This is a genomic window from Comamonas sp. 17RB (genome assembly GCF_030056555.1).
Taxonomy (GTDB): Bacteria; Pseudomonadota; Gammaproteobacteria; order Burkholderiales; family Burkholderiaceae_C; genus Comamonas; species Comamonas terrigena.
In genome coordinates this window covers 227,348-284,004 of sequence record NZ_JASHHY010000002.1, presented here as the reverse complement: position 1 = coordinate 284,004, position 56,657 = coordinate 227,348, and the positions used below count along the sequence as shown (strand labels likewise).

At 65.8% G+C, this 56,657-nt stretch carries 48 protein-coding genes, 1 tRNA gene and 1 pseudogene (2 of these 50 running past the window's edge); 21 read left to right on the top strand and 29 right to left on the bottom strand.

Annotated features, from left to right (window positions below; genetic code table 11):
• From QM470_RS04540 to ureE, 8 genes and pseudogenes are all read right to left on the bottom strand, one after another.
• Positions 1–537, bottom strand: the 5' portion of a protein-coding gene (locus QM470_RS04540; RefSeq protein WP_283338359.1) for a DNA cytosine methyltransferase. 522 nt of this gene lie to the left of the window's left edge; the window shows 537 of its 1,059 coding nt (coding positions 1–537); it begins with the start codon at positions 535–537; the stop codon falls past the left edge of the window.
• Positions 534–1,628, bottom strand: coding sequence for a DNA cytosine methyltransferase (locus QM470_RS04535; RefSeq protein ID WP_283338358.1), 1,095 nt, complete (start codon positions 1,626–1,628; stop codon positions 534–536). Before QM470_RS04535 ends, QM470_RS04540 begins: the two co-directional genes overlap by 4 nt.
• Positions 1,629–2,007: 379 nt before the next feature.
• A pseudogene (locus tag QM470_RS04530) lies at positions 2,008–3,069 on the bottom strand (IS3 family transposase); the annotation flags it as partial.
• Between the two features lie 239 nt (positions 3,070–3,308).
• Positions 3,309–3,398, bottom strand: a tRNA-Ser gene (locus QM470_RS04525).
• 53 nt (positions 3,399–3,451) lie between these two features.
• The gene (ureG, locus tag QM470_RS04520) at positions 3,452–4,117 is read right to left on the bottom strand and encodes an urease accessory protein UreG (protein WP_283338357.1); all 666 of its coding nucleotides are present in this window, start codon (positions 4,115–4,117) and stop codon (positions 3,452–3,454) included.
• Entirely contained in the window at positions 4,114–4,824 is a 711-nt protein-coding gene (locus QM470_RS04515; protein WP_283338356.1) for an urease accessory protein UreF, read from the bottom strand. Before QM470_RS04515 ends, ureG begins: the two co-directional genes overlap by 4 nt.
• The gene (locus QM470_RS04510) at positions 4,821–5,153 is read right to left on the bottom strand and encodes a DMT family transporter (protein ID WP_283338355.1); all 333 of its coding nucleotides are present in this window, start codon (positions 5,151–5,153) and stop codon (positions 4,821–4,823) included. The genes QM470_RS04515 and QM470_RS04510 overlap by 4 nt, the downstream gene beginning before the upstream one ends.
• A complete protein-coding gene (ureE, locus tag QM470_RS04505) occupies positions 5,150–5,761 on the bottom strand; it encodes an urease accessory protein UreE (protein ID WP_283338354.1) in 612 nt (203 codons plus the stop codon). Before ureE ends, QM470_RS04510 begins: the two co-directional genes overlap by 4 nt.
• Before the next feature lie 48 nt (positions 5,762–5,809).
• Between ureE and QM470_RS04500 the strand changes: the two genes are divergently transcribed.
• The gene (locus QM470_RS04500) at positions 5,810–6,280 is read left to right on the top strand and encodes a gamma-glutamylcyclotransferase family protein (protein ID WP_283338353.1); all 471 of its coding nucleotides are present in this window, start codon (positions 5,810–5,812) and stop codon (positions 6,278–6,280) included.
• Positions 6,281–6,301: 21 nt separating this feature from the next.
• Here the strand turns inward: QM470_RS04500 and ureC are convergent, their stop codons facing one another.
• The 4 genes from ureC to QM470_RS04480 form a co-directional block, all read right to left on the bottom strand.
• On the bottom strand, positions 6,302–8,020 hold the full coding sequence (gene ureC / locus QM470_RS04495) for an urease subunit alpha (protein ID WP_283338352.1): 1,719 nt from the start codon (positions 8,018–8,020) through the stop codon (positions 6,302–6,304).
• Positions 8,020–8,325, bottom strand: a complete 306-nt coding sequence (locus tag QM470_RS04490; RefSeq protein WP_066536775.1) for an urease subunit beta — start codon at positions 8,323–8,325, stop codon at positions 8,020–8,022. The genes ureC and QM470_RS04490 overlap by 1 nt, the downstream gene beginning before the upstream one ends.
• 13 nt (positions 8,326–8,338) lie before the next feature.
• Positions 8,339–8,947 carry a HupE/UreJ family protein gene (locus QM470_RS04485; RefSeq protein WP_283338351.1) on the bottom strand — a complete coding sequence of 203 codons (609 nt, stop codon included), beginning with the start codon at positions 8,945–8,947 and terminating at the stop codon, positions 8,339–8,341.
• A 101-nt stretch (positions 8,948–9,048) separates the two neighbouring features.
• Positions 9,049–9,351, bottom strand: a complete 303-nt coding sequence (locus tag QM470_RS04480) for an urease subunit gamma (RefSeq protein WP_066536769.1) — start codon at positions 9,349–9,351, stop codon at positions 9,049–9,051.
• Between the two features lie 258 nt (positions 9,352–9,609).
• Between QM470_RS04480 and QM470_RS04475 the strand changes: the two genes are divergently transcribed.
• From QM470_RS04475 to urtE, 7 genes are all read left to right on the top strand, one after another.
• On the top strand, positions 9,610–13,230 hold the full coding sequence (locus tag QM470_RS04475) for a hybrid sensor histidine kinase/response regulator (protein ID WP_283338350.1): 3,621 nt from the start codon (positions 9,610–9,612) through the stop codon (positions 13,228–13,230).
• Complete coding sequence (locus QM470_RS04470) at positions 13,227–14,204, top strand: response regulator transcription factor (protein WP_283338349.1); 978 nt, start codon at positions 13,227–13,229, stop codon at positions 14,202–14,204. The genes QM470_RS04475 and QM470_RS04470 overlap by 4 nt, the downstream gene beginning before the upstream one ends.
• A gap of 148 nt (positions 14,205–14,352) precedes the next feature.
• A complete protein-coding gene (gene urtA / locus QM470_RS04465) occupies positions 14,353–15,621 on the top strand; it encodes an urea ABC transporter substrate-binding protein (protein ID WP_280012256.1) in 1,269 nt (422 codons plus the stop codon).
• A 116-nt stretch (positions 15,622–15,737) separates the two neighbouring features.
• Positions 15,738–17,339: an urea ABC transporter permease subunit UrtB gene (urtB, locus tag QM470_RS04460; protein WP_502846802.1), complete on the top strand. Its 1,602-nt coding sequence runs from the start codon at positions 15,738–15,740 to the stop codon at positions 17,337–17,339.
• Positions 17,340–17,471: 132 nt separating this feature from the next.
• A complete protein-coding gene (gene urtC / locus QM470_RS04455; protein WP_283338348.1) occupies positions 17,472–18,647 on the top strand; it encodes an urea ABC transporter permease subunit UrtC in 1,176 nt (391 codons plus the stop codon).
• A complete protein-coding gene (gene urtD, locus QM470_RS04450) occupies positions 18,644–19,516 on the top strand; it encodes an urea ABC transporter ATP-binding protein UrtD (RefSeq protein WP_280012260.1) in 873 nt (290 codons plus the stop codon). Before urtC ends, urtD begins: the two co-directional genes overlap by 4 nt.
• A 55-nt stretch (positions 19,517–19,571) precedes the next feature.
• A complete protein-coding gene (urtE, locus tag QM470_RS04445) occupies positions 19,572–20,264 on the top strand; it encodes an urea ABC transporter ATP-binding subunit UrtE (protein ID WP_066536735.1) in 693 nt (230 codons plus the stop codon).
• A 98-nt stretch (positions 20,265–20,362) separates the two neighbouring features.
• Here urtE and QM470_RS04440 read toward each other — a convergent pair whose 3' ends face one another.
• Positions 20,363–21,337: a Bug family tripartite tricarboxylate transporter substrate binding protein gene (locus tag QM470_RS04440; RefSeq protein ID WP_283338347.1), complete on the bottom strand. Its 975-nt coding sequence runs from the start codon at positions 21,335–21,337 to the stop codon at positions 20,363–20,365.
• Between the two features lie 612 nt (positions 21,338–21,949).
• Between QM470_RS04440 and QM470_RS04435 the strand changes: the two genes are divergently transcribed.
• Entirely contained in the window at positions 21,950–22,327 is a 378-nt protein-coding gene (locus QM470_RS04435; protein ID WP_283338346.1) for a hypothetical protein, read from the top strand.
• Between the two features lie 90 nt (positions 22,328–22,417).
• Positions 22,418–23,980, top strand: coding sequence for a methyl-accepting chemotaxis protein (locus QM470_RS04430; protein ID WP_283338345.1), 1,563 nt, complete (start codon positions 22,418–22,420; stop codon positions 23,978–23,980).
• An 84-nt stretch (positions 23,981–24,064) separates the two neighbouring features.
• Here the strand turns inward: QM470_RS04430 and QM470_RS04425 are convergent, their stop codons facing one another.
• The 7 genes from QM470_RS04425 to QM470_RS04395 form a co-directional block, all read right to left on the bottom strand.
• A complete protein-coding gene (locus QM470_RS04425) occupies positions 24,065–24,895 on the bottom strand; it encodes an urease accessory protein UreD (RefSeq protein ID WP_283338344.1) in 831 nt (276 codons plus the stop codon).
• 110 nt (positions 24,896–25,005) lie between these two features.
• A complete protein-coding gene (locus QM470_RS04420; protein WP_225608723.1) occupies positions 25,006–25,533 on the bottom strand; it encodes a nucleoside deaminase in 528 nt (175 codons plus the stop codon).
• 257 nt (positions 25,534–25,790) lie between these two features.
• Positions 25,791–26,207 (bottom strand): cupin domain-containing protein, encoded by a 417-nt coding sequence (locus tag QM470_RS04415; RefSeq protein ID WP_283338343.1) that lies wholly within the window; start codon positions 26,205–26,207, stop codon positions 25,791–25,793.
• 151 nt (positions 26,208–26,358) lie between these two features.
• Positions 26,359–27,135 carry an ABC transporter permease gene (locus QM470_RS04410; RefSeq protein WP_172591775.1) on the bottom strand — a complete coding sequence of 259 codons (777 nt, stop codon included), beginning with the start codon at positions 27,133–27,135 and terminating at the stop codon, positions 26,359–26,361.
• Between the two features lie 18 nt (positions 27,136–27,153).
• Positions 27,154–27,984, bottom strand: coding sequence for an ABC transporter ATP-binding protein (locus tag QM470_RS04405; RefSeq protein WP_066536706.1), 831 nt, complete (start codon positions 27,982–27,984; stop codon positions 27,154–27,156).
• Between the two features lie 59 nt (positions 27,985–28,043).
• Positions 28,044–29,078, bottom strand: coding sequence for an ABC transporter substrate-binding protein (locus QM470_RS04400; protein WP_283338342.1), 1,035 nt, complete (start codon positions 29,076–29,078; stop codon positions 28,044–28,046).
• A 75-nt stretch (positions 29,079–29,153) separates the two neighbouring features.
• Complete coding sequence (locus tag QM470_RS04395; RefSeq protein ID WP_218333667.1) at positions 29,154–30,179, bottom strand: ABC transporter substrate-binding protein; 1,026 nt, start codon at positions 30,177–30,179, stop codon at positions 29,154–29,156.
• A gap of 332 nt (positions 30,180–30,511) precedes the next feature.
• Here QM470_RS04395 and QM470_RS04390 point away from each other — a divergent pair, with 332 nt between their 5' ends.
• On the top strand, positions 30,512–31,165 hold the full coding sequence (locus tag QM470_RS04390; RefSeq protein WP_283338341.1) for a flavin reductase family protein: 654 nt from the start codon (positions 30,512–30,514) through the stop codon (positions 31,163–31,165).
• A 150-nt stretch (positions 31,166–31,315) separates the two neighbouring features.
• Here QM470_RS04390 and QM470_RS04385 read toward each other — a convergent pair whose 3' ends face one another.
• From QM470_RS04385 to QM470_RS04360, 6 genes are all read right to left on the bottom strand, one after another.
• A complete protein-coding gene (locus QM470_RS04385; protein WP_066536694.1) occupies positions 31,316–33,613 on the bottom strand; it encodes an NADP-dependent malic enzyme in 2,298 nt (765 codons plus the stop codon).
• Positions 33,614–33,819: 206 nt separating this feature from the next.
• Positions 33,820–35,307, bottom strand: coding sequence for a nucleobase:cation symporter-2 family protein (locus QM470_RS04380; RefSeq protein ID WP_283338340.1), 1,488 nt, complete (start codon positions 35,305–35,307; stop codon positions 33,820–33,822).
• 322 nt (positions 35,308–35,629) lie between these two features.
• Positions 35,630–36,898, bottom strand: a complete 1,269-nt coding sequence (locus tag QM470_RS04375; protein WP_280012272.1) for a M20 family metallopeptidase — start codon at positions 36,896–36,898, stop codon at positions 35,630–35,632.
• A gap of 26 nt (positions 36,899–36,924) precedes the next feature.
• Positions 36,925–38,694, bottom strand: a complete 1,770-nt coding sequence (gene uraD, locus QM470_RS04370) for a 2-oxo-4-hydroxy-4-carboxy-5-ureidoimidazoline decarboxylase (protein ID WP_283338339.1) — start codon at positions 38,692–38,694, stop codon at positions 36,925–36,927.
• A gap of 72 nt (positions 38,695–38,766) precedes the next feature.
• Positions 38,767–39,726 carry an allantoinase PuuE gene (gene puuE / locus QM470_RS04365; RefSeq protein WP_283338338.1) on the bottom strand — a complete coding sequence of 320 codons (960 nt, stop codon included), beginning with the start codon at positions 39,724–39,726 and terminating at the stop codon, positions 38,767–38,769.
• An 18-nt stretch (positions 39,727–39,744) separates the two neighbouring features.
• The gene (locus tag QM470_RS04360) at positions 39,745–40,422 is read right to left on the bottom strand and encodes a GntR family transcriptional regulator (RefSeq protein WP_283338337.1); all 678 of its coding nucleotides are present in this window, start codon (positions 40,420–40,422) and stop codon (positions 39,745–39,747) included.
• A 95-nt stretch (positions 40,423–40,517) separates the two neighbouring features.
• Here QM470_RS04360 and uraH point away from each other — a divergent pair, with 95 nt between their 5' ends.
• Positions 40,518–40,868: a hydroxyisourate hydrolase gene (gene uraH, locus QM470_RS04355; RefSeq protein WP_066536681.1), complete on the top strand. Its 351-nt coding sequence runs from the start codon at positions 40,518–40,520 to the stop codon at positions 40,866–40,868.
• An 84-nt stretch (positions 40,869–40,952) separates the two neighbouring features.
• Here uraH and QM470_RS04350 read toward each other — a convergent pair whose 3' ends face one another.
• Positions 40,953–41,441 carry a hypothetical protein gene (locus QM470_RS04350; RefSeq protein ID WP_280012278.1) on the bottom strand — a complete coding sequence of 163 codons (489 nt, stop codon included), beginning with the start codon at positions 41,439–41,441 and terminating at the stop codon, positions 40,953–40,955.
• A gap of 140 nt (positions 41,442–41,581) precedes the next feature.
• Here QM470_RS04350 and xdhC point away from each other — a divergent pair, with 140 nt between their 5' ends.
• The 4 genes from xdhC to QM470_RS04330 all read left to right on the top strand — a co-directional run bounded on the left by xdhC (position 41,582) and on the right by QM470_RS04330 (position 47,138).
• Positions 41,582–42,427, top strand: coding sequence for a xanthine dehydrogenase accessory protein XdhC (gene xdhC / locus QM470_RS04345; RefSeq protein WP_283338336.1), 846 nt, complete (start codon positions 41,582–41,584; stop codon positions 42,425–42,427).
• 252 nt (positions 42,428–42,679) lie between these two features.
• Positions 42,680–43,978: a urate hydroxylase PuuD gene (locus tag QM470_RS04340; RefSeq protein ID WP_192334273.1), complete on the top strand. Its 1,299-nt coding sequence runs from the start codon at positions 42,680–42,682 to the stop codon at positions 43,976–43,978.
• Positions 43,979–44,223: 245 nt separating this feature from the next.
• Positions 44,224–44,847, top strand: a complete 624-nt coding sequence (locus tag QM470_RS04335; protein ID WP_272971887.1) for a Crp/Fnr family transcriptional regulator — start codon at positions 44,224–44,226, stop codon at positions 44,845–44,847.
• A 152-nt stretch (positions 44,848–44,999) separates the two neighbouring features.
• Entirely contained in the window at positions 45,000–47,138 is a 2,139-nt protein-coding gene (locus QM470_RS04330) for a sensor domain-containing diguanylate cyclase (RefSeq protein ID WP_283338335.1), read from the top strand.
• Positions 47,139–47,221: 83 nt separating this feature from the next.
• Here the strand turns inward: QM470_RS04330 and xdhB are convergent, their stop codons facing one another.
• Entirely contained in the window at positions 47,222–49,564 is a 2,343-nt protein-coding gene (xdhB, locus tag QM470_RS04325; protein ID WP_283338334.1) for a xanthine dehydrogenase molybdopterin binding subunit, read from the bottom strand.
• Entirely contained in the window at positions 49,561–51,084 is a 1,524-nt protein-coding gene (gene xdhA, locus QM470_RS04320; RefSeq protein WP_283338333.1) for a xanthine dehydrogenase small subunit, read from the bottom strand. The genes xdhB and xdhA overlap by 4 nt, the downstream gene beginning before the upstream one ends.
• Positions 51,085–51,332: 248 nt before the next feature.
• Here xdhA and QM470_RS04315 point away from each other — a divergent pair, with 248 nt between their 5' ends.
• From QM470_RS04315 to QM470_RS04295, 5 genes are all read left to right on the top strand, one after another.
• The gene (locus QM470_RS04315) at positions 51,333–52,136 is read left to right on the top strand and encodes a hypothetical protein (RefSeq protein ID WP_280013660.1); all 804 of its coding nucleotides are present in this window, start codon (positions 51,333–51,335) and stop codon (positions 52,134–52,136) included.
• Between the two features lie 181 nt (positions 52,137–52,317).
• A complete protein-coding gene (locus QM470_RS04310) occupies positions 52,318–53,250 on the top strand; it encodes a LysR family transcriptional regulator (RefSeq protein WP_283338332.1) in 933 nt (310 codons plus the stop codon).
• A 76-nt stretch (positions 53,251–53,326) separates the two neighbouring features.
• A complete protein-coding gene (locus QM470_RS04305) occupies positions 53,327–54,916 on the top strand; it encodes an ABC transporter ATP-binding protein (RefSeq protein ID WP_283338331.1) in 1,590 nt (529 codons plus the stop codon).
• Positions 54,913–55,998, top strand: a complete 1,086-nt coding sequence (locus QM470_RS04300) for an ABC transporter permease (protein ID WP_283338330.1) — start codon at positions 54,913–54,915, stop codon at positions 55,996–55,998. Before QM470_RS04305 ends, QM470_RS04300 begins: the two co-directional genes overlap by 4 nt.
• Positions 55,998–56,657, top strand: the 5' portion of a protein-coding gene (locus QM470_RS04295) for an ABC transporter permease (RefSeq protein WP_272971893.1). 261 nt of this gene lie beyond the right edge of the window; only the first 660 of its 921 coding nucleotides appear in the window; it begins with the start codon at positions 55,998–56,000; its stop codon lies beyond the right edge, outside the window. The genes QM470_RS04300 and QM470_RS04295 overlap by 1 nt, the downstream gene beginning before the upstream one ends.

The following is a 56,657-nucleotide window of genomic DNA, read 5'->3' as shown; positions in this document are numbered from 1 at the left end:
GACTAGACAACGCTCTCGGATTTGTGGTGCACCATAGTCTGCTGCATTCACAATCTGCCAATTTGTCTTATAGCCGAGGCGCTTTGCGGTTTCAAGTATATGCTCAAGCGCTTCTCTGTGAACCCCATAGGCCAGTCCACGAACATTCTCCAATATGAATGCACGCGGACGTGCCTCTTCTAAAATCCGTAAATAGCCACCGACGGTCTCTTTGGCAACTGGGTCATCCAGCGCTCTGGGTTTATCCGTTCTATAAAAACGACTCTTGGAAAACGCCGGACATGGTGGACCACCCGCAAGAAGATCGAGCTCTCCTTTTTTTAGGTTTGCAGCATCGAGCAGCTCCTGGGTAGGCACTAGTCCAATCGAGCGAACAATATATGGTGTTCCTGGATAATTGCGTTCATATGACTCCGCGCAAGTATCGTCAATATCTGTGGCTGCTACAACCTTGAATCCGGCCGCTTCGAGACCAATGTCAAGTCCACCACAACCAGTGAAGAGACTAATACAGGTTAGCTTATTTTTATTGGTCATTCGATAGATTCAAGCACACTAGCAATCATTGCCTTAGCCACTGGCACCGGCACAGCATTACCCATTTGACGAATTCGCTCTCTGCGTGGTCCTTGGATTTGATAGTCCCTTGGAAAACCCTGAAGTGCGGCAAGTTCAACCGTCCGAAGTCGTCGGTTTTCCCAGTGGAACGGGCCAGTCCATGGCCCCGGCGAAGCTGCAATTGTCCAAGATGGACGTTCTGGGGAGAGCTTTAGCAAGAAATTCCAAAAGCGTGTCTCCGCGACGAATGATGGATTCGGATGTCCGGCCCACTCCGTTAGAGCCTTGTAATTCCAGCCAGGGGGAATCTCCTTGAGATGTTCTGCCCATCGTCCGACAACAACTTCTTCTGGCTCAAAATATTTCTTCAACTCGAATTCCTGCAAAGCCTCGCCAGCTGACACATACGGAAGCAATCCTTCGCAGAGATTAGCTGGTGAGGTGTGGGTTTCCCTGGGAGCTATCGGCTTGCGTTTTTTTGACCCAAGAACAACGACGCGTTCGCGTGCCTGTGGAACGCCGTAGTTAACGGCTTTCGCGATAAGCTCGGTTAATTCATAGCCTGCTGCCGAAGCGGTTGCAATCAATGAGTTGTAGATGGGAATATTGCGGGGATGCTTGATGCTAGGTACGTTCTCGAAAACGAAGCCATTTGCATCACTTTCAATTACCAGACGCATGAACTCAGCCACCAGATCACGCCGCTCATCAGCTTTTACCAGCGTCGGACGCATTGGGCGTGTAGCTTCTATGCCCTGAGCCCGTGCGCGTCGATAAGCAGCATCCTCGCCCGCCTCAGTCCAATAAGCAGCCTTTGAGAAGGGTTGGCATGGAGGGCCACCGACCACCACCAAAGGGTCTTTTGCCTTGAGGCCAGCCATCTTGCGTAAGTTCTTGCCAGTAATGTCGCACACACTGCCTTCGATAACTTCACCGTGATAGGAGGCGTTGGCACGCAAGGTGTCGCAAGCAGTCGCGTTAAGCTCCATGCTCGCGCGGACGTTGCCTCCCGCTAAGTGAGCGCCAACACTAAGTCCGCCCGCTCCGGCGAAAAGATCAATTACGTACATTAGACTAAACCCGCTTTCGAATAGGAAAGCTCACGCTAAAACCTTCCAGTTTAACGCCTCTTCCCCATAGTCAATGATAAACGATTGCTGTGAAAATATCCAGTACTCTTGGCTTGCTGCTGGCGTCCGTCACCGTCGGACGAGTCAGATGAGGTGTGCAAGGTGCTGCTTCAGCACATCCGTCGCAGCATGTTGAGTCAAAGCGCGGCAGCTGGGGTGACGAGTTGTTGTGACACTGCTCTGCCTGACGGTGTAAGTCTAGTGAAGCTTTTGTGCAGATGTTTGTAGTTGGATGTATTTGTATGAATTTGGTGGAGGTTGTATGCATTTTTTTTGCTTTTAGTCTCGTAGACCCCAGCCTAAATTTCTTGAGCTTTCTCGGTTTGATGTACCTAGGCATCGAGTGCCGACGCGTAGGGTGTGTACACCGCTCAACACATCTGACTTCGCTCGCTTGCGCGAGCCGTGCGCTCCGTTTTCAGCCTACTGAAGAAGCTCTCCATGCCAAGTTGCCCCAGACTTCGTCAGCACGGCTCATGTTGCACGCGATGCCTTGCTCAGTCAGCAGACGCTGGAAAAGTGTTCACTGGTGTATTCGCTGCCCTGGTCAGAGTGATGCAGCAATTGCTGCGGCTGCCCATGACGCTAGGCAGTCATCATCAGCACGTCAGTCACGAGTTGGCTGATCATGCTGGCTGCATCGACCAACTCACGATGCGTCGCAAGTACAGGTCCAGCACTACCGCCACATACAGCCAGCCTTCAGCCAGGTAAAGTCGGTCATCCATTTGCGGGTTGGCACATCGGCCTGGAACTGGCGGTCAAGCACGTTGTCATGCGATGGCACTGCGCTCGCCAAGGTCCTTGAACAGGCTTCGACGACGAGGTCGTGCGCGTAGCGCCTGCTCGTCGCTCAATGCAGTGCAGTCCGCAGTGCCAGCACGTCATGCCACACGCGCCGCGCCCCGTATATACGGCCGCTACCAAGAAGCTTTGCCGTATTTGCGCACCTAACCGCTCATCATTCGGGCTGCGTTGGCTGCGTGGCTTCACCAGCCAGGCGTAGAAGCCACTTCGCGAGATACCGAGCGCCTCGCACATCAGATTTACCGGCCACGCCTCTTGGGGTTTCGCAACGAAGTCGAACTTCGCATCGACGCCTTGGCGAAGAAGGCCTCGGTTTCTTTCAAGATGTCGCGCTCCATTGTGAGCTTGGCAACTTCCCTGCACAGCCGCTCTATTTTGGCCTGCTCGGGCTTCATCACGCCCTTTCCAGGAAGCGCCAGCTGCCGGTCCGCCGTCAGTTCGCGTATCAATGTCCTCGACCGCGTCTCATGTACATCTAGGTGTTGCGGAGCTTGGGCCTACGCAATCCCTCGCTCGGTCAATAGCTTACCGCTTCAACCTTGAATTCTCAGTTGAACTGCTGTCTCGTTCCCATAAACCACCTCCGGTTGCACTTTTCACCTTAACAAGGTGCCTTTGAAACCGGTAACAGCCCAATGCGTACTTAGTAGAGGCGGTTTTCCGAGAGATAGAGTCTGTCCAGTCGCACCTAGTTAGCCGCCGTATGTGTGCGGCCCTGTCCAGGGTTGTCCATTCCAATCTCAAATCTGATAGTAGAAAAGATGGTGGATCAAAATAAAAAAGCGCCGGGAAGGCGCTTTTTTTCTAGTCATCTGGCGGAGGCTGTGAGATTCGAACTCACGGAAGGATCACTCCTTCGGCAGTTTTCAAGACTGCTGGTTTAAACCACTCACCCAAACCTCCGAAGGCGTCGATTCTACACAAAGCGCGGCGGCCTCCGGGGCCGCGCAGCGCAATCAGGCGGTCTGCAGCAGGCCCTGGCGTTCGATGAACTGCACCACCTCATCCAGGCCGTCCAGGGTCTTGAGGTTGGTCATCACAAAAGGCTTGAGCCCCTTGGGTGTGATGCGCTGCTTCACGGTGTCGCTGCGCATGATGTCCAGGTTGGCGCCCACATGCGGGGCCAGGTCGGTCTTGTTGATGACGAACAGGTCGCTCTTGGTGATGCCGGGGCCGCCCTTGCGCGGGATCTTCTCGCCGGCGGCCACATCGATCACATAGATCGTCAAATCCGACAGTTCGGGGCTGAAGGTCGCTGCCAGGTTGTCGCCGCCGGATTCGATGAAGACGATGTCGGCATCGGGAAAGTCCTTGAGCATGCGGTCAATGGCTTCCAGGTTGATGGATGCATCTTCGCGGATGGCGGTGTGGGGGCAGCCTCCGGTCTCCACACCCATGATGCGCTCGGCCGGCAGCGCGCCGCTGATGGTCAGCAGGCGCTGGTCTTCCTTGGTGTAGATGTCGTTGGTGATGGCGACCAGGTCCCATTTGTCGCGCATGGCCTTGCAGAGCATCTCCAGGATCGTGGTCTTGCCCGAGCCCACGGGCCCGCCAATGCCCACGCGCAGCGGCGGCAGTTTCTTGGTGCGGTGGGGGATGTGGTGCAGTGCAGAGGTGGTCATGATCTGAAAAGGCGTGAATACAGGTGTTCATGCTGGGCCGACAGAATCGCCAGCATGGGAGAAAAGGCTTGCCGGCCATGGTCTGGCAGGGCCAGGGCATGGTCAACCGCCTGCGGTATGTCCTGGGTCAGCTGCGCCAGGATGCGCTGGCCTGCGCTCTGGCCCAGCGGCACGGCCTTGATGGCGGCCTGCACCATGTTCTCGGCCCAGCCGAAGGCATAGGCCAGCAGCGCGTCGCGCCCTGTGGCGCCGGTGCAGTGTGCGGCGAACGAGAACGCAATCGGGTAGCTGGCATCCTGCGTGCCCAGCCAGGCGATGGCGGGCTGCAGCGCCGCATCACCGGCATGGCGGTTGCGCAGCCAGTCCACCAGCGACCGGCCCATCTGCTCGGTTTGCAGCCGCAGCTCGCTGGTTTCGCGTGTGGTGCGCACCCACTGGTTGAGTGCAGCAATGCGCTCGCGGTCATCGCTGTGCCAGGCCGCTGCTGCCTGCGCAATCACCGCCATGTCGCCGCGGGACTGGGTCAGGTGCAGCTGCTGCACCAGCCAGTGTGCGGCTTCGCTTTCGTTAGTGACCAGCTCCGCCTGGATGGCGGATTCCAGGCCTTCCGAATAGGAAAAGCCGCCGATCGGCAAGGCGGGCGAAGCCAGCCACATCAGTTGCAGAAAGCTGCTGGGCGCAAGCTGCAAAGGGGCGCTGCTGCTCATGCCGGTTCTCCGCGCAGGCTCAGAAATTTGAGGCCCACAATGCCCATCACGATCATGCCGAAACAGGCCATGCGGGCCAGGCTGCGGTCTTCATCCCGAAACAGCATGCCGTAGGCGGCGGTGCCCACGGCGCCAATGCCCACCCAGACGGCGTAGGCCGTGCCCACGGGAATGCTGCGCGTGGCCAGCGAAAGCAGGTACATGCTGGCTGCGATGAAGGCCACGCAGAACAGGCTGGGCCCCAGGCGAGTGAAACCTTCGGTGCGCGGCATGGCGGCTGCGTAGAAGATCTCGCACAGGCCGGCGGCGATCAGGAACAGCCAGTTCATCCGTGGTTGCACTTTCCGTGGTCGTGCCCATGATCGTGACCGTGCGCATGGCCGTGGTCATGGGCGTGTCCGTGGTCATGGCTGTGCCCTGGGGCGTGTTCATGCGCGTGGCCATGACCATGGTGGTGGTGGCTGTGGCCGTCATTGGTCACATGGCCGCCATAGGCTCCGCCTTCCGGCTCGAACGGCAGATCGGCTTCCACCACGGTCATGTGCATGCTGCGCAGCATATCGGCCAGCACATGGTCGGGCTCGATCTTCAGATGGTCGGGCTGCAGCTCGATCGGGACATGCCGGTTGCCCAGGTGGTACGCGGCGCGCATGAGATCGAAGGGCGATCCGTGCACTGCGCAGGCGGTGATGTGCAGCACTTTTTGCGGCGCTGCCAGCACGCGGACCAGCGATCCATCCTCGGCCACCAGCACGTCGCCGCCGCGCACGGCCTGGCCGCGCGGCAGAAAGATCGCCAGTTCGCGACCCTGGCTGTCGGTGGCGGCAAAACGGCTCTTCTGGCGCACATCCCAGTCCAGCTCCACGGTCGCAGCGCGTTTGAGCAGAGGGGCAGACAGGCCTTGGCCTTGGGGCAGCAGTTTGTTGGCGGTCAACATGGTGAATTCAGGTGCAAAAAGGACTTTGAAAGCGATAGCATGACATGCATGTCAAGAGACGATTTCCAGCCTTTTCCTGCGGCGATGCCACCCTGGCACAGCTGTGGCGCAGAGCATGTGGCGGTGTACGGCACGCTGCGTGAAGGCGGCAGCAATGACATCCGGCGCTTTCAGCCCGGCATTGCGCAGGTGGGCACCACCTGGCTGCAGGGCAGCTTGTGGGACATGGGCCAGTGGCCCGGCCTGCAATTGGATGGACAGGGGCCGATACTGGCCGAGGTTTACCCCCTGCATCCCGCGCTGGAGCAGCAGCTGGACCGGCTGGAAGACATCTGGCCGCAGGATCTGGGCCAGTACCGCAAGCGGATGCTGGCCCAGGCCGTGCAGCAGGGAGATGGGCTGGTGGTGACCTGCCGCATGCTGGTGTACGAAGCCCTGCCGCAGGCTCTGGCCCGCTGCCCGCGCGTGCCTGCCGGTGACTGGCTGGCGTGGTTCAGGGCGGGCAAGCCGCAGGGCTAGGCAGGGCATGCGCGGCCCTCATCAGAACAGGAAATAGCGCTGCGCCATTGGCAGGTTGTGCGCAGGTTCGCAGGTCAGCAGATCCCCGTTGGCACGCACGGCATAGGTCTGGGCATCCACTTCCATGTGGGGGGCCAGATCGTTGTGGACCATGTGCTGCTTGCGCACGCCGCGAATGCCTTTGACGGCCGACAGCGTCTTGTGCAGGCCGAAGCGCTGGCCAATGTCCGCGGCCAGACCGGCCTGGGAGACAAAGGTGAGCGAGGTCCTGGCAATGGCGCCGCCAAAGCTGCCGAACATGGGCCGGTAGTGCACCGGCTGCGGCGTGGGGATGGACGCATTGGGGTCGCCCATGGCCGCCATGGCAATGAAGCCGCCTTTCAGGATGCAGGCGGGTTTGACCCCAAAGAAAGCGGGCTTCCACAACACGATGTCGGCCCATTTGCCCACTTCGATGCTGCCCACTTCGTGGCTGATGCCGTGGGCGATGGCGGGGTTGATCGTGTACTTGGCGATGTAGCGCTTGACGCGGAAGTTGTCGTTGCGCGCGCCGTCACCTGGCAGTGCACCGCGCTGTAGCTTCATCTTGTGCGCGGTCTGCCAGGTGCGCAGGATCACTTCTCCCACGCGGCCCATGGCCTGGCTGTCGGAGCTGAACATGCTGATCGCGCCGATGTCGTGCAGGATGTCCTCGGCCGCAATCGTCTCCTTGCGGATGCGGCTCTCGGCAAAGGCCAGGTCTTCGGCAATGCCGGCATCCAGGTGGTGGCAGACCATCAGCATGTCGACGTGTTCGTCCAGCGTGTTGATGGTGTAGGGGCGCGTGGGGTTGGTGGAGCTGGGCAGCACATTGGCCTCGCCCACCACCTTCAGGATGTCGGGCGCATGGCCGCCACCTGCGCCTTCGGTGTGGAAGGTGTGGATGGTGCGGCCCTTGAAGGCGGCCACGGTGTCTTCCACAAAGCCGGACTCGTTCAGCGTGTCGGTGTGGATGGCCACCTGCGTGTCAGTCTCTTCGGCCACGGTCAGGCAGTTGTCGATGGCCGCGGGCGTGCTGCCCCAGTCTTCGTGCAGCTTCAGGCCGATGGCCCCGGCGCTGATCTGCTCGTGCAGGCCCTGCGGCAGGCTGGCGTTGCCCTTGCCCAGAAACCCGAGGTTCATGGGGAAGGCGTCAGCGGCTTGCAGCATGCGTTCCATGTTCCAGGGGCCGGGCGTGCAGGTGGTGGCAAAGGTGCCGGTGGCCGGGCCCGTGCCGCCGCCGATCATGGTGGTCACGCCGCTGGTCAGCGCCTCTTCGATCTGCTGCGGTGCGATGAAGTGGATGTGGGTGTCGATGCCGCCGGCGGTGACGATCAGCCCCTCGCAGCTGATGATTTCGGTCCCCGGGCCGATGATGATGTCCACCCCCGGCTGCGTGTCCGGGTTGCCCGCCTTGCCGATGGCGGCAATGCGGCCGCCCAGCAGGCCGATGTCGGCCTTGACGATGCCCCAGTGGTCGATGATCAGCGCATTCGTCAGCACCGTGTCCATGGCGCCCTGCGCGCGGCTGCGCTGGCTTTGCGCCATGCCGTCGCGGATGGTCTTGCCGCCGCCGAATTTCACTTCCTCGCCATAGCCGCCGGCGGCCAGCGTGAAGTCCTTTTCGACTTCAATCAGCAGCTCGGTGTCGGCCAGGCGCACACGGTCGCCCACGGTGGGGCCAAACGTTTCGGCATAGGCGCGTCGGTCCATCTGTGCCATCACAAGTCTCCCTGTACCAGGCCGCGAAAGCCGTAGATTTTGCGGTCGCCGCCCATGTCCACCAGTTCCACCGTGCGTTGCTGGCCCGGCTCGAAGCGCACGGCCATGCCGCTGGCGATGTTCAGGCGCATACCGTGTGCGGCGTCGCGGTCGAAGGACAGTCCCGCATTGGTTTCGGCAAAGTGGTAGTGCGATCCGACCTGGATCGGGCGGTCGCTGGCATTGCGCACCACCAGGGCCACGGTGCGGCGGCCCGGGTTGAGAGGGTGGGCACCCTCGTCCAGTAGCAGTTCTCCGGGAATCATGCGGGCCTCCGGTTTATGCCAGTTTGGTCAGCATGAAGGCACCCAGGGCCGCAGTGGCCCCGCCGCCGAGCTTGGCCGCCCACTGGTGGCGCTGCATTACGGCCTTGCCCAGCACCATGCCGCAGACATGCAGCAGGCCCGATCCCAGCGCAATCCCGGTCAGGGCGCCAACAGCGGCCCAGCCCGTGTCGCCCGCCAGTTCAAAGCCGTGGGCGGCGCCATGGAAGAAGGCGAACACGCCCGCCAGCGCAGCGGCCAGCACCCAGGGCATCTTCTTTTGCACGGCCACCAGCAGGCCCAGCACCAGCACGGAGGCGGCAATCATGGGCTCCACGCCCGGCACCCACAGGCCGGCAAAACCGGCCAATGCACCGGCCACCAGCAGTGCGACAAACGCCGCCGGCGCGCGCCAGGCGGGTGTGACGGTCAGCGCGCTCCAGGCGCCCACCGTCAGCATCGCGGCCAGGTGGTCGGCGCCGGTGAACGGGTGGGCGAAGGCATGGCTCAGGCTGTCCAGGAAATTGTGGTGACCGCCGCCATCCGCGCCCACATGGGCCAGGGCGGACAGGGGCAGGGCAGTCGCTGCAGCGGTCAGGGTGGTGAGGAGGTGTTTGGTTTTCATGGCAGTCTGGGCAAGGAGGGGAGAGCCGGCTGGCGAAAGGGCACGATGTAGCGCAATAGGCGGTGCAATGTGCGGTGCAGTGGGGACGGTCGTGGCGGCGCTCAGACGATGGGGTCGTGCACCGTGACCAGCTTGGTGCCGTCGGGGAAGGTGGCTTCGATCTGGATGTCGGGAATCATCTCCGGCACCCCTTCCATCACGTCGTCGCGCGTCAGCACCGTACGGCCTTCGCTCATCAGCTGGGCCACCGTCTTTCCGTCGCGCGCGCCTTCCAGCACATAGGCGCTGATCAGGGCGACGGACTCGGGGTAGTTCAGCTTGAGTCCCCGTGCACGGCGCCGCTCCGCCAGAAACGATGCAGTGAAGATGAGCAGCTTGTCTTTTTCGCGAGGTGTGAGTTCCATGGCCACAGGCGATGCAAGCGCTGTGCCAAGTGCTGCACCGCTTTGGCGAAGCCTGTGTGCACAAAAACAGTGCAATCAAGGGGCTGCCTGCTTTTGGTGCATGCCTGTTTGTGGTGCATGCATGGGTTAGGGGCTAGGTAGGGTGTGTCGCAGTGACGCCATTGAGGTGGAGGTGGGCGCAGGCGGTCGCGCACCTGCCGGGCGCTATGGCGGCGGCGTGCGTGCGGCGCGGCATGAAAGCTGCAAGCGTGGGTCTCCATGGCCCGTCCCCCGCTGACCACCGTTGCTGACAACCCCCCCGCAGCCGCGGCCGAGCAGGCTGTGGGAACGCCTGCCGCACAGCAGGTGGTCAAGGTGCGCCGGGACTACAACACCTGGGTGGCGACCGAGACGCTGGAAGACTACGCGCTGCGCTACACCCCCCAGCGCTTTCGCAAATGGTCCCATGCGCGGGTGGCACACACGGCCTTCGGTGCGGCCTCGTTCCTGATTCTGGAGGCCGTGGGTGCCACGCTGCTGGTGCAGTACGGCTGGGCCAATGCCTTCTGGGCCATTCTGGCCACGGGGCTGATCATCTTTGCGGCCGGCCTGCCCATCAGCATCTACGCCGCACGCTACGGGCTGGACATGGACCTGCTCACGCGCGGTGCGGGGTTTGGCTATATCGGCTCCACCATCACCTCGCTGATCTACGCCAGCTTCACCTTCATCTTTTTTGCGCTGGAGGCGGCGGTCATGGCCTATGCGCTGGACCTGGCACTGGATATCCCGCCGGCCTGGGGCTACCTGGTCTGTGCGCTGCTGGTGATTCCGCTGGTCACCCACGGGGTGTCCATCATCAGCCGGCTGCAGGTGTGGACCCAGCCGCTGTGGCTGGTGATGCTGGTGGTGCCGTTTGTCTATGTGGCCATCAAGCAGCCCCAGGTGTTCAGCGAAGTGCTGCACTACGGCGGCGAGCGCAATGCCGGCGCCGGCTTCAGCCTGCCGCTGTTCGGCGCCGCGCTGACCGTGGGCATTGCGCTGATCACGCAGATGGGCGAACAGGCCGACTACCTGCGCTTCATGCCCCAGCCCGTGCCCGGCCAGCGCGGGCGCTGGTGGGCGGGGGTGCTGCTGGGCGGGCCGGGCTGGGTGGTGCTGGGCGTGGCCAAGATGCTGGGCGGGGCGCTGCTGGCCTACCTGGCGATTTCCCACGCCGTGCCGGCCGAGCATGCGGTGGACCCGAACCAGATGTACCTGGCTGCCTACGAAAACGTGTTTCCCCATTACAGCTGGGCGGTGGCGGCCACGGCGCTGTTTGTGGTGATCTCCCAGCTCAAGATCAATGTGACCAACGCCTATGCCGGTTCGCTGGCATGGAGCAATTTCTTCTCGCGCCTCACGCACAGCCATCCGGGCCGGGTGGTGTGGGTGGTGTTCAACACCTTCATCGCCTTCATGCTGATGGAGATGAACGTCTTCCGCGCCCTGGGCGAGGTGCTGGGCCTGTATTCCAACCTGGCCATCGCCTGGATCATGGCCGTGGTGGCCGATCTGGTGATCAACAAGCCGCTGGGCCTGTCGCCGCCGGGAATCGAATTCAAGCGCGCCCACCTGTACGACATCAACCCGGTGGGGGTGGGCGCCATGGCGCTGGCCTCCTGCCTGTCGATCGCCGCGCACCTGGGGGCGTTTGGTCCGCTGGCGCAGGCCTTCTCGGCCGTGATCGCCATGGTCGTGGCCCTGGTCAGCGCACCGCTGATCGCCTGGGCCACGCGGGGCCGCTACTACATTGCGCGCACCTCGCAATCGGGTTGCGTCAGCTGCGCGCAGTGCAGCGCTAGCGGTGCCGCCACGGCCACCGCCACCCTGCGCTGCACGGTGTGCGACCGCAGCTACGAAGCGCCGGACATGGCGCATTGCCCGGCCTATGGCGGCCATATCTGCTCTTTGTGCTGCACGCTGGATGCACGCTGCGGCGATGTCTGCAAGCCGCAGGCCCACCTGGCCGTGCAGTGGCGCAGCGCCTTGCGCTGGCTGCTGCCCCGGCCGCTGTGGCAGCTGTTGGACAAAGGTCTGGGCCATTTCCTGCTGCTGATGCTGGTGATCGCCCCGGTGCTGGCCGCCGTGCTAGGGTTGCTCTACCACCAGGAGCTGCAGACGCTGGAGCGTGCGGCATCGCCCGCCACGGTGCAGGCGGCGGCGGCTTCGGTCCGTGCCACCTTGCTCAAGGCCTATCTGGGCCTGCTGCTGATCGCCGGCATCGTGGCCTGGTGGCTGGTGCTGGCGCAGAAAAGCCGGCGCGTGGCGCAGGAGGAATCCAACCGCCAGACAGGCCTGCTGGTGCGAGAAATTGCCCTGCACCAGCAGACCGATGCCGAACTGCAGGCCGCCCGCAAGCTGGCCGAAGAAGCACGCGCCATTGCCGAAGCCGCGCGCGAAGCCGCCGACCAGGCCAACCAGGCCAAAAGCCGCTACCTCAGCGCCATCAGCCATGAACTGCGCACACCCCTCAACAGCATCCTGGGCTATGCGCAGCTGATGGGGGCGGACAACAGCGTGCCGCCGCACCGCCAGCACGCGGTGCAGGTGATTCGCCGCGGGGGCGAACACCTGCTGTCGCTGATCGAAGGCACGCTGGACATCGCTCGCATCGAATCCGGCAAGCTGGCGCTGCAGGTCGCGCCCATGCGCTTTGCCGAAGGCATGCAGTCCCTGGCCGATCTGTTTGCGCTGCAGGCCCAGGCCAAGGGCCTGGAATTCCACTACGACGTGCAAGGCAGCCTTCCGGCGGTGGTGCGGGCGGATGAAAAGCGCCTGCGCCAGATCGCCATCAACCTGCTGGGCAATGCCATCAAGTTCACCACCCAGGGCAGCGTCACGCTGCAGGTGCGCTATGCACGCCAGATGGCCACGCTGCGCGTGATCGACACCGGCCCTGGCATGGAGCAGGACGAGCTGGTGCACATCTTCGAGCCCTTTGCGCGCGGCAGCAGTGCAGGGGTGACGGGCGGCGCCGGCCTGGGCCTGACCATGGCCAAGATGCTGACCGAGCTGATGGGCGGCGCGCTGACAGTGGAAAGCCGGGCCGGCGCCGGGGCCTGCTTCCAGGTGAGCTGGTTTCTGCCCTCGGTCGACGACATGGCCGCGGTCGCCGTGGCGCCGTTGCGGGTTCCGGTGGGCTATGCCGGGGAGCGCCGGCGCGTGCTGGTGGTGGACAACGAAGAGGCCGACCGGGGCGTGCTGCTGCAGCTGCTGGCCCCGCTGGGGCTGGACGTGCAGCTGGCCGCCAGCGGCCATGCGGCGCTGGCCCTGGTGGCCGAAGGCTGGGTGCCGCATGCCGTGTTCATGGACCTGGCCATGCCCGGCATCGACGGCTGGGAAACGCTGCGCCGCCTGCGTGCCATGCACGGCAGTGCCATGGCCTGCGCCGTGGTCTCGGCCAATGCCTTCGACCGTGAACTGCCCAACGATGTGGGCATCACCCCCCAGGACTTTCACACCAAGCCCGTGCGCCACAGCGAACTGCTGCTGTGGCTGGGCCGCAGGCTGCAGCTGTCCTGGCACTACGCGGATGAAACACCGCTTGCGCAGGTGGCCGCGGCTCCTGCACCGGAAGCGGTCCGTACGGACGGGGCGCCAGCGGCCATGCCCCTGCCGGCTGCGGAGCTGGGCATGGATAGGGAAATCGGCCTGCACGTGGACCTGTCCGCGCTGCGCCAGGCCGTGGAGCTGGGCTATGTGCGCGGCGTGCGCCAGGCCTTGCAGGCCCTGGAGGCCGCCCACCCCCAGCATGCGGTGCTGTGGGCGCAGTTGCGCGGCATGGCGCAGCAGTTCGACCTGGAAGGCATGGCGCAACTGCTGGGGCAGCCGCCGCTGCAACGGAGGGCCGCAGCATGAGTGCGCAGGATGATGTGGTGCTGATCGTGGACGATGTGCCGGACAACCTGGCCGTGCTGCACGATGCGCTGGACGAAGCCGGCTACACCGTGCTGGTGGCCCTGTCGGGCGAGCAGGCGCTGCAGCGCGCGCTGCAGGCCCAGCCGGACATCGTCCTGCTGGACGCCATGATGCCGGGCATGGACGGTTTCGAGGTGGCCCGCCGGCTGAAGGCGGATGCACGCACCGCACCGATTCCCGTGGTCTTCATGACCGGGCTGACCGAGACCGAGCATGTGGTGGCGGCGCTGGCCGCCGGTGGTGTGGACTATGTCACCAAGCCCCTGAAGCCGGCCGAGGTGCTGGCGCGCATGGGCGTGCACCTGGCCACCGCCCGCCGCGCACGGCAGCAGACACAGCAGGCACTGCAGGCCCGCAGTGCCCTGGATGCCTTTGGCTACGCCAGCATGACGGTGCGCGTGGGCGACGGGCGGGTGCTGTGGCACACCCCGCTGGCGCGCACCCTGCTGCAGCGCTACGGCGGGCTGGGCCTGCCCGTGGTGCCGGCGGCCGTGCAGGAATGGATGGCGCGCCAGCACGCTGCGGTGGTGGCCGGCGGCGCCGGCGAGCCGCCGCGCATGGCACTGACTGCGGTGCAGCCCGCAGCGGAAGGCGGCGCCGACGGCCGCCTGCTGCTGCACCTGCACCCTCCAATGGAAGAAGGCGAGGCGGGGGAGCTGCTGGTGGTCATGCGCGAGGAATCCGGCAGCGCCGCCATCACCCTGCTGCGCGACGCCTTTGCCCTGACCGGCAAGGAAGCCGAGGTGCTGTACTGGGTGGCGCAGGGCAAGATCAACCGCGACATTGCCGACATCCTGGGCAGCAGCCCGGCCACGGTGAAAAAGCACCTGGAACGCATCCACACCAAGCTGGGGGTGGAAACGCGCACCGCGGCCGCGGCATCGGCGCTGGGGCGGCTGCGCCAGGGCGGCTAGGCGGGCGAGGGAGCGGTGGGCGGGCGTGGCGTACGCCATCCGGCGTATATACGCCAGCCGGGCGGATTTTTAGCATGCAGGTCATGGTGATTGCACAGGCCGCTGGCACTGGCAACACCACCCCCTTATCCAAGAGAGGAGTTCCTTCATGCCCCGTCGTTTCACCCTCAAGACCCTGGCCGCTGCCGCAGCAGTCGCCGGCATCGGCTTCACGGCCCTGTCCGCCCAGGCCGCCGACACCATCAAGGTGGGCGTGCTGCACGCGCTGTCGGGCACCATGGCGATTTCGGAAACCGCGCTGAAAGACATGGCCCTGATGACCATCGAGGACATCAACGCCAAGGGCGGCGTGCTGGGCAAGAAGCTGGAGCCCGTGGTGATCGACACCGCCTCCAACTGGCCGCTGGCAGCGGAAAAGGCCAAGCAGCTGGTCAGCCAGGACAAGGTGGCGGTCACGTTCGGCTGCTGGACCTCGGTGTGCCGCAAGTCGGTGCTGCCGGTCTATGAAGAAACCAACTCCCTGCTGTTCTACCCCGTGCAGTACGAAGGCGAGGAACTTTCCAAGAACGTGTTCTACACCGGCGCAGCGCCCAACCAGCAGGCCATTCCCGCAGTGGAATACCTGATGGGGGACGACGGCGGCAACGCCAAGCGCTGGGTGCTGCTGGGTACCGACTATGTCTATCCCCGTACGGCCAACAAGATCCTGCGTGCCTTCCTGAAGGCCAAGGGCGTGGCCGACAAGGACATCATGGAGGCCTACACCCCCTTCGGCCACAGCGACTACCAGACCATCGTGGCGGACATCAAGAAGTTCGCTGCCGGCGGCAAGACGGCGGTGGTCTCCACCATCAACGGCGACTCCAACGTGCCTTTCTACAAGGAACTGGGCAACGCCGGCATCAAGGCCACCGATGTGCCCGTGGTCGCCTTCTCGGTGGGTGAGGAAGAGCTGCGCGGCCTGGACCCCAAGCCCCTGGTGGGCCACCTGGCCTCGTGGAACTACTTCATGAGCGTGAAGAACCCCACCAACGACGCCTGGATCAAGCAGTGGTCGGCCTACGCCAAGGCCAAGAAGCTGCCCGGCCAGTCCACCAAGCCGCTGACCAATGACCCGATGGAAGCCACTTACGTCGGCATCCACATGTGGAAGCAGGCCGTCGAGAAAGCCAAGTCCACCGATGCGGACAAGGTGATCGCCGCCATGGCCGGCCAGACCTTCAAGGCACCCAGCGGCTTCACGCTGACCATGGACCCCAAGAACCACCACCTGCACAAGCCCGTGCTGATCGGTGAAATCAAGGCCGACGGCCAGTTCAACGTGGTGTGGAAGACCAAGGGCCCGATCAAGGCCCAGCCCTGGAGCCCCTACATCGAAGGCAACGACAAGAAGAAGGACGAGCCCGAGAAGAAATAACGCGGCCGCCGCAGGGGTGCGTGCCTGGTGTGCACCCCCGGCGGACATCTGCGGTTTCCTCCACGGCCCGTCCTGTGCGACGGGCCGTTGTCACAACCAGACAGGCAAGAGTTTCTATGTTGTTCAGAATTTTGCGCACGATCCGGCCGGTGCTGGCAGCCGCTGTGGCCTGCGGCGCGCTGTGGCAGGCACCGGCCCAGGCCCTGACGGCCGAGCAGGCGCTGGCCATGGCAGACGGCGACAACGCCGCGCGCGTGGCCGCCATGGCCGATGCCGTGGCCCATGGCGACGGCCAGCGCACGGCGGATTTCCTGCAGGCCATGCAGGACGGTGAGGTCCAGATTGCCGCAGGGCGTGCATTCATCGTGCGTGCCGGGCGGGGCGTGGACCCTGTCACCGGCCAGCCCGTGGCCGTGCCCGAAGGGGCCGAAGACGTGGGCACCAACAACCGCATCCGCCGCGAGATCGGCAGTGCACTGGCCTCCCTGAATCTGTTGGTGGGCGACGAGGCCACGCGCCTGGAAGCGGCGCGTGCCATGCTCAAGGGCGCCACCCCCGACCGCCTGCCGCTGCTGGACAAGGCCATGGCCCAGGAGCGCAGCGCGGCCGTCAAGGCCGAACTGGAACTGGCCCGCTCGGCCGCCCAGCTGGGCAGCGAAGACCCCGCCCAGCGCATCAAGGCTGCGGCCCAGCTGGCGCAGCGTGCCACCCCGGCCACGCGCCTGCTGCTGAACGAGCGGCAGGCCCAGGAAACCGATGAGAAGGTGCAGCTTGCGCTGCAGCGCGCGCAGGCCGAAGTGGCCGACAAGCTGGCCTGGGGCGAACGCCTGGGCGTGGCCTTCACCGGCGTGAGCCTGGGCACCATCCTGCTGCTGGTGGCCCTGGGCCTGGCCATCACCTACGGCCTGATGGGCGTGATCAACATGGCCCATGGCGAGCTGATGATGATCGGCGCCTACGCCACCTATGTGGTGCAAGGCGTGTTCCGCAGCTACCTGCCCGAATTCTTTGACTGGTATCTGCTGGCCGCCGTGCCGGCGGCCTTTCTGGCATCGGCCCTGGTGGGCGCCATCATGGAACGCGGCGTGCTGCGTTTTCTGTACGGCCGCCCGCTGGAGACCTTGCTGGCCACCTGGGGCATCTCGCTGGTGCTGATGCAGTTGGTGCGTTCCACCTTTGGCGCGCAGAACGTGGCCGTGGAAAACCCGGTGTGGATGAGCGGCGGCCTGCAGGTGCTGCCCAATCTCACCCTGCCGTGGAACCGCCTGGTCATCATCGTGTTCGCGTTTGCGGTGCTGGCCGGCGTGGCCTATCTGATCGCCCGAACCCGCATGGGCCTGTTCGTGCGCGGCGTCACGCAGAACCGTCCGATTGCCTCGTGCATGGGGGTGAACACCGCACGGGTGGACACCATGGCGTTTGCACTGGGCAGCGGCATCGCAGGGCTGGCCGGCTGCGCCCTCAGCCAGGTGGGCAATGTGGGGCCGGACCTGGGGCAGAGCTACATCGTGGATTCGTTCATGGTGGTGGTGCTCGGCGGGGTGGGCCAGCTGGCCGGCACCGTCTACGCCGCACTGGGCCTGGGCCTGCTGAACAAGTTCCTGGAAGGCTGGACCGGTGCGGTGCTGGCCAAGATTGCGGTGCTGGTGTTCATCATCGCCTTCATCCAGAAGCGTCCGCAGGGCATCTTCGCCATGAAAGGCCGCAGCGCGGAATGACCATGCAGCCATCCCCTGTGCTCGTGTGCCGCTTCCCCTTGCCAGGGGCCACCGCCCCGCTGCAGTGCGGCGCCTGCGCGCTGTCTGCGCCGAACGCGGGCTGCCTCCCATGCTCCGCCAAGGACCACTGATATGACGACATCTTCCTTGAAAACGAATGTGCTGCTGCCGGCCTCGTCCCTGCCGGGGCGCAGACCGTTGCTGAGCAAGGCCGGCTGGTCGGCCTTCATGCTGGCGCTGATCGCCGTGTGTGCGCTGGCGCCGGTGCTCAACCTGTGGGTACCCGAAGGCAGCGCCCTGCACCTGTCGGATTACGCCGTGCGCCTGTTGGGCAAGATCATGTGCTACGCGATCTGCGCCCTGGCCATGGACCTGATCTGGGGCTATACCGGCATCCTGAGCCTGGGTCACGGCCTGTTCTTCGCGCTGGGCGGCTATGTGATGGGCATGTACCTGATGCGCCAGATCGGCACCGATGGCAGCTACCAGAGCAGCCTGCCCGACTTCATGGTGTTCCTGGACTGGAAGGAATTCCCCTGGCACTGGGCGCTGTCGGACAGCTTTGTGGCCACGGTGATCCTGGTGCTGGCCGTGCCCGGCGTGCTGGCCTTTGTGTTCGGCTGGTTCGCCTTCCGCTCGCGCATCAAGGGTGTGTATTTCTCCATCATCACGCAGGCCATGACCTATGCGGCCATGCTGCTGTTCTTCCGCAACGAAACCGGTTTTGGCGGCAACAACGGCTTCACCGACTTCAAGCGCATCCTGGGCATACCGCTGGCCACGCAGGAAATGCGCATGGCACTGTTCGTCATCACCGGCTGCACCTTGCTGGGCTTCTTCCTGCTGGCACGCTGGCTGGTGGGCAGCAAGTTCGGCCGGGTGCTGCAGGCCATCCGCGATGCGGAGACGCGGGTGATGTTCTCGGGCTACTCGCCGCTGCAGTACAAGCTCACCATCTGGGTCATCAGCGCCATGATGTGCGGCGTCGCCGGTGCCTTGTATGTGCCGCAGGTGGGCATCATCAACCCCGGCGAAATGTCGGCCGCCAGCTCCATCGAGATCGCCATCTGGGCGGCCGTGGGCGGGCGCGGCACTCTGGTCGGCCCCATTGCCGGCGCGTTCGTGGTCAACGGTGCCAAAAGCTGGCTCACGGTGGTGGCGCCGGAATTCTGGCTGTACTTTCTGGGCGGCCTGTTCATTGTGGTGACGCTGTTCCTGCCCGATGGCATTGCCGGACTGGTGCGCAAGCTGCGCCGCCGCAAGCCGGTGGACAGCAGCAAGAGCAGCCAAGAGGAGGGCCGCGCATGACGCCCGATCTGATGGAAGAAGGCACACGCCGCATGCAGGCGGTGGCGGTCAAGGCGGCGCAGGACACGGAGTCCGGCGGGCGCAAGGCGGGCTACTCGCGCATCGCCACACCGGGCGAGGTGGACACCACGCACGGTCGCATCCTGTACCTGGAAGACGTGCATGTCAGCTTTGACGGCTTCAAGGCCATCAACGGCCTGAACCTGGACATCGCCCCGGGCGAGCTGCGCTGCATCATCGGCCCCAATGGCGCGGGCAAGACCACGATGATGGACATCATCACCGGCAAGACCCGGCCCGACAGCGGCACCGTGTTCTTCGGCTCCACCATCGACCTGCTGCGCCACAACGAGCCCCAGATCGCCCAGCTGGGCATCGGCCGCAAGTTCCAGAAACCCACGGTCTTCGAGCAGCTGACGGTGTTCGAGAACCTGGAGCTGGCGCTCAAGACCCACAAGGGCGTCAAGCACAGCATGTTCTTCCGGCTCGACAGCGCGCAGAGCGACCGCCTGGCCGAGGTGCTGCACACCATCCACCTGGCGGGCAGCGTGCACCGCATGGCCGGCGAGCTCAGCCACGGGCAGAAGCAGTGGCTGGAGATCGGCATGCTGCTGATGCAGGACCCCAAGCTGCTGCTGCTCGATGAACCGGTGGCAGGCATGACGGACGACGAAACCGCGCGCACGGCCGAGCTGTTTCTGCGCCTCAAGGGCCAGCATTCGCTGATGGTGGTGGAACACGACATGTCGTTCATCGCCACCATCAGCGAAAAAGTGACCGTGCTGTGCGACGGCAGCGTGCTGGCCGAAGGCACGCTGGCCCAGGTGCAGGCCGATGAGCGCGTGATCGAGGTCTACCTGGGTCGTTGAGACGCTGCTTTGAATATGGAGAGCGTGCAGACGCTCTGGAAATGGATGGAACCCGATGCTTGAAGTTCGCAACCTGCACCAGTACTACGGCGGCTCTCACATCCTGCGCGATGTGAGCGTGCAGGCCGTGCCCGGCAGCATCACCGTGCTGCTGGGGCGCAACGGCGTGGGTAAGACCACGCTGCTCAAGAGCCTGATGGGCCTGGTGCCGATCAAGAGCGGCACCATCAGCTGGAACGGCAAGCCTATCCAGGGCCTGACGCCGTACGAGCGCGCGCGCAGCGGCATCGGCTTCGTGCCCCAGGGGCGCGAGATCTTTGGCCGCCTGAGCGTGGAAGACAACCTGCGCATGGGCCTGGCTTACAAGAGCGGCCGCACGCCGATTCCGCAGGATCTGTATGCGCTGTTCCCGGTGCTCCAGCAGATGCTGCACCGCCGCGGCGGCGACCTGTCCGGCGGCCAGCAGCAGCAGCTGGCCATTGCCCGCGCGCTGGCGCCTGCGCCGGGGCTGCTGATTCTGGACGAGCCTACCGAAGGCATACAGCCCAGCATCATCAAGGACATCGGCCGTGTGATCCGCATGCTGGCCAAGGAGCGTGGCATGGCTGTGCTGCTGTGCGAGCAGTACTACGACTTTGCCGAGGAACTGGCCGACCACTATCTGGTGATGGAGCGCGGCGAGGTGATCGCCAGCGGGCCGGGCAGCGAGATGCAGGAAAAAGGCATCCAGAAGCTGGTGGCGATCTGAACGTCGATGCCGAGGCCCAGGGGCCAGGCGTCTGCGGCAGCATGAAAAAAACGACCTCCTAGGAGGTCGTTTTTGTCGGTCCGGGGTACGGAGGACGGTCAGTCCGCCGTGGCGCCCGAGGCCTTGACGGCGGCGCCCCACTTCTTGATGTCGGCGCTGATCAGCTTGGCGAATTCGCCGGTGGACATGCCAAACGCGTCGGCGCCCAGTTCGGAGATCTTCTGCTTGACGTGGTCCTGCGCCAGGATGTCCTGCACGTACTTGTTCATGCGCTCGGCCAGGTCCTTGGGCAGGCCCTTGGAGCCGATCATGCCGTACCAGGGTTCCACCTCGAAGTTGGTGAAGCCCAGCTCATGCAGGCTCTTGACGCCGGGGAACTTGGGCGAGGCGTGCTTGCTGGTGATGGCCAGGGCCTTGAGCTTGCCGCTGTCGATCTGGGGCTTGAGCGGCACCGGGTTGTCGATGGCGTACTGCACCTCGTTGGCCATCACGGCCACCACCAGCGGGGCCGAGCCCTTGTAGGGCACATGGGGCACCTTGATCTTGGCCTCGGTGTTGAACATCTCGGCAATCATGTGCTGGGGCGAACCGGCACCGGCCGAGCCGAAGTTGATCTTGCCGGCCTTGGCATGGGCGATCAGTTCCGGCACGCTGTGGATACCCGACTTGGGGCTGGTCACCAGCAGGAACGGGGCCTTGGCGATGGTGGTGATGGGCGTCAGGTCCTTTTCGGGGTGGTAGGGCACGCTCTTGTACAGCGAGGGCGAGATCACCACCGGGCTGCTGGAGCCGACCAGGAAGGTGCCGCCATCGGGCTTGGCACGGCTGACATAGGCAGTGGCGATGTTGCCGTTGGCGCCGGCCTTGCTTTCCACGATCACATTGGCGGTGATGCGCTTTTCCAGTTCCATGGCAATGATGCGCGCCAGCATGTCGCTGGTGCCACCGGGGGCATAGGGTTGCACCAGGGTGATGGTCTTGACGGGCCAGGCGTCCTTGGCATGGGCCAGGGGGGCCATGGCGGCAGTCAGACTCAGGGCGACCGTGGTGGCCAGGATGGTTCGGCGGAACATGTCCACTCCTTCTCACTCTGCCCGCAGAGGCGGGCGTTTTTTGGAAGCGCGGTGGTACCGCACAGGCCGCGTGGCAGGCTGGCATCGGAGCTGACGTTGCGCCAGCCGGGAGTCAGTCGCCACAGCGGACAGGGGCAGCAGGCACCGCTCTGTCGGGGATCCCCAGAATGGGGCGGGCGCCGTAACGCCAGTTTCATTTGGTTGTTATATGGTTATCCCTTAATTGTTAACCCTTGAGTTACCACTTTTCTGACAAAAATATGAAAGCGCTTGAAAAAAGGTGCTGCTGCGGAGTGAGCACTTCGATGGGCTTTGCTGGGCGCTGGCGGAATGTGGGTGCCAACGTCTGGCAGGGCGCAGCCGGGCTGGGCGCACTGCGCACCGCCGTGGGGAGCGCGCAGGCAGGCCCCAGCGCATCGGTCCGTGGCAGAGGGGCCGCCGCGGTGGCGGCCAGACTGCAGCCGGTGTTGGATTCCGGTTTCAATGCCCCAGTCTTGCCTTGCATCAATTTCTATTCAGATGGAAATTCCATAGAATTTACAAATCGAAACTTTTGCGGATCAGCGCGCGTCCACCCGCCTTGGCGGCGGTGGGGCCGGGTGAGGAAGTGTGATGGAGTATTTCAGGGCACCCGCGTTCTGCCACCGTACCAGGGTGATGACGGACCCGGGCGGGATTGTGTGCCTGTGTGGCAAATCGCTGGACCTGCAACGTGCCTGGCAGCAGGGCATGCCGGGCGCAGATTCGCAATGCGTGCATTGCCGCCGCTGCTATGACAGCCGCGCGCAGCTGATCTCTGCCCGCCGCCAGCCCGGCCGGCAGCTCCTGCCCCAGGCTCCGCAGCAGCTGCACGGGGCGGTGGCTGCCGGTGTGCGTTCGCGCCAGCTGTGGCGTGAGAGTGCGCTGCCCGCCTGGGGCGCTGCTGCACCGGTGTGCAGCCCTTCCGATACCGATTCCTCTTCTGCAGATCCCATGCAGCGCGCTTCCTGAAAGCCCTCTTTCCTTCCTTCCTCCCGCTGCTTCGCCTGCTTCTTTTCCCTGACTCCATCCGGCGGGCTTTGCCGCGCCACTCTCTTCGCCATGCGCCAGAACCTGCCTGTCACCCTCCACGAGTTCCAGTTTCCCGATGATGAGCTGCTGATGTCCACCACGGACAGCCAGGGCAACATCACCCACTGCAATGCCGCCTTCGTGCGTGTCAGCGGCTTCAGCATGGAAGAGCTGATGGGCCAGCCCCACAGCCTGGTGCGCCACCCCGACATGCCGGCCGAAGCCTTCCGCGATATGTGGGCCACCATCGGTCACGGCCGCAGCTGGAAGGGCATCGTCAAGAACCGCCGCAAGGATGGCGGCTTCTACTGGGTCCACGCCCACGTCACGCCCATCATGCAAGGCGGCAAGCCCGTGGGCTATATGTCGGTGCGGGCCAAGCCCACGCGCGAACAGGTGCAGGCAGCCGAGCAGCTCTATGCCCGCCTGGCGCAGGAGCGGGCCAAGGGCCAGCCCGGCATGGTGCTGCATGCCGGCCATGCGCGCCTGCTGGGGCTGCGCAATCTGTTCGGAAAAATGCAGCGCGCCAACTTCACGCTGCGCATCGCCGCCGTGGTTCTGCCGCTGCTGCTGATGGGCTGCCTGCCCGCCGTGCTGGGCTGGACCGCCCCGTGGCAGGTGGCGCTGCAGGCCGCCGCCATGGTGCTGTGGAGTGCGCTGGGCCTGGGCTGGCTGCACCGCACCCTGACGCAGCCTTTTGCGCTGACCCACCGCTTTGCCAAGCAGCTGGCCAGTTGCGAGCTGGACCGCCAGCTGCCGCTGGTACCGGGCCGCCATCCGATGGCGCTGCTGATGGAGCATCTGCACCAGGTGCATTTCAATCTGCGGGCCATCGTGGGCGATGCGCGCCACGAAATCGACAGCTTCAGCCACCTCTCGCGCGATCTGTCCGGCAGCGCCCGCAGCCTGTCCGAGCGCACCGAGCTGCAGGCCGAACGCCTGCAGCAGACGGCTGCCGCCATGACGCAGCTGGCCGGCAGCGTGGAGCAATCCCAGCAGACCACCGAAGAAGTCCTGCAGCAAAGCGGTAAGAGCGCCCAGCTGGCGGAGCGTGGCGGCCAGGCCATGCAGAAGGTGGAGGACATGGTGCACCAGCTGCGCGATTCGTCGCAGCAGATGGGGCAGATCATCACCACCATCGAAAGCATTGCCTTCCAGACCAATATCCTGGCGCTGAATGCGGCGGTCGAAGCTGCGCGCGCCGGCGAACAGGGGCGCGGCTTTGCCGTGGTGGCCGGTGAGGTGCGCACGCTGGCGCAGCGCAGCGCCGAAGCGGCCAAGGAAATCAAGCGGCTGATTTCCGGCTCCAATGACCGCATCCACCAGGGGGCGGAGCGCATGCAGGAAGCCAGTGCCACCATCTCCCAGGCGGTGCAGTCGGTGGCCCAGGTCAGCCAGCTGGTGCAGGAAATTGTGGAAACCTCGCGCGAACAGGCCCTGGGCATTGCGCAGGTGGACCGTGCGATTGGCGAACTGGATGCGGTCACACAGGAGAACGCCCGCATGTCCGAGGTGTCGGCCCATTCCGCTGGCCACATGAGCAGCAACGCCGGCGTGCTGCACCGCACACTGGAAGTGTTCCGCATGCGCTGATGACCGGTGCGCGGCGTGGGCGCCATGCCGCCTTCCGGCTGTGGCAGCGCTGGGCACCGCCCAGGGCTGCTAGCGTGTCGCGTTCTACATGGACCAGATGCGGGGCAGCGGGGCGTCCCGCTCCCACAGCAGCCGGCGCCACAGCGCCCAGACCTGCTGCCACAGCTGCATCAGCGGCTCCACCAGCGGGGCCAGGCCGCGCAGCACCAGCACATGGTCGTTGGGGCTGGTGACCCCGCACCACGGGCCCTGGGGGTGGCTGGCCAGCAAGGCGTGTGTGGCTTCCTGCACCTGCTCCCTGCGGGCACGGGACAGGGGGCTGCCGCAGGCAAACACCAGACTGCCCAGGCAGCGCTGGCCGGCAAGGCCCAGCGGGCCATCCAGCAGCAAGCCATCGTCGGCGCGGATCAGCCCGCGTTCCAGCCAGCGGCCGGGCCATTCCATGTGCTGCAGGAATTCCCCGCGCAGCCAGGGCGCCTCGGCGTGGGGCAGACCCAGGGCCGTGATGTCCCAGGCCAGCAGTTCGGCGCCGGGGGCCAGGTCCAGTTCCAGCTGGTTGCGGGCCAGGCAGCCGTTGTAGGCAATGGCTTCCAGCGGCAGCCATTCCAGGCGGGCTCCGGCATCCAGCCGCAGGCGCGTGCGTTGCAGTGCCGGTTCGCCTTCGCTGCGGTAAAAGCGCGTGGCGCCTGGGGTGGTGACCAGGGCGTGGGCACCGGCTCCGGCGTGCACCTGGATGTCCAGGGTGTCCCCGCCCACCAGCCCGCCAGGCGGATGGACCAGCACATGGTGGCAGATGGCAGGGCCTTCGGGGTAGAGGCTGCGCAGCACGCGCAGCGGGCCGTCGTGGGTGAAATGCGCGGCCGTGCGGCCGGCGCGGTGGTGGTAGTCGAGGGAGAGGTGGGCGTGCCAGGGCATGGTCAAGCTGCAAGCAGACACTGTGCCAACTTGGTGCGTATGCCCGTCAGCGCTGCACCATGGCGGCTGGACTGCTCACCGAAGCAGAGCAGGGCCAGCCGGAGTGGATATCAGGAGGAGGGCGGGAACCAGCTGTCCTCGTACACCGCCAGGGCTTCGTTGACCAGGGCCGGGCCGATGCAGGTGATGGCATAGGTGGCGTTGTCGAACACGGTGTGGCAGTCCAGTGTGCTGCCGCGCAGGTCGGGCCGGATCTGCAGCAGCCGCGTATCGTCCAGGCCAAACACCACGCGGCCGATACCGGCGTTGCAGATGGCGCCGGCGCACATGGCACAGGGCTGAGCCGACGCATAGAGCGTGGCACCCGCCAGCAACTCGGGCGCCACACGGGGGTTGCCCAGCTGGCGCACGGCATTCATTTCCGCATGGCCGGTGCAGTCGCCCGTCTCGCGGGTGTTGCTGAAGGCCTCGGCCAGGATGCGCCCATCGGCGGCCACCACCACGGCACCGAAGGGGCGGTTGCCGCGGGTGCGGGCCGCATTCGCCCAGACAAAGGCCTGCCGCAGGTATTTGGCATCGGTCGCGGACAGAGGCTGTCCTTCGGGGGGGCGGTCATCCATCATGGGTGCTGCGAGCATGCGCGCCTCCTGGGCGAGTGCGGGTAACAAGGCCGCCTGGGCACAGGCGGGGTTACCAGAGCTATTGCATGTCGCATGCCAGAAACGACTTCTTACATACGCGCCAGGAAGGGCGGTGGGACAGGAGGTGGGCGGCGGCCGTGCGATGGCAGCGGATGAACGCCGTCGGCACAGCGCAGGTGGGCTGCGCCTGCTATGCAAATCAAAGCGTTAGCTACGCCTGCGCGCGCGGCCGGCGCACCGGCTGCAGGCAGGCCTCATGCCGCTGCAGGCGCATCGACATCGGTGGTGACAAACACTTTCTTCACGCGGTCGTCCACTTCCCAGTGGCCGCTGAAGCCGTCGGGCAGGACGAAGCTGTCACCCGCCTGGAAATGGTGCACGCTGCCATCCGGGTCCACCAGGCGGCAGCTGCCTTCGACGATGTGGCAGAACTCGATATAGCCCTGGATGTTCGAGCGGAAGGCCCCGGCCGTGGCTTCCCAGACGCCGGCATTGGCTTTGCCGCGGTTGCCGCTGAACACGTCCAGCGTCTTGTAGGTGGTGTCGCCGCGCAACGGGCGGCTGGGCTGGCCGCTGCGGGCCTGGGACAGGTCGCTGGGGTCGATGCGCACCAGTTTGACGGGAGTGGTGGGGGCGGCGGGGGCGGTGGAAAGGGGGGCAGAGGCAGTCACGGCAGGCATCCAGAGCGGGGCAAGCTGCGCATGGTACAGAGTGCCGGGCACGCCCAAGCCCGCCTGCCATGTGGGGGCATGCGGCTTTGACCCTGCCCATGCAAAAAGGCCTGCCACCAGGGCAGGCCTTTGCACGTGGCACGCAGGCAGCTCAGTGGTTGTTGGCGCCGCGGTGGGCCCAGGCGGTGGTGCGCTTTTCCACCAGGCTGAACAGCTCGTACATCACCATGGCCATGGCCCCCACCACCAGCAGGCCGGCAAATGCCAGGCCCATCTGCATGGACGAGCCGGCCGAGATCAGCAGGTAGCCGATGCCTTCGTTGGCCGCTGTCATCTCCGACACCGTGGTGCCCACAAAGGCCAGCGTGATGGCGACCTTGAGCGAGCCGTAGAAGTAGGGCAGCGAGCGCGGCAGACCCACCTTCATCAGCACATCCCAGCGCTTGGCGCCCAGCACGCGCAGCACGTCTTCCAGCTCGGGCTCCAGCGTGGCCAGGCCGGTGGCGATGTTGACCATGATGGGGAAGAAGCTGATCAGGAACGCAGTCAGGATGGCTGGGCCAATGCCGATGCCGAACCACACCACCAGAATCGGCACGAAAGCCGCCTTGGGCAGGGCGTTGAAGGCGGTCATCAGCGGGTAGACGGCGGCGTAGGCCAGGCGCGAGCTGCCGATCAGAAAGCCCAGCAGCACGCCAACCACGATGGCAATGCCAAAGCCGGCCATCGTCACCCAGAAGGTGCGCCAGGCATGGCCGGCGATCACGGCGTGGAATTCCAGGAATTGCTGCAGGATCAGCCAGGGGCTGGGGAAGATGAATTCCGACACCTGGAAGGCCGAGCAGACCACCTGCCACAGCACGATCACGGCGAGCAGCAGCAGCCAGGGGGACCAGCGTTCCAGCAGTTTGTTGTTCAGTTTGTTCATGGCAAATGTCCTGGGCGCTTATTGGTTGATCACGGCACCGTCTTTGCGCAGCGCGCCGATGTGGCCGCGCAGCTCCAGCACGATGTCGGTGAATTCCTTGGTGTAGGTCAGCTCCAGGTCGCGCGGGCGGGGAAAGTCGATCTCGCGGCGCACCACAAAGCGGCCGGGGCTCTTGCTCATCACGTACACGGTGTCGGCCAGGAAGACCGATTCGCGCAGGTCGTGCGTCACCAGAATCACGTTGAACTGCTGCTCGGCATGCAGGTCGCGCAGAATGCACCACAGCTCTTCGCGGGTGAAGGCATCCAGCGCACCGAAAGGCTCGTCCAGCAGCAGCATCTTGGGTTCGTGGATCAGCGCACGGCAGATGCTGGCGCGCTGCTGCATGCCGCCCGACAGCTGCCAGGGGAACTTGTCTTCATAGCCGCCCAGACCCACTTTCTTCAGCAGGTTGCGGGCGCGTTCTTCGTATTCCTTGCGCTTGGCCTTGAACTGGCTGCGGTGGGGCTCCACGATCTCCAGCGGCAGCAGCACGTTGTCCACCGTGGTGCGCCAGGGCAGCAGCGAGGGCGACTGGAAGGCCATGCCCGAGATCTTCAGCGGGCCGGTGACGGGCTGGCTGTCGATCAGGATCTTGCCCATGCTGGGCATGCGCAGGCCGGTGGCCAGCTTCATGAACGTCGATTTGCCGCAGCCCGAGGGGCCGACGATGGCGATGAACTCGCCACGGCGCACTTGCAGGTCAATGGCCTCCACCGCGAAATGGTTCTGGGCCAGCAACTCGTCGTTGTAGGCCAGCCAGACGTCACGGAAATCAACAAAGGCGGGGTCTTGGGAGGAAGCCGTCATAGGGATCATTTCAAAGGTCGGTGCCGGGCGGCGCACGCATGGCCGCCCGGCGTCCGGGTTTAGCGCTTGGGCAGCACGTCCAGTTCGGCGGCAGTGGGCAGGAAGCTGCCGTTCCACACCGCGTTGGCGGGCACCGGGTTCTTGGTGGCATAGGCCTTGGAGACCTGCTCGGCCATCTGGGCCAGGCGTTCCTTGCGCAACTGGCCAAAGCCTTCGTCGCGCGCGCCCTTGCTGTCGATGGCGGTGTCAATCGTCAGCTTCAGGCGCTTGACCTCGAGTGCCGTGTTCACCAGGCCGTCCTTGGCCTTCATCGAGGCGATGGCGGCTTCGGGGCTGGCAATCGCTTCCTTGGCGCCCTTGGCAAAGGCTTTCAGGAAGGCGCGCACGGCCTCGGGCTTTTCGGCGATCAGCTTGGGGCTGGCGATGATCACATTGCCGTAGAGCTGCACGCCGTGGGTGGCATAGGGCAGCACCACAATGTCTTCGCGCTTGACGCCGCGGGCCTCCAGATTCAGCAGGCTGGTGAAGGTGTAGCCGGTGACGGCATCCAGGTCGCCGCGCGCCAGCATGGTCTCGCGCAGCGGCGGGTCCATGGTGGTCCACTGCACCTCGCCCACGCCATTGGCCTGGGCGAAGATGGGGAAGGTGCGGCGGCCGGCGTCAAAGATGGGGGCGCCCAGCTTCTTGCCGGTCAGGTCGGCGGCCTTGGTGATGCCGGATTTCTTCAGCGCCATCACCGATGCCGGCGTGGTGTTGTAGATCACCATGATGGCCACGGGCTTGATGGGTGCGTCCGGGTTGTTGGCGTGGAACTCCATCAGCGCGGCCAGGTCGGCAAAACCCAGGTCGTGGGTGCCGGAGGCCACGCGCTGGATGGCGCCTGCGCCGCTGGCGGCCTCGACGTTCACATCCAGGCCGGTTTCCTTGAAATAGCCTTTCTGTTCGGGGTGCACGAACAGGGCGGCCGGGCCCTCGAAGCGCCAGTCCAGCTGGAACTTGAGCGGGGTCAGGGTCGGGCTGGCAGCGACAGACCAGGTGGTGGCGGTGGTGGCCAGAACGGCCATGGCGCTACGCAGAAAGGAACGTTTGTTCACGGTGCAGATTCCAATGAGGGAGAGTCATTGCCCCTGGGCAGACACCGCAGTGGCGCAGGCCCAGGGGGGCGTGGTTTACTTCTTGGGCAGCACGTCCAGCACGGCGGCGGAGGGCAGGAAGCTGCCGTTCCACACGTCTTCGGCCTTCACGCGGGTCTTGGTGGCGTAGGCGTCGGACACCTGCGAGGCCATCAGCGTCAGGCGGCTGTTGTCCAGGCGGCCAAAGCCTTCCTTGCGGGCGTCGGGGCTGTTGACCACGGTGTCGATGGCCAGCTGCAGGCGGCGGGTTTCCAGCGCCACATTGGCGATGCCGTCACGGGCCTTGACCGACTGGATGGCCTCGGCAGGGTGGGCCATCACGTCCTTGGCACCTTGGGAGAAGCCGGTCAGGAACTTCTTGATGGCTTCGGGGTTTTCCTTGATCAGCTTGGGGCTGGCGATGATCACGTTGCCGTACAGCTTCACGCCGAAGTCGGCGTAGGGCATGACCACCACGTCCTGGGCCTTGGCGCCACGCGCTTCCAGATTCAGCAGGCTGGTGAAGGTGAAGCCGGTGATGGCGTCCACATCACCGCGCACCAGCATGGTTTCGCGCAGCGGAGGGTCCATGGCCGTCCAGGCCACATTGCCCACCTTGTTGGCCTTCTCGAAGATGGGGAAGGCCTTGCGACCGGCGTCGAACACCGGAGCGCCCAGCTTCTTGCCCTTCAGATCGGCGGGGGTCTTGATGCCGCTCTTCTTGAGCGCCATCACCGACGACGGCGTGTTGTTGTAGACCACCATCACGGCCACGGGCTTGTTGGGCGCGTCAGGATTGTTGGCGTGGAATTCCATCACCGAGGCCAGGTCGGCAAAGCCCATGTCATAGGTGCCCGAGGCCACGCGCTGCACGGCACCACCGGAGCCATTGCCTGCATCCACCGTCACATCCAGGCCCTGGCCCTTGAAGTAGCCCTTGGCCACCGGCTGCAGGAAGAAAGCGGCCGGGCCTTCAAAGCGCCAGTCCAGCTGGAACTTGATGGGCGTGTCGGCGGCGTGGGCTGCGCCCCAGGCCAGGGTCACAGCAGCTGCGGCAGCTTTCAGGAAAGAACGTTGGTGCATGGATGCTCCTCACTTCATCGGTTGCAAAAGGGGTCTGCAGCCTTCAGTGCAAGATCGGTGCCATGTGTATACAAAATCGCCGAACGTGTTCTGTGGGGGTGTGTGCACGGATCTGGTGCCGTGCGGGCGGCGCACCACATGGCTGTGGTGCATGGTTGCAAGTTCTTGGTGCGGCGGGCGACAGACGGTATTTCTGGCCTGGCGGCCAGCCGCCGCGCTGCACCAGCGCTGGGCATGGCATTTGCAAGAAAACAGGCCGTATATGCGCCGCATGCAGCGCAGCCTGCCACTCCCCCCCCTGTCGATGCCGGTGACGGCACAGAGAAACTGCAATGACCGAAATTGATTTTGCGCAGCTGGACACCTATGCCCGCTACAAGCTGATGGCCAGCCTGATCGTGCCGCGCCCGATTGCGCTGGTGACCACGCTGGGTGCCGATGGCACCGTGAACGCCGCTCCCTTCAGCATGTTCAACATGATGGGCGAGGACCCGCCCGTGGTGATGCTGAGCGTGAACAAGCTGCAGGATGCGGCGCAGAAGGACACCGCCACCAACATCCTGCGCGACCGGGAGTTCGTGGTGCATATCACCGACGAAGCCATGGCTGCCGCCATGCACCGCTGTGGCGACCGCCTGCCGCCGCACCACAGCGAACTGGTGCACACCGGGCTGACCGCCACGGCATCACAGAGCGTGAAGCCGCCGCGCATTGCCGAGGCCCCGGTGGCCTTCGAGTGCGTGCTGCATGAGACGCTGGAGACGGAGAGCCGCTATGTCTTCATCGGCCGCGTGCAGTGGCTGGCGGTGCGCGACGGTCTGGTGGACACCGAGAAATGGCGCGTGCGCCTGCAGGAGTTCTTCCCGGTGGGCCGCTTCGGTGCCAGCTTCTACGTCAACTGCCGCGACCGCTTTGCCATCGAAGCCCATGAGGGGCTGGCACAGGCGCGGGATGGGGCTGCCAGCACCGCCATCGACGAAATGTGAGGCGGGGGCCTGTCGCCGGTCTGCCGACGGCAGGGCTGCTGCGGCCACCGGCTTCGCGTCGGCCCATGAAAAAAGCCCCCGGCCGGTGGCAGGGGGCTTGGTGGCAGTCCACCAGGGACTGCATAGGGGCGCTGGCAGAGGCTTAGGGCCTCAGGCCTTGCGCGTCTGGGCCTGAGCGGCGGCCAGGGCGGTCATGTTGACCACGCGGCGCACGGTGCTGGAAGGGGTCAGCACATGGGCTGCAGCGGCGCCGCCCAGCAGCATGGGGCCGATGGTGGTGCCGTGGGCTGCCGTGGTCTTGAGCACGTTGAACAGAATGTTCGCGGCGTCCAGGTTGGGGCAGATCAGCACATTGGCTTCGCCGCTGAGGGTGGCGTCCTGCACGGTGCGGCTGCGCACCACGGGGTCCAGGGCCGAGTCGCCGTGCATTTCGCCGTCGCACTCGATGCCGGGGTTGGCCGCGGCAAACAGGTTGCGGGCAGCGCGCATCTTCAGTGCCGACTTGCGGGTGGACGAGCCATAGTTGCTGTGCGACAGGAAGGCGACCTTGGGAGGCAGGCCGAAGCGGGCCACTTCGTCGGCGGCCATCTTGGCGATCTGGGCCAGCTCTTCGGCGGTCGGGTCTTCGTTGATGTAGGTGTCCGCGATGAACAGCGTGCGGTTGTCCAGCATCAGCGCGTTGACGGTGGCCATGCGGTCGGCGCCGGCCTGGTGGCCCAGCACTTCCTCGATGTGGGCCAGGTGCTTGTCGAACTTGCCGACCAGGCCGCACAGCATGGCATCTGCATCGCCCAGGTGCACCATCAGTGCGGCGATCACGGTGTTGGAGCGGCGCACGGTGGACTTGGCACCTTCCAGGGTGATGCCGTCGCGTCCCATCAGCTGGTGGTAGGCCTCCCAGTACTGGCGGAAGCGGGGATCGTCCTCGGGGTCGCAGATTTCCACGTCCACGCCGGGCTGGATGCGCAGGCCGGCCTTGGCAATGCGGGCTTCGATCACGGCGGGGCGGCCGATCAGGATGGGCTTGGCCAGGTTGTCGTCCACGGCCACCTGCACGGCACGCAGCACGCGCTCGTCTTCACCTTCGGCATAGGCCACGCGCTGGACCTTGCTCTTGGCCGCGGCAAACACCGGGCGCATGAACATGCTGGTCTGGTAGACAAAGCGGGTCAGGCTTTCGCGGTAGGCCTCGATGTCCTCGATGGGGCGGGTGGCCACACCGGATTCGGCGGCGGCCTGGGCCACGGCCGGGGCGATGCGCAGAATCAGGCGCACGTCGAAAGGCGTGGGGATCAGGTAGTCAGGGCCGAACTTCAGTTCCTTGCCCTGGTAGGCGGCGGCCACTTCATCGCTCACGTCCTGCTTGGCCAGGGCGGCGATTTCGCGCACGCAAGCCAGCTTCATGGCTTCGGTGATCTTGGTGGCGCCGCAGTCCAGCGCGCCACGGAAGATGTAGGGGAAGCACAGGACGTTGTTGACCTGGTTGGGGTAGTCCGAGCGGCCGGTGGCCATGATGCAGTCCGGACGAACGGCCTTGGCCAGTTCGGGGCGGATTTCAGGCTCGGGGTTGGCCAGGGCCAGGATGATGGGCTTGTCGGCCATGGTCTTGACCATGTCGGCCGTCAGCACGCCAGGGGCCGAGCAGCCCAGGAACACGTCGGCACCGTTGACCACATCGGCCAGCGTGCGGGCTTCGGTCTTCTGTGCGTACTGGGCCTTGGAGGCGTCCAGGCCACCGGGGCGGCCTTCGTAGATCACGCCCTTGGAGTCGACCATGAAGACGTTCTCGCGCTTCACGCCCAGACCCACCATCACGTTCACGCAGGCAATGGCGGCCGCGCCGGCGCCGGAGACGGCAACCTTGACCTTGCCGATTTCCTTGCCCACCAGTTCCAGGCCGTTGAGCAGGGCGGCGCTGGAGATGATGGCCGTGCCGTGCTGGTCATCGTGGAACACCGGAATGTTCATGCGCTTGGAGAGTTCCTGCTCGATGTAGAAGCACTCGGGCGCCTTGATGTCTTCCAGGTTGATGCCGCCCAGCGTGGGTTCCATCGACGCGATGATGTCGATCAGCTTGTCCGGATCGCGCTCGGCCAGTTCGATGTCGAACACATCCACGCCGGCAAACTTCTTGAACAGGCAGCCCTTGCCTTCCATCACCGGCTTGGCGGCCAGCGGGCCGATATCGCCCAGGCCCAGCACGGCGGTGCCGTTGGTGATCACGCCCACCAGATTGCCGCGGGCAGTGAACTCGGCCGCCTGTGCGGGGTCGGCTTCGATGTCCAGGCAGGGGTAGGCCACGCCCGGCGAGTACGCCAGCGACAGGTCGCGCTGGTTGGACAGGGGCTTGGTGGGGGTGACGGAAATCTTGCCCTTGTTGGGGCTGCGGTGGTATTCACGGGCCGCGTCGCGCAGGGCTTGTTCAGCGGTGGACAGGTTTTGTGTCATAGAAAAAATCTCAACGAAAAAGCTCGGAGCTGTCTGGAAGCTTACCTGATGGCCGCCTCCCGTGGAGGGAAGTCGAACCCCGTGATCAGGCAAGGGATATCGGGTGCAGAGCGCTTTCAGAATGCCAAAGCCCCCTGGGAACGATTCGGCCAGGGGGCGCTAGCCCGGCGGTAGCCGGGACAGAGGCTGCAGGCAGGCGGGATGCCTTAGTGGGCATCGGCCTGGCGTGCGGCCCGGACGGCGGCTTCGGTATCACCCTTGGTGCCGTTGAAGAAAACGTTCAGCAGCACCGCGCAGAGCGAGGCGAGGAGGATACCGGATTCGATCAGGGGATGGATGGCGTGCGGCATCCATTGGCGGAAATTCGGTGCCACCAGGGGAATCATGCCCACGCCGATGGACACCGCCACGATCATGGCGTTGTTGCGGTTGCCCTGGAAATCCACGTTCGAGAGGATGCGGATGCCGGTGGCGGCCACCATGCCGAACATCACCAGGCCCGCGCCCCCCAGCACCACGGTGGGCAGGGATTCGATCAGGGCTGCCATCTTGGGCAGCACGCCCAGCACCACCAGGATGACGCCGCCGGCCACGCACACCCAGCGGCTCTTGACGCCGGTCACCGCCACCAGGCCCACGTTCTGGGAGAAGCTGGTGTAGGGGAAGGTGTTGAAGATGCCGCCGATCAGCGTGCCCAGGCCGTCGGTGCGCAGACCGCGGGTCAGCTCGTCCTGCGAGATCTTCTTGTCCGTCATGTCGCCCAGGGCCAGGAACATCCCGGTGGACTCGATCATCACCACCACCATCACCAGCGACATGGTCAGGATCAGCACCGGGTCGAAGATGGGCGTGGCGATCTCGAACGGCAGGATCACATCGAACCACTTGGCTTCGCCGACCTTGTGGAAGTCCATCAGGCCCATGGCGGCGGTGATGATGCCGCCCACCAGAATGCCCATCAGCACCGATATATTGGCCAGAAAGCCTTTGCCGAAACGGGCGATCAGCAGGATGGTCAGCAGCACGATGCCGGAAATACCCACGCCGGTCAGGTCGCCGTACTTGGGGTTGGGGATGGTGGGCACCACGGCAAAGCCCTTGGGCACGGGCGGCAGCGAGGTGCCGGGTGCGCCGGCCATGGCCTGGGCTTCGGACAGCCACTTCAGGTGCTCGGGGTTGGGCACGCTGGGGGCGGTGGGGCCCACGGGGTTGCCGAAGATCCAGTTGATGCCCACGCGCATCAGGCTGATGCCGATCACGGCAATGATGGTGCCCGTCACCACCGGCGGGAAAAAGCGCAGCATGCGGCTGATGACCGGGGCGATCAGGATGGAGATCACCCCCGCCCCGATGACCGAGCCGAAGATCAGCCCCGCACCGGCATGGCCGCCGGTGGACTGGGCCATGGAGATCATCGGACCCACCGCGGCAAAGGTCACGCCCATCATCACCGGCAGCTTGATGCCGAACCACTGCGTGGCGCCCATGGCCTGGATCAGGGTGACGATGCCGCAGACGAACAGGTCGGCGGAAATCAGGTGTGCCACCTGCTCCGGCGGCAGATTGAGTGCGCGGCCGATGATCAGCGGCACGGCCACAGCGCCGGCATACATCACCAGCACATGCTGCAGGCCGAGGGCACTGGCGCGCCCCCAGGGCAGTTTTTCGTCAACAGGGTGGACTGTCGTGGACATGGGGTCTTCCTTGAATCCTTGTGGTCTATCTGTACGGAGCGTGGCCGTGTGCGCAGTTGATTGCGCACAGCGATCCATACAAAAAGTGTATACAAAGTGCGTGCCAGTTTCTGCCCCGTGTTTGTCCGGGTTTGGGCCGGTTTGGCTAGGGATTTGCCCTTGATTGGTGCGTGTTGCGGCAAAAACGGTGCAATGCATTTTTGTGGTGCAAAAGCATTTTTTGCACTGTGAAATGCACTTCCGGGCCGGAGCCGGGCAGGTCCGGACGGGCCACAAAAAAACCCGGCCAAGGCCGGGTTCTGTGGGAGGGGTGGGGAGCCGCTCAGGCCAGCAGGTCCACCAGGCTGCGGGCAATCACTTTGGTGGCGCGGCGCAGGTCTTCCAGCACCAGGCGTTCGTCGGAGCGCTTGGCGTGGCTTTCCAGCACCGTGCGGGGGCCGGCGCCGTAGATCACGCCGGGAATGCCGCGCTCCACATACAGGCGCACGTCGGTGTACAGCGGCGTGCCCACGGCCGGGGGCTTCTCGCCGAACACGGCCTGTCCATGGGTCTGGATGGCATCCACCAGCGGCTGGTTGCCCGCCAGCGGCGTCATGGCACGGGCCAGCAGCAGGCGCTTGATGTCCACGCGCACGGCATCGTCACCGGCGTAGCCGCGCTGGCTGTTGAAGCCTTCCACCGCCTGTGCGATCACGGCGCGGATGCTGGCTTCCACCTCGACGGGGTTTTCCTCGGGAATCATGCGGCGGTCGAGCTTGAGCACCACCTTGCCGGGGATCACATTGGTGTTGGTGCCGCCTTCGATGCGGCCGATGTTCAGATAAGGGTGCTTGATGCCCGGCACCTGGGACGTCACCTGCTGGTACTTGGTGTTCTCGGCATACAGCGCCTGCATGATGGCAACGGCGGCCTGCAGCGCGTCCACGCCGGTGTGGGGTACGGCGGCATGGGCCATCTTGCCGTGCACGGTCACTTCCATCTGCAGGCAGCCGTTGTGGGCGGTCACCACCTCGTAGCTGAAGCCGGCGGCCACCATCAGGTCGGGCTGGGTCAGCCCCTTCTTCAGCAGCCAGCCCGGGCCCAGTTCACCGCCAAACTCTTCGTCGTAGGTGAAGTGCAGCTCCACATTGCCCTTGGCGGGCTTGGCCACGGCTTCCAGCGCGCGCACGGCAAAGGTGAAGGTGGAAAAGTCGCTCTTGCTCACGGCCGTGGCGCGGCCGTACATCTTGCCGTCTTCGATCTGGGCGCCGTAGGGGTCCTTGCTCCAGCCTTCGCCGGGCGGCACCACATCGCCGTGTGCATTCAGCGCAATGGTCTTGCCGCCGCTGCCGTAGGGACGGCGCACGATCAGGTTGGTGATGGACTCCATGCCGTAGTCCTGCACTTCCTGGGCCGGCACCACATGCTTTTCGGCGGTGAAGCCAAAGGCCTGGATCAGGTCGGCCGTGCGCTCGGCGTGGGGCGCGTTGTTGCCGGGCGGCGTATCGGTGGGCACCTGCACCAGGGCCTGCAGAAACTGCACCTGCTCGTCGAAATGCTGGTCGATCCAGGCGTCCAGGGCGGCGTAGGTGGCTTGGCGGTCTTGGGTCATGGTCTTGTCTCGGTGGTCGGGGGGCGTTATTCGGAGGCCAGTTGCTGCAGCACATGGCCGAAGGCATCGACGGCCAGTTGCATGTCGTCGCTGGTGGTGGATTCGCGCGGGTTGTGGCTGATGCCGCCGTTCAGGCCGCGCGTGAACAGCATGGCCTGGGGCATGATTTCGTGCAGCTTCATCGCGTCATGGCCAGCGCCGCTGGGCATGCGGAAAACCGGAACGCCCAGTGCCGCCACGGCCTGCTCCCAGCGGGCCTGCCATTGCGGGGCGCTGGGGGCGGCGGCCGCCTGCATGGCCAGCTCGGTCTTGTACTGCAGGCCGCGGCGCCGGGCGATCTCTTCCAGTTTGGCCAGCACATCCTTGGCCATGGCGTCGCGCTGCGGGTCGGTGGGCGCGCGCATGTCCAGGCTGAACTGGCAGCGGCCGGGGATCACGTTGATGGAGCCGTTGGGCACCTGCAGCATGCCGATGGTGGCCACGCTGTCGCCGTCCTGCAGCGCGCGCTGCTCCATGTACAGGCCCAGTTCGGCCACGCCCAGGGCCGCGTCGTGGCGGCGGTCCATCGGGGTGGTGCCGGCGTGGCTGGCCGTGCCATACATCTCGCAGGCATAGCGCACGCCGCCGTTGATGGAGGTGACCACGCCCAGCGGAATGTCCAGCTCGTTGAGCACCGGGCCTTGCTCGATGTGCACCTCGATGAAGCCCAGGTAATCGGCCGCATCGCGCCGCAGCTTGGGGATGTCGTCAATGCACAGGCCGGCGTGCTGCATGGCTTCGCGCATGGTGATGCCGTCGGCATCCTTCTGGTCCAGCCACGCGGGCTGGAAGTCGCCGATCAGGGCACCCGAGCCCAGGAAGGTGGCCTTGTAGCGCTGGCCTTCTTCCTCGGCAAAGCCCACCACCTCGATGCCGAAGGGCAGGCGCTTGCCGGCGCGGTGCAGCGCACGCACGCAGGCCATGGGCACAAAGATGCCCAGGCGCCCGTCGTACTTGCCGCCGTTGCGCACGGTGTCGTAATGGCTGCCGGTCAGCAGGTATTTGCTTTTTGGGGTGGCCGGCTTGTAGCGGCCGACGACATTGCCCACGGCATCGATCTCGACCTCGTCGAACCCGCAGTCGCGCATCCAGTGGCTGATGCGCTGGGCGCAGGCCCGGTGGGCGTCGGTGAGGTAGGTGACGGTGAGCTGGCCTTTTTCGGCGTAGCCCGGCTCGCTGTGCTGGGCCAGCTTTTCCTGCCAGTCCCAGACATCGTTGCCTTCGGTGGGCTCATAGCCGAACTTGTCGTTCAGGCGGATTTCGGCAATGCGGTGGATGTTGCGGAGGGCCTCGGCCCGCTCGTAGTCCGGGAGGTTGAGGCTGCGGCGCGCAAAGGTGTCGATGATCTCCGCCTTGCCCAGGCCCAGGCCGCGCGGGCCGCGCACGGCCAGAATGAAGGGGAAGCCGAAGCGCGCGTTGTAGTCGGCATTGAGCTGCTGGATGCGTGCAAACTCTTCGGGCGTGCAGGCGGTCAGGCCGGCCTTGTTCTGCTCGTTGGTGGATTCGGCGGTGAGCGACTTGGCCACCATGGCCTTGCCGGCCAGCTCCGGGTGGGCGCGGATCAGGTCCAGCTGGGGCTGCACGCCGGCCTGTGCCAGCACCTGCACCATGGCGTGCTTGAGGTGGGCCAGCGAGGTGAAGGGGCGCTGCGCCAGGGCGGCTTCGGCAATCCAGGGCGAATGCTCGTACAGCCCGTCCAGCAGGGCGACGGCTTCGGCAACCGAAGCGGTGTTGAGTTGTTCCAGTGTCAGAGCCATGGTGCTTCTTTCAAAAAAGTGCGCAGCCCGACGCGGGCAGGGCGTTCGGGCGGCAGGACGGCGGCGATCCTCTTACAGGGCGGGCGCGGGAAAGCGCTGCGCCCAGTGGCGGGCCAGGTCGATGCGTCGGCACACCCAGACGTCGCTGTGGCTCTGGACATGGTCCAGAAAGCGCTGCAGCGCCGTGATGCGGCCGGGGCGGCCGAGCAGGCGGCAGTGCATGCCGATGCTCATCATCTTGGGCGCGTTCTCGCCGGCCGGATCGCCTTCGGCGTACAGGGTGTCGAAGCTGTCTTTCATGTACTGGAAGAACGGGTCGGCGTGCGAGTAGCCCTGGGGCAGGGCAAAGCGCATGTCGTTCACGTCCAGCGTGTAGGGCACGATCAGCTGGTTGTGCTTGGCGCCATCGGTCTTCTCGACCGTCATCCAGAACGGCAGGTCGTCGCCGTAGTAGTCGCTGTCGTAGCTGAAGCGGCCGGCATCGGCCACCAGGCGGTGGCTGTTGGGGCTGTCGCGGCCGGTGTACCAGCCCAGGCCGTGGTCGCCGTCGTGGCCGTAGAGTTCTTCGAAAATCTCCAGGCACTGCACCATGTGGGCGCGCTCGACCTCGTCGGGAACGTTCTGGTAGTGGATCCACTTCAGGCCGTGGCAGGCCACTTCATGGCCCAGATCGGCAAAGGCCTGGGCCAGTTCGCGGTGCTTTTGCAGTGCGGTGGCCACGCCGAACACGGTCAGCGGCAGGCCGCGCTTTTCGAACTCGCGCAGGATGCGCCAGACACCGGCACGTGAACCGTATTCATAGATGCCATCCATGCTCATGTGGCGCGCCGGGTAGGCGGCCGGGTTGAACATCTCGGACAGGAACTGCTCGCTGGCCGGGTCGCCATGCAGCACGTGGTTCTCGCCACCTTCCTCGTAGTTCAGCACGAACTGCACGGCCACGCGCGCCTTGCCGGGCCACTGGGGCTGGGGCAGGTGGCGGCCGTAGCCGACCAGGTCGCGGGGATAGGGAGAGGTGGCGTCGTAAGTCATGGAAGGTTCCTGGATCAATCAGAGGGCAACGGAGGACAGTGCCATCGACAGGTCGCTGGTGGGCAGCTCGCGGTCGAAGGTCAGACCGGCTTCCACGTGCAAAAGATGTTCCTGCATCAGCCGCACGGCCGTGGTTTCGTCTTTTTCAGCCAGGGCGGCGACGATGGCGGCATGCTCCTCGTGCGAATGTTCGGCGGCGCTGGTGCTCTGGTACATCAGCGTGATCAGCGCGCAGCGCGAGATCAGATCGCCCAGCAGCTGGGCCAGCACCTGGTTGCCCATCAGCTCGGCCATGACCACGTGAAAGTCGCCCAGCAGCTCGGTGCGCTGGCCCACGTCGTTGCGGTCCATGGCTTTTTTCTCTGCGGCGATATGGGCCTGCAGCGACTGGATCTGGGCGGGCGTGACCTGCTGCACAAAGGCGCGGGTCATCTCGCTCTCCAGCATGGCGCGCACGGCGAAGACTTGCTTGGCTTCGTCCACGGATGGGGTGGCCACAAAGGCGCCGCGTGCCGGCTCCAGCGTGACCAGGCGGTTTTGCGACAGCTGGAACAGTGCCTGGCGCACCAGCGTGCGCGAGACACCGAAGTGGTCGGCCAGCTTCTGCTCGGCCAGCTTGGTGCCTGGCAGCAGCTTGTGTTCGACGATGGCGCGGGTCAGCGCGTCGGCAATGGTGCTGGTGGAAGAGGATTGCATGGGGTTCATCTCGATGCGATCTGGTGCAAAAATTGTATACACTTTTGGTGGACAGGAGATGGCGCGTTGCCACCCGCTTTTAAGGAGTTATCCCTATGGGCCTGAGTACCCACGTTCTGGACACCATGCATGGCGGCCCGGCTGCCGGCATGCAGGTCAAGCTGTTTGCCACGCAGGGCGACAGCGCCACCTTGCTCAAGACGCTGACGTTGAACCACGATGGCCGCACGGATGCGCCGCTGTTCGACAACGCCAGCCTGCAGGTCGGGACCTACCGCCTGACGTTCGATGTGGCCGGCTACTTCAAGGCCAGGGGCGTGCAGCTGCCCGAGCCCAATTTCCTGAACCAGGTCAGCCTGGACTTCGGTGTGGCCCATGCCGACCAGCACTACCACGTGCCGCTGCTGGTCAGCCCCTGGAGCTATTCCACCTACCGCGGCTCCTGATCGGGAGCCTGCGGGGCCGCCGTGGATACGGCTGCACAGCGCGGGGGCATGCACCCGGGGTGGGAGCATGCCACTCTCGGGAAATTATTCTCCCCGCTGGCCTTCGCTCAGCGTATCCAGCTGGAAGCGCCCGGACTTGTCCCACAGCCAGGTATCGGTGTAGCTGAGCTTGCCGCGCATGCCGGAGGGGTTGGGGAAGGGGGCTGCGGCGCGCACGGTGCGCTCGATCTCGGCCACCACCTCGGGCGCATGGGTGGGCGCGCGCAGCCAGCGCAGGCGGCGCACGCCGCCATTGCGGTCCAGCTCGACTTCCAGCACGCCAATCGCATACAGCATCGGGGGCAGCTTGCCCTGGTAGATGCGGTGCTGGTTGCGGGCATAGATATGCCGGGCCGCATCCTGGCGGTATTCGCGCACCGCCGCAGGGCTGGAGGCCCCCGCGCCCGAAGGCGTGGACGGAGGGGTGGAGCCGCAGGCGGCCAGCAGCGCCGTCACGGCGGCGGCCATGCCGCGCCACAGCCAGTGGCGGCCGGGGCGGGCAGAAGAGGGGTTGGAGGAAGAGGGTTCAGCCATGGTGCCAAGCGTATCCTGAAACCGCAGCCCCTGCTGGCAAGCAATGTGCATGGGAGCAGGGCGCACGAATGGCGCACACGGTGCCGATTCGCTGGCACCATGGCATTCCCATCACACAGGCAGACAAGGGCAGATTCTTTATGACGGTGCGCGATGCATGGACGCAGCTGCAGGCCGCAGTGGCCCACGGCCCGGTGTGCCTGGTGCAGGTGCAGAAGGTGCAGGGTTCCGCACCGCGTGAGGTGGGGGCCTGGATGGCCGTGCCCGTCGGACTGGCGCCGGGCAGTCTGCACGGCCTGGTGGGCAGCATTGGCGGCGGCCACCTGGAGTACCAGGCCATGGCCCATGCCCAGCAGGTGCTGGCCGGCCAACAGCCGCCCGGCGTGCAGCGCTATGCGCTGGGGCCCAGCCTGGGCCAGTGCTGCGGTGGTGTGGTGCACCTGGCGTACCGGGTGGTCGGGGTGCAGGATCTGCCGTCACTGCAGCTGCGCCAGCCCCGGCGCCTGCCGGTGGCGGTGTTCGGTGCCGGCCATGTGGGCCAGGCGCTGGTGACGGCGCTGCAGCGCCTGCCCTGCAGCACGGTCTGGGTGGACAGCCGCCCCGGTCTGTGGCCGGACAGCGCGGTGGCCGATGCCTGCACCACGCTGGTGCAATCCGACCCGGTGCAGGATGCCGTGGCCGACCTGCCCGCCGGCAGCCGGGTGGTCATCCTCACCCACAGCCATATGGAAGACTGGGACATCACCGCCGCCTGCCTGGCACGCCAGCGCGATGCGGGCGACCTGCCTTTTGTGGGCCTGATCGGCAGTGCCAGCAAATGGGCCAGTTTCCGCCGCCGGCTGCTGGAACGCGGCTTCGATGCCGCGGCCGTGGACGCCGTGCAGTGCCCGGTGGGGATTCCCGGCATCGCCGGCAAGGAGCCCGAAGTGATTGCCGTGGCGATTGCCGCGCAGCTGATGCAGACCCGCGCCCTGGAGCCGAGCTGAGGCGCGGGCAGGCCGGGCATGGACTGTGCATCGGCAGTGCCGTGCCGCATTCAGGGTATGCACGGGGTGCTGCGGCGGTGTTTTTTCGCAAGGCGGCGCAGAAATTGCATACACTTTGTGTTCACAAAACTGGTCGCAGCGGTGCTCCGGCGTTCTGCCATGGTGCGCGACCATTTCTTCTGCCCAGAGCCTCCGCAGTGGTGGGCAGGTTGATCACACAAGGCGGCCCCCACGCCGCCAGGGTTGAGAGCTATGGAAAGCTACATTCTCGACTGGGCCAACCTGCTGCTGCGGTGGCTGCACGTCATCACCGCAATTGCCTGGGTCGGTTCCTCGTTTTACTTTGTCTTCCTCGACAGCAGCCTGACGCCGCCGGTCGATGAGGACCTGAAGAAGCAGGGCGTCAGCGGCGAACTCTGGGCCGTGCACGGCGGGGGCTTCTACCACCCGGTGAAGTTCGCGGTGTCCCCGCCCAAGCTGCCCGACCACCTGCACTGGTTCTTCTGGGAAAGCTATACCACCTGGCTTTCGGGCTTTGCGCTGCTGACGGTGTCCTATCTGTGGAACGCCAACATCTACCTGGTGAACCCGGCCAACCCCATCATGTCCAGCAACATGGCCATCGTGGCGGCGCTGGCCTTCCTGGTGGTGTTCTGGCTGCTGTATGACGGCATCTGCCGCATCTTCGGCCAGAAGCCCAACGGCGATGCCATCGTGGGCGGTCTGGTGCTGGTACTGGTGTGCATCGCGGCCTATCTGGCCTGCCACATCTTCCCCGGCCAGGCAGCCTTCCTGCTGATGGGGGCGATGATCGCCACCTCGATGAGCGCCAACGTGTTCTTCTGGATCATCCCCGGCCAGCGCACCGTGGTGGCTGATCTGAAGGCCGGCAAGCCCGTGGACCCCATCCACGGCAAGCGCGGCAAGCAGCGCAGCGTGCACAACACCTATTTCACGCTGCCAGTGCTGTTTGCCATGCTGTCCAACCACTATGGCTGGCTGCACAGCCACCCGCAGAACTGGCTGGTGCTGATTCTGATGATGTTCGCCGGTGCGGCCATCCGCCAGTTCTTCGTGATGCGCCACGGTTACAAGCTGGGCCGCAACCCCCATCCCTGGAAGTACGCCGCCGTGGGCGTGGCGGTGCTGATCGGCACCGCCATCTGGCTCAAGCCAGCACCGCAGCCTGCGCCCGCCGCCGCCAACATCGCGCCGGTCGGTCAGGTGGTGATGCAGGGCGAGCAGGCGGCGGCCCCCGCTGCAGCGGAGCCGGCCCCGGCAGCCAGCGCTGCACCCCAGGCCCCGGTGGGCAGCTACGAGAACGTGCACGCCATCATGCAAAAGCACTGCATGGTCTGCCACAGCGTCAACACCATCGCGCAGAAGAACGTGAAGTTCGATACGGCCGAAGAGATCAAGAGCCACGCCCAGCAGATCTACACCCAGGTGGTGCAGCTGCGCAAAATGCCGTTCGGCAATCCGGGCGCTCTGAGCGATGAGGAGCGCAGCAGCTTCAAGCAGTGGTTTGAAAGCGGCGCCGCCGTCCGCTGAGCACCTCGCTTACCTGCCCAACCCGCAGCCCGCAAGGCCTACGGGTTTTTTCATGCGCCGGCGCACCGGGCGGCGCGGGATGGAGGAAATGACCGCCGGAGGGTGGCTGGCACCTGCCGGACAGGGACGGGACGCCCAGGCGGGGAGAGGGGCGGAATGCCGCCGGGCCGGCATTCCATGCAGGCGCACACATCATTTGACTTTCCTCAACACCCGCAGCAGCCGGCCGCGGCACAGTCCGTGCCATGTTCCACATTCCGACTTTCGACCCGTTCGCCCAGGCCGAGGTGGTCTCTGCCGGGCAGCTGCTGCGCCAGCGGCACGAACACCCCAATGAGGTCCTGTACATCGACAGCGGCCGGGTCCTGCTGGGCGTGCGCGATGAGGGACAGATGCGCCACCAGCTCGGTGTGGTCGAAGGCCCGGCCTGGCTGGATGCCGCCTTCGTGCTGACCGGACAGCCCAGCTGTGTGGACATGGTGGCCGACTCCCGGGTGCGGCTGCGGCGCGTATCGCTGCTGGAGTTCCGCCAGGGGATTTCGGCGCTGCCCGGTTCGGTGCAGTCGCTGGTGCGGGACATGGCCCAGGGCTATTGCCAGCAGACGGAAACCGCGGTCAGCCGTCTGGCCCAGGATGCCGAAGCCCGCTGCGCCCAGTGGCTGCTGCGCCATGCCCAGCATGCCGACAACGGCACCATGCGCGTCACCTTGCACCAGCGCAAGCGCCTGATTGCCGCCCAGCTGGGCATTGCACCCGAGACCTTCTCGCGCGTGCTGCGCCACCTGCGTGAGCACGGCCTGATTGCCGGCACCGGCAATGTGCTGAACCTGCCCCATCCCACGGCCTTGCAGGTGGTGGCGGGCGGCTGAGGTCTGACCCTCTCAGGGTAAACCGATCGCATACCAAGGGTTCCTCCTGCAATCAGGGGCGCCGTGGCTTTCCTATAGTGGGTGCTCTGTTGCAGCGAACGCCCATGTCTACATTGCCACCATCTTCTGGCGGCGGTTGGCGCTGGCCAACTATGCGCCGTACGACAGCGACCGAGCCTCTGGCCTGGTGGCCGGGTCCGCTGGTGCGCTCCTGGGGGCTGGTGGCGGTGGCCAGTCTGCTGCTGGCCTGCATGCTGTGCCTGGGTCTGCTGGCCCATTATTCCGATGCCCAGACCCTGCGCGACGAGCGCCGCCAGCAGGAAATGGTGGCCGGCTTCACCGCGCGCACGCTGGGGGTGCGCATCGAGTCCTACCAGCGTGTGCTGCAGTCCATGGGCCAGGGCATCCATTCCAGCATGCTTGACACCCCGTATCTGCTGGAGCTGCTGCTGCGGGAAGACGCGGGCTATGCCGGCATTTTCGACACCCTGGTGATGACGGCCAGCGACGGCAGCATGGTGTCCTATGCCCCCTCGGGCGGTACGCCGGCGGGCGGCAGCGCGCTGCGCGATGCGCTGCGCCGCACGCTGTCGGACGGCAAACCCCAGGTCACCCACATCACGGTGGAAGCGGCGGTCGAAGGCGCCACGCCCCTGCTGGGCCTGGTGCTGACCGTGCCGCTGCGCCAGGCCGGTGGTGCCGTGCGGGGTGCATTGGCCGGCCTGGTGCGCATGGGCCTGCCCAGTCTGCTGCCCCAGCCCGAGGACGACGCGCCGACCCAGCGCTGGCTGCTGGTGGACCAGGACGGCCTGCTGCTGGCCGATTCCCGGCCGGCGCCGCCGCAGCGGTCCGAGGCTGCCGCTTCCCCGGACGCTGCGGCCGCGCCGGCCGCCGACCGTGTACAGACGGCGCTGGGGGTGAGCGACGCGCAATGGGCGGCCTTGTCCTCCAGCAGCACCGCCAATGCCGACAGCCAGCAGTGGGGCCACCTGCTGGTCACGCGGGTGGGCCTGCCGCTGCCGCGCTGGCAGGTGGTGGCGGTGCGCGACCTGTCCACGCGCCTGCTGGGCATGCAGCGGCTCACGCCCTGGCAGTGGCTGGCGCTGGTGGGCACGGCCGTGGCCGTGGCGCTGGCCTTGCTGGGCGCACTGTGGTGGCTCAGCCGCCCGCTGGTAGGGCTGCTGCGCCAGGGCACGCGCCGGCGGGCCGAGGCGCAGGCCCTGCGCCCTCTGGCCGCACCGGTCCAGCCTGGCGGACGCATGCCGGACGACGTCGTACCGGTGCCACCCCTTGCCGTACCGGAGGGGCTGTCACCGCTGGTGCTGGATGAGGCCTCGCACCTGCGGGAACACTGGCAGGCGCTGGAGCAGGAGCTGCACCGCAGCCAGCAGCAGGCCGGCAGCCTGGAGGCGGCCGTAGTCCAGTTGCTGGAAGCCATGCCCGGCGGCGCGGTGTGGGAGCAGGGCGAAGTGCTGCTCTATGTCTCGCGCCGCGCAGCGGCGCTGCTGGGGCGCGACGCCAAATCGCTGCAGGGCGTGCACCTGCACCAGCTGTTGCACAACCAGTCGGGGCTGCGGCAGTGGATTGCGCGGGCGACCGGCAGCCTGGCCAGCTTCGGCCATGTGCGGGGGGAGGTGCCGTGGAAGCTCCAGCCCGGCCTCACGCGCTGGCTGCAGGTGCAAGGCCAGTCCATGCAGCTGCCCGCCCTGGGCAATCTGTGGCTGCTGGACGATGCCGAAGTGCTGCGCCAGCAGCGCCGGCTGGCACGCTGGCAGGATGCGCACGACGCGGGTACCGGCCTGCCCAACCAGTACACGCTGCAGATGCAGCTGCAGTCCTGGTGTGCGGCACCGCCCTCGGAGCCGCAGGGCCAGGGGCTGCTGTGGCTGGATGTGGACTATTTCACGGCCCTCAACGCCACAGCTGGGCGGGCGGCCGGCGATGAGGTGCTGCGCCAGGTGGCGTGGCTGCTGCAGCGTGAGCAGGGCGCCCACGGCCTGGCGGCGCGGGTGGGATCGGACGCCTTTGTGCTGTGGCTGCACGCTGCCGACACCGAAGCGGCCGTGCAGACCCTGGCCTGGCGCCTGTGCGCGGCCGTGCAGGAATGGGCCCCCCACTATGCCGGCCAGCGTTTTGTGCTGGGGCTGAGCGTGGGCTGGCTGTGGACCGATGCCGCCGATCTGGATGCCGACCAGCTGCTGCGCACTGCGGAAGCCGCCTGCCGTGAGGCCAAGCGCAGCGGCCAGGGGCGGGCGGTGCAGGCCCGCCTGCCGGATGTCTTTCGACAGTGAGTGCGCCTCGGCCCAGCGCTGGACCACCGGCCCGTGCACTCCAGCAGCGCACAGGCTGTGATCGGGCGGTGATCAGGCGGTGATCAGCTGGGGAGTGCCTGCAGGGCGTTCAGCACATGCTCTGCCGTGGCGGGTGCTTCCAGCTGCACCGGTGCATGGGCATGGCCCTGCTTGGCATGGTGGCTGCCGATGGCGTGGCGCAGCGCCTCGTACACACTGATGGCCAGCATGAAGGGCGGCTCGCCCACGGCCTTGCTGCCGCCCACGTTGTCCTCGTGGTTGGGCTCCTCAAACAGTTCCACCTTGAAATGGGCCGGCACATCGCCGGTAGCCGGAATCTTGTAGGTGCTGGGCGCGTGCGTGGTCAGCAGGCCCTTGTCGTTCCACACCAGCTGCTCGGTGGTCAGCCAGCCCATGCCCTGGATGAAGCCGCCTTCCACCTGGCCGATGTCGATAGCCGGGTTGATGCTGCGGCCGGCGTCGTACAGCACGTCGATGGCCAGCACCCTGGATTCGCCGGTCAGCGTGTCGATGGCCACTTCGGTACAGGCCGCGCCGTAGGCAAAGTAGTAGAAGGGCCGGCCGGTCAGCGTGGTCTTGTCGTAGTGGATCTTGGGCGTGCGGTAGAAACCGTCGCTCCACAGCTGGATGCGGTTGGCATAGGCGGCCTGCACCACATCGGTGAAGGCGCGCTCGCCCTTGGGCGTGCGGACCACACCGCCGGCAAAGCCGACGGCACCGGCGCCGCAGTGGTCCAGCCCGGCCACAAAGGCGGCCAGGTTGTCGCGCACGCTGCGGGCGGCGTACTGGGCGGCGCGGCCGTTCAGGTCGGTGCCGCTGCTGGCGGCGGTGGCGCTGGCATTGGGCACCTTGCTGGTGTCGCTGGCCGTCACCTTGACCTGGGCCAGCGGCACCCCCAGCTCGTCGGCCACGATCTGGGCCACCTTGGTGTGCAGGCCCTGTCCCATCTCGGTGCCGCCATGGTTCACCTGCACCGTGCCGTCGGTGTAGACGTGGACCAGGGCGCCGGCCTGGTTGAACAGCGTGGCGGTGAAGCTGATGCCGAACTTGACCGGGGTGATGGCAATGCCGCGCTGGATCACGTCATTGCGGGCATTCCAGTCCGCAATCGCCTCCAACCTGTGCTGGTAGTTCGCAGACTGCTCGAGCTTCTGCGTGATGGGCAGCAGGATGTTGTCCTCCACCCGCATCTGGTAGTGCGTCACATCGCGGCCGGCAGCGGGGTCCGCGTCGTAGTAATTGCGGCGGCGCACGGCCAGGGCGTCCAGGCCCAGGGTGCGGGCAATGTCGCCGAGGATGGTTTCGATGACGATCACCCCCTGCGGTCCGCCGAACCCGCGAAACGCCGTATGGCTTTGCGTATGGAGCTTGCAGCGGTAGGAGCTGATGGACACGTCCGACAGGAAATAGGCGTTGTCCGCGTGGAAGATGGCGCGGTCGGCCACGGGGCCGGACAGGTCGGCGGAAAAGCCGCAGTTCGCCAGCATCTCCAGCTGCAGGCCGGTGATGCGGCCGGTGTCGTCAAAGCCCACATCCCAGTGGTAGGCAAACGGATGGCGCTTGCCGGTCACCATGAAGTCGTCATCCCGGTCCAGCCGCAGCTTGACCGGGGCGTTGAACTTGCGTGCTGCCAGCGTGGCCCACACGGCCAGGTGGCCGGACTGGGTTTCCTTGCCGCCAAAGCCGCCGCCCATGCGCCGGCACTGCACGGTGACGGCGTGGTTGCCGATGTCCAGGGCATGGGCCACCCAGTGCTGCACCTCGCCCGGGTGCTGGGTGCTGGAGTAGATCCACCACTGGTCCTGCTCCATCGGCAGGGCGTAGGCAATCTGGCCTTCCAGGTAGAAATGTTCCTGCCCCCCCACTTCCAGCGTGCCTTGCAGCCGGTGGCTGGCGCGGGCCAGGCCGGCCGCCGCATCGCCGCGCTTCACGTGCACGGGCGGCAGCACATAGCTTTGGGCCCGGTGGGCGTCGTGCACGTTCAGCAGGGCGGGCAGGGGGGTGATGTCGCACTGCACCTTGCGCGCGGCGCGGCGGGCGGCCATCACGCTGTCGGCCACGACCAGGCCGATCACCTGGCCGATGTGCTGCACCGTGTCCTGGGCGAAGATGGGCTCGTCGTGGCCGAAGGCCGCCAGGATGGGGTCGCCGGGAATGTCGGCGGCCAGCACCACGCCGCGCACCCCGGGCAGGGCCAGGGCGGCGCTGGCATCCACCCCGTGCAGCTGGCCGTGGGCGACCTGGCTGAGGATGGGGGCGGCGTAGAGTGTGCCGCGCACTTCGGGCACATCGTCCACATACTGGGCTTCGCCCTTGAGCTGGGCGACGGCACTTTCGTGAAAGGCGGGCTGGCCCACGGCCTGGGCGGTGGCAGCCGTCAGTGCGGCTTCATGGGGGGCGTTCATGGCAGAACCTCCACGGCAATCTGTTCCAGGGTGGTGGCGCGGTGGCCTTGGCTTTCGTTCCAGAAGCGCGTGACCAGGCTGGCGAGCAGCTGGCGGCGGTAGGCGCCGCTGGCGCGCATGTCGGAAATCGGGCTGAACTGGGCCTGCAGCGCAGCGGCTGCAGCCTGCGCCGTGGCGGCATTCCAGGGCTGGCCGCGCAGTGCGGCTTCGGCCTGGGTGGCGCGCACCGGGGTAGCGGCCACCCCGCCGGCGCCGATCGTGGCTTCGGTGACGATACCGCCTTGCACCGCCACGCGCAGCACCAGGCAGACCGCGGAAATGTCATCGTCCTGGCGCTTGCTGACCTTGTAGGCGCGCAGCAGGTGCAGGTCTCCTGCCTGTGCCGTGGCCTGGGTGGCGTGCAGGGGCACGTCAATGCGCACCAGCAGCTCGTCCGCTGCCATCACGTTCTGGCGGTAGCCGGTGTACAGGTTTTCCAGCGGCAGGCGGCGTTCGCCCCGCACGCTGGCCAGCACGATCTGGGCGTTCAGCGCGATCAGCAGCGGCATGGAGTCGCCAATCGGCGAGCCATTGGCCACATTGCCGCCCAGCGTGCCGCTGTTGCGCACCGGCAGGCCGGCAAAGCGGGCCGCAAAGCGGTGCAACTCGGGGTAGTGCTGCTCCAGGGCGGCAAAGGCCTCGGTCAGCGTGGCGGCGGCGCCTATCTGCAACTGACCGTCCTGCCGTGTGATCTGGCGCAGGGCGGTGACCCGGGTCAGGTCCAGCACGGCAGGGAAGCGCTTGTGCTGCTTGGTCACCCACAGGCCCACATCGGTACAGCCCGCCACCACCTGGGCGTGCGGCTGGTCTGCGCGCAGCCGCAGCAGGTCCTGCAGATCGGTCGGGGACTGGTAGGCGGACTCACTGTCCACGGACTTTCGCTCGCGCTGCAGTTGTTCCAGCTTTTGCAGCACCGCGGACTGGTTCAGCGGCGCCGGGGGCAGATCCCCCATCTGCTGCGCGGCATCCAGAATGGGGCGGTAGCCGGTGCAGCGGCACAGATTGCCGGACAGCGCCTCCTGCGCCTGGGTGCGGTCCACCGGGGCACCTTGCAGCGTGTGGTTCTCGTAGAGACCAAACAGGCTCATCACGAAGCCGGGGGTGCAAAAGCCGCATTGCGAGCCGTGGCACTGCACCATGGCCTCTTGCGTCGGGTGCAGCGGGTGGCCGGCGGCATGGGCGATCAGCGGATCCCGGGCCAGGTCTTCCACCGTCCACAGGGCCAGGCCGTCCACGGAGTGCGCCAGGCGGATGCAGCTGTTGATGGCGCGCAGCTGCAGCACCGGGTCTTCTCCGGCCTGCTGCATGCGCTCGCCCAGCACCACGGTGCAGGCACCGCAGTCGCCTTCGCCACAACCTTCCTTGGTGCCGGTGCAGTGCAGGTCTTCGCGCAGCACTTCCAGCAGCGTGCGGTCGGGCGGGACGTCGTGCAAGGTGACCGGCTGGCCCCTGCGCAGGAATTGGATGGTGCGGGTGGTCATTTTTTGGTGGTCCTCGTGGGCATAGGCCGCATGGAGAAGCAGGGTACGCCAGTGCCAGGGCGCTTGCATATGTCAGAACGTATGTGCGGCATCCAGGCGTACAGATAGCTGCGGCTTCAAACTTGGGAGCAATGCAAGCAATCCTTATGCCGTTTGGGATGCGGCGGCAGGGGATATACGCGAACCGCCGGCCGCCCGCACTTGGTAGACTTGGGTGTGATCACCTGTCTGCGCGTGTCTGCTGCCCCATGAAGCTGCCCTCCTTTTTCCGACGAGCCAAGAACGCCCTGAAGTTCTGGTCCGCCGCTCCTGCTGTGGAGGCTGCAACGTCCCCCATGCCCACATTCGATGTGGAGGAAGCGAAGGAGAGAGTGGCCAAGCTCAAGCTGCCTGAAGCCAACACCCCGCTGCGCATGCATGCGGTGGTCAAGCTCGCGCCGATTCCGCTGCCGCGCGCGGTCCGCTATGAAAGCCAGGTCATCTACACCTTGGCGCTGGTGGGTACGGCGCTGCTGGTGTGGGGCGGTTTCCAGGTGCCGGTGGACTGGCTGCTGTGGTATGGCATGGCGGCACTGCTGGTGTTTGCCGGGCTGTTTCGCATCGAAGGGCCGCTGACCCGGGCCGAACACAAGGCCCGCAGCATGGAGGTGCGGCTGCGCCATGAAGACTACCTGCAGGCGGAGTCCCGCCTCAAGCAGGTGCTGAGCGAGCGCTTCAACGAGCGCATGACCGAGTTCCAGACCATGCAGAACCTGTATGAACAGGCCAAGAAGGCGGTCACGGCCATCGAGCAGAACAAGGGCAACAGTTTCCTGAGTGCACTGTCCAACCCTTTTCGCACCGAAAAGACCGAGGCCGAGCTGCTGGCCGACGAGGTGGAACGGCTGGAGCAGCGCATGGCTGCCCTGGTGTCGGAGCTGGAAGACTTCTCAGACATCCACAAGGAAGAGATCGACGCCGCCATCATGGCCCGCCACAATGCGCGCCTGGCGTACTGGCAGGCCAAGCTGGACGAGGCCGTCATGACCGGGGAGGCGGTGCAGCAGCACTGAGGACCCGGCACAGGCCGCCCCGCGGCGGCCTGGCATTGCAATTGCATGGTGTACTTCCCCGCCAGGGGTAGCGGCCTGTGGGCGGGACTTCCCCGGGGCTGCCGGCCTGCGCTGCCCATGCATACTGCGCAGCAGCTTTTACACATCCGTAACCCATTCCCTTTTCGCCTTTTCTGCTTCCATGCGCGAGCAAACCCTGTTTGACAAGATTGACCTGCACCTGATCCGTGTGCTGCACACGGTGCTGGTGGAGCGCAATGTCTCGCGGGCGGCAGTGCGCCTGGGCATGTCGCAGCCGGCGGTGTCCACCGCGCTGCGCCGGCTGCGGGAGCTGGCGGGCGATCCGCTGCTGGTGCGCTCCGGCGCGGCCATGCAGCCTACCGATGCGGCGTTGCACATGATCGAGCCTGCGGCCGCCATCCTGCGTGCAGCCGAAGGGCTGTTTTCCCAGGCCCGCAGCTTTGACCCGGTCCAGGCCAGCCGCACGTTCCGCATCGCGGCCAGCGACTACCTGGATCCGCTGTTCCTGCCCCAGCTGGTGGCCTATCTGAAGGCCCACGCCCCCGGCTGCCCGGTGGAGGTGATGGCGCTCAGCCACGAGGTGCACTACCAGGCCCAGCTGGCCCAGGGCGAGGTGGATGTGGTGATCGGCAACTGGCCGGCCCCCCCGATGGAGCTGCACCAGAGCCCCCTGTTCGACGACGAGGTGGTGTGCCTGGTCAGCAACCGCCACCCGGCGGTGCGCCGGGGCTGGGACGACTCGGCCTGGCTGGAGGCCGAGCACATCGCCCCCATGCCCACCTACCCGGGCGCGCGGGGCGTGATCGACCTGCAGCTTGAACAGTTGGGCCTGCAGCGCAACATCACGGCGCGCTGCGCCCATTTCAGCCTGATGCCCGACATCGTGGCCGGCAGCCTGCTGGTACTGACCACCGGGCGCCAGTTCTGTGAACGCTTTGTGCAGCGGCTGCCGCTGCAGATACTGCCGTGTCCGGTGCCCCTACCACGACTGACGTACTACCAGCTGTGGCATGCCCGCACCCACCATTCGGCAGCGGCCATCTGGCTGCGAGAGGCGGTGAAAGACGTGGCTTTGATGCTCTCTAAACAGTAGCGTATAGCCCAGTAGCAGTCAGCGGTTAACCCCAATTCATCCCAGTGACAGAAACAATCTGAGAGAAAATCCCGGCATGAATCCCCCCGATACAACCCCCACGCCCGGTGTCGCACCACCGCGTTTGCAGCTGGTGGGCATTACCAAACGATACCCGGCCGTGGTGGCCAACAGTGGGGTGTCGCTGACGGTGCAGCCAGGCGAAGTGCATGCTGTGCTGGGTGAAAACGGCGCTGGCAAGTCCACGCTGATGAAGATCATTTATGGCACGGTCAAGCCCGACGAAGGTGCGGTGCACTTCGACGGCAAGCCCGTGTCCATCCGCAACCCGCAGGAAGCGCGGCAGCTGGGCATCGCCATGGTGTTCCAGCATTTCAGCCTGTTCGACACGCTCACCGTGGCCGAAAACGTCTGGCTGGGCCTGGACAAGGGCATGCCGCTGGCCGACGTGACGCGCCGCATCACCGAAGTGGGCAGCGAATACGGCATGGACATCGATCCGCTGCGCCCGGTCCACACCCTGTCGGTGGGCGAGATGCAGCGCGTGGAAATCATCCGCGCCCTGCTGACCAACCCGCGCCTGCTGATTCTGGACGAGCCGACTTCGGTGCTGACGCCCCAGGCGGTGGAAAAGCTGTTTGTGGTGCTGAAAAAACTGGCATCCGAAGGCTGCTCCATCCTCTACATCAGCCACAAGCTGCACGAAATCCGCGAGCTGTGCTCGGCCTGCACGGTGCTGCGCGGCGGGGTGGTCACCGGCGTGTGCAACCCGCAGAACGAGAGCAATGCCTCGCTGTCGCGCCTGATGATCGGCTCGGAGCCGCCGGCGCTGCAACGCCAGGCGCCGAAGACCGGCGACGTGGTGCTGAAGGTGCAAGGGCTGAGCTTGGGCAAGACCGACCAGTTCGGCGTGGACCTGATCGACATCGGGCTGCAGGTGCGCGCCGGTGAAGTGGTGGGCATTGCCGGCGTGTCCGGCAACGGCCAGAAAGAGCTGCTCTACGCCCTGTCCGGCGAAGACACCCGCGCCGCGCCGGCCATGGTGCAGGTGCTGGGCCAGGACGCAGGCCGCATGGGCCCGCGCCAGCGCCGTGCGCTGGGCCTGCATTTCGTGCCGGAAGAACGCCTGGGCCGGGGCGCTGTCCCCACCATGGGGCTGGCGCACAACCTGCTGCTGACCCGCAGTGACGCCGTGGGCTCCGGCGGCTGGCTGCGCATGGGCCAGTTGCAGGCGCAGGCGGCCGACATCATCCGCCGTTTCGGCGTGAAGGCCGGCGGCCCGAATGCTGCGGCCAAGTCGCTGTCGGGCGGCAATCTGCAGAAATTCATCGTGGGCCGCGAGATCGATGCCAAGCCCAGGCTGCTCATCGTCTCCCAGCCCACCTGGGGGGTGGACGTGGGCGCGGCAGCGCAGATCCGGGGGGCGATGCTGGCGCTGCGGGACGCGGGCTGCGCCGTGCTGGTGCTCAGCGAGGAGTTGGACGAATTGTTTGAAATCAGCGACCGCCTGCATGTGGTGGCCAAGGGGCGCCTGAGCCCTTCCGTGGACCGGGCCGATGCCTCGGTGCAGAAGATTGGCGAATGGATGAGCGGCCTGTGGCATGCCGAGGTGCAGCAGCACCTGGCGCGCAGCGAGCGCCAGGCCGGGGCAGGGGGGCAGGCATGATCAAGCTGGAACAACGTCCCCAGGCTTCGCGCTGGTGGACCTATGGCTCGCCCTTGCTGGCGCTGGCCATCACGGTGCTGATCGGCATCGTCCTGTTCATGCTGCTGGGCAAGGACCCGGTCAAGGGGCTGCAGGCCTTCTTCTGGGAGCCGCTGAAGACCACCTACGCCATGGGCGAAGTGGCCATGAAAGCCACGCCGCTGCTGTTGATCGCACTGGGTCTGGCCGTGTGCTTTCGCTCCAATGTGTGGAACATCGGCGCCGAAGGGCAGTTCGTGATCGGTGCCGTGGCGGCCGGGGGCGTGGCCCTGCTGGCCGACAAGACCACCGGTCCCTGGATCGTGCCGGTGATCCTGCTGGCGGGCGTGCTCGGCGGCATGGTGTGGGCGGGGATCGTGGCCTTGCTGCGCGACAAGTTCAACGCCAACGAAATCCTGGTCAGCCTGATGCTGGTCTATGTGGGCACCCTGGTGCTGGGCTATCTGGTCTACGGTCCCTGGAAGGACCCCATGGGCTACAACTTCCCGCAGAGCAAGATGTTCGAGCGGGTCACGCAGATTCCCAAGCTGATCGAAGGCACGCGCCTGCACATCGGCACGCTGCTGGCCTTGCTCGGCTCGGCCCTGCTGTGGGTCTTCCTGTTCCGCACCAAGCTGGGCTTTGCCCAGCAGGTGGGCGGTCTGGCCCCGGCGGCGGCGCGTTACGCCGGTTTCTCCTCGCGCCGCGCGCTGTGGACGGCGCTGCTGATCTCGGGCGGCTGCGCCGGCCTGGCGGGTGCGCTGGAAGTGGCGGGCCCCATCGGCCAGCTCACCCCCTATGTGCCGGCCGGTTACGGTTTTGCCGCCATCATCGTGGCCTTCGTGGGGCGCCTGCACCCGGTGGGCATGATCTTCTCCGCCATTCTCATGAGCATGTTCTATATCGGTGGTGAGCTGGCGCAGTCGCGCCTGGGCCTGCCCAAGTCTTTGACCGGCGTCTTCCAGGGCCTGCTGCTGTTCACGCTGCTGGCATGTGACACCCTGATCGCCTACCGCCTGCGCTGGGTCTCCGCTCCCAAGGGCGCAGCGAAAGGAGCCCAGTGATGGACGCTTACGCACTGCTACTGGGTTCCACCCTGAGCGCCGGCACCGTGCTGGCGCTGGCGGCCCTCGGCCTGCTGATCAATGAAAAAGCCGGCATCGTCAACCTGGGGGCCGAAGGCATGATGCTGTGCGCCGCCCTGGCGGGCTTTGCCGCGGTGGTGCACACCGGCAGCACCTGGATCGGCTTTGCTGCCGGCATGGCGGCGGGTGCGCTGCTGGCCGGCCTGTTCGGGGTGCTGGTGATCTGGTTGAACACCAACCAGTACGCCACCGGTCTGGCGCTGAGCCTGTTCGGCACCGGCTTCTCGGCCTTTGCCGGCCAGGCCTATGTGCAGGCCAAGCTGCCCGAGCTGCCCAAGTACGCCATTCCGCTGCTGTCGGACATCCCGGTCATCGGTCCGGCACTGTTCAAGCTGCATCCGCTGGTCTACATCACCGTGCTGCTGGCGCTGGCGCTGATCGTGTTCCTGTACCGCTCGCGCGCCGGGCTGGTGCTGCGTGCCGTGGGCGAATCGCCCGAATCGGCCCACGCCATCGGCTATGCCGTGCGTCCCATCCGTCTGGCGGCCGTGATGGCCGGCGGCGCGCTGTGCGGTCTGGCAGGGGCCTACATCTCCACGGTCTACACCCCGCTGTGGGTCGAAGGCATGGTCGCGGGC

Coding starts and splice junctions, on each gene's coding strand:
- QM470_RS04535 (WP_283338358.1), bottom strand. CDS start 1,628: ATGTACGTAATTGATCTTTTCGCCGGAGCGGGCGGACTTAGTGTTGGC.
- ureG (WP_283338357.1), bottom strand. CDS start 4,117: ATGACCACCTCTGCACTGCACCACATCCCCCACCGCACCAAGAAACTG.
- QM470_RS04515 (WP_283338356.1), bottom strand. CDS start 4,824: ATGAGCAGCAGCGCCCCTTTGCAGCTTGCGCCCAGCAGCTTTCTGCAA.
- QM470_RS04510 (WP_283338355.1), bottom strand. CDS start 5,153: ATGAACTGGCTGTTCCTGATCGCCGCCGGCCTGTGCGAGATCTTCTAC.
- ureE (WP_283338354.1), bottom strand. CDS start 5,761: ATGTTGACCGCCAACAAACTGCTGCCCCAAGGCCAAGGCCTGTCTGCC.
- QM470_RS04500 (WP_283338353.1), top strand. CDS start 5,810: ATGTCAAGAGACGATTTCCAGCCTTTTCCTGCGGCGATGCCACCCTGG.
- ureC (WP_283338352.1), bottom strand. CDS start 8,020: ATGGCACAGATGGACCGACGCGCCTATGCCGAAACGTTTGGCCCCACC.
- QM470_RS04490 (WP_066536775.1), bottom strand. CDS start 8,325: ATGATTCCCGGAGAACTGCTACTGGACGAGGGTGCCCACCCTCTCAAC.
- QM470_RS04485 (WP_283338351.1), bottom strand. CDS start 8,947: ATGAAAACCAAACACCTCCTCACCACCCTGACCGCTGCAGCGACTGCC.
- QM470_RS04480 (WP_066536769.1), bottom strand. CDS start 9,351: ATGGAACTCACACCTCGCGAAAAAGACAAGCTGCTCATCTTCACTGCA.
- QM470_RS04475 (WP_283338350.1), top strand. CDS start 9,610: ATGGCCCGTCCCCCGCTGACCACCGTTGCTGACAACCCCCCCGCAGCC.
- QM470_RS04470 (WP_283338349.1), top strand. CDS start 13,227: ATGAGTGCGCAGGATGATGTGGTGCTGATCGTGGACGATGTGCCGGAC.
- urtA (WP_280012256.1), top strand. CDS start 14,353: ATGCCCCGTCGTTTCACCCTCAAGACCCTGGCCGCTGCCGCAGCAGTC.
- urtB (WP_502846802.1), top strand. CDS start 15,738: ATGTTGTTCAGAATTTTGCGCACGATCCGGCCGGTGCTGGCAGCCGCT.
- urtC (WP_283338348.1), top strand. CDS start 17,472: ATGACGACATCTTCCTTGAAAACGAATGTGCTGCTGCCGGCCTCGTCC.
- urtD (WP_280012260.1), top strand. CDS start 18,644: ATGACGCCCGATCTGATGGAAGAAGGCACACGCCGCATGCAGGCGGTG.
- urtE (WP_066536735.1), top strand. CDS start 19,572: ATGCTTGAAGTTCGCAACCTGCACCAGTACTACGGCGGCTCTCACATC.
- QM470_RS04440 (WP_283338347.1), bottom strand. CDS start 21,337: ATGTTCCGCCGAACCATCCTGGCCACCACGGTCGCCCTGAGTCTGACT.
- QM470_RS04435 (WP_283338346.1), top strand. CDS start 21,950: ATGGAGTATTTCAGGGCACCCGCGTTCTGCCACCGTACCAGGGTGATG.
- QM470_RS04430 (WP_283338345.1), top strand. CDS start 22,418: ATGCGCCAGAACCTGCCTGTCACCCTCCACGAGTTCCAGTTTCCCGAT.
- QM470_RS04425 (WP_283338344.1), bottom strand. CDS start 24,895: ATGCCCTGGCACGCCCACCTCTCCCTCGACTACCACCACCGCGCCGGC.
- QM470_RS04420 (WP_225608723.1), bottom strand. CDS start 25,533: ATGCTCGCAGCACCCATGATGGATGACCGCCCCCCCGAAGGACAGCCT.
- QM470_RS04410 (WP_172591775.1), bottom strand. CDS start 27,135: ATGAACAAACTGAACAACAAACTGCTGGAACGCTGGTCCCCCTGGCTG.
- QM470_RS04405 (WP_066536706.1), bottom strand. CDS start 27,984: ATGACGGCTTCCTCCCAAGACCCCGCCTTTGTTGATTTCCGTGACGTC.
- QM470_RS04395 (WP_218333667.1), bottom strand. CDS start 30,179: ATGCACCAACGTTCTTTCCTGAAAGCTGCCGCAGCTGCTGTGACCCTG.
- QM470_RS04390 (WP_283338341.1), top strand. CDS start 30,512: ATGACCGAAATTGATTTTGCGCAGCTGGACACCTATGCCCGCTACAAG.
- QM470_RS04385 (WP_066536694.1), bottom strand. CDS start 33,613: ATGACACAAAACCTGTCCACCGCTGAACAAGCCCTGCGCGACGCGGCC.
- QM470_RS04380 (WP_283338340.1), bottom strand. CDS start 35,307: ATGTCCACGACAGTCCACCCTGTTGACGAAAAACTGCCCTGGGGGCGC.
- QM470_RS04375 (WP_280012272.1), bottom strand. CDS start 36,898: ATGACCCAAGACCGCCAAGCCACCTACGCCGCCCTGGACGCCTGGATC.
- uraD (WP_283338339.1), bottom strand. CDS start 38,694: ATGGCTCTGACACTGGAACAACTCAACACCGCTTCGGTTGCCGAAGCC.
- puuE (WP_283338338.1), bottom strand. CDS start 39,726: ATGACTTACGACGCCACCTCTCCCTATCCCCGCGACCTGGTCGGCTAC.
- QM470_RS04360 (WP_283338337.1), bottom strand. CDS start 40,422: ATGCAATCCTCTTCCACCAGCACCATTGCCGACGCGCTGACCCGCGCC.
- uraH (WP_066536681.1), top strand. CDS start 40,518: ATGGGCCTGAGTACCCACGTTCTGGACACCATGCATGGCGGCCCGGCT.
- QM470_RS04350 (WP_280012278.1), bottom strand. CDS start 41,441: ATGGCTGAACCCTCTTCCTCCAACCCCTCTTCTGCCCGCCCCGGCCGC.
- xdhC (WP_283338336.1), top strand. CDS start 41,582: ATGACGGTGCGCGATGCATGGACGCAGCTGCAGGCCGCAGTGGCCCAC.
- QM470_RS04340 (WP_192334273.1), top strand. CDS start 42,680: ATGGAAAGCTACATTCTCGACTGGGCCAACCTGCTGCTGCGGTGGCTG.
- QM470_RS04335 (WP_272971887.1), top strand. CDS start 44,224: ATGTTCCACATTCCGACTTTCGACCCGTTCGCCCAGGCCGAGGTGGTC.
- QM470_RS04330 (WP_283338335.1), top strand. CDS start 45,000: ATGCGCCGTACGACAGCGACCGAGCCTCTGGCCTGGTGGCCGGGTCCG.
- xdhB (WP_283338334.1), bottom strand. CDS start 49,564: ATGAACGCCCCCCATGAAGCCGCACTGACGGCTGCCACCGCCCAGGCC.
- xdhA (WP_283338333.1), bottom strand. CDS start 51,084: ATGACCACCCGCACCATCCAATTCCTGCGCAGGGGCCAGCCGGTCACC.
- QM470_RS04315 (WP_280013660.1), top strand. CDS start 51,333: ATGAAGCTGCCCTCCTTTTTCCGACGAGCCAAGAACGCCCTGAAGTTC.
- QM470_RS04310 (WP_283338332.1), top strand. CDS start 52,318: ATGCGCGAGCAAACCCTGTTTGACAAGATTGACCTGCACCTGATCCGT.
- QM470_RS04305 (WP_283338331.1), top strand. CDS start 53,327: ATGAATCCCCCCGATACAACCCCCACGCCCGGTGTCGCACCACCGCGT.
- QM470_RS04300 (WP_283338330.1), top strand. CDS start 54,913: ATGATCAAGCTGGAACAACGTCCCCAGGCTTCGCGCTGGTGGACCTAT.